Source organism: Methylobacterium sp. 1973, assembly GCF_040545035.1.
Lineage (GTDB): Bacteria > Pseudomonadota > Alphaproteobacteria > Rhizobiales > Beijerinckiaceae > Methylobacterium > Methylobacterium fujisawaense.
The window spans coordinates 1-54,900 of the sequence record NZ_JBEPLA010000021.1; the positions used below are offsets into that span (position 1 = coordinate 1).

At 70.5% G+C, this 54,900-nt stretch carries 52 protein-coding genes and 3 tRNA genes (1 of these 55 only partly in view); 22 read left to right on the forward strand and 33 right to left on the reverse strand.

The window, feature by feature from the left end:
- Nucleotides 1–328: 328 nt before the first annotated feature.
- From ABIC70_RS26345 to ABIC70_RS26370, 6 genes are all read right to left on the reverse strand, one after another.
- A complete protein-coding gene (locus ABIC70_RS26345) occupies nucleotides 329–1,381 on the reverse strand; it encodes a DNA polymerase III subunit delta' (RefSeq protein WP_043354545.1) in 1,053 nt (350 codons plus the stop codon).
- A gap of 375 nt (nucleotides 1,382–1,756) precedes the next feature.
- Nucleotides 1,757–2,479, reverse strand: coding sequence for a dTMP kinase (gene tmk / locus ABIC70_RS26350; RefSeq protein WP_078947163.1), 723 nt, complete (start codon nucleotides 2,477–2,479; stop codon nucleotides 1,757–1,759).
- 10 nt (nucleotides 2,480–2,489) lie between these two features.
- Entirely contained in the window at nucleotides 2,490–3,734 is a 1,245-nt protein-coding gene (locus tag ABIC70_RS26355) for a D-alanyl-D-alanine carboxypeptidase family protein (protein ID WP_043354561.1), read from the reverse strand.
- A gap of 172 nt (nucleotides 3,735–3,906) precedes the next feature.
- On the reverse strand, nucleotides 3,907–5,238 hold the full coding sequence (locus ABIC70_RS26360) for a septal ring lytic transglycosylase RlpA family protein (RefSeq protein WP_354442050.1): 1,332 nt from the start codon (nucleotides 5,236–5,238) through the stop codon (nucleotides 3,907–3,909).
- Nucleotides 5,239–5,519: 281 nt separating this feature from the next.
- Nucleotides 5,520–5,858: a ribbon-helix-helix domain-containing protein gene (locus tag ABIC70_RS26365; protein WP_043354543.1), complete on the reverse strand. Its 339-nt coding sequence runs from the start codon at nucleotides 5,856–5,858 to the stop codon at nucleotides 5,520–5,522.
- A complete protein-coding gene (locus ABIC70_RS26370; RefSeq protein WP_043354541.1) occupies nucleotides 5,842–6,489 on the reverse strand; it encodes a division plane positioning ATPase MipZ in 648 nt (215 codons plus the stop codon). The genes ABIC70_RS26365 and ABIC70_RS26370 overlap by 17 nt, the downstream gene beginning before the upstream one ends.
- A 324-nt stretch (nucleotides 6,490–6,813) precedes the next feature.
- Here ABIC70_RS26370 and ABIC70_RS26375 point away from each other — a divergent pair, with 324 nt between their 5' ends.
- Both ABIC70_RS26375 and ABIC70_RS26380 read left to right on the forward strand, forming a co-directional pair.
- Complete coding sequence (locus tag ABIC70_RS26375; RefSeq protein ID WP_354441972.1) at nucleotides 6,814–7,422, forward strand: PAS domain-containing protein; 609 nt, start codon at nucleotides 6,814–6,816, stop codon at nucleotides 7,420–7,422.
- A 79-nt stretch (nucleotides 7,423–7,501) separates the two neighbouring features.
- Nucleotides 7,502–9,139, forward strand: a complete 1,638-nt coding sequence (locus ABIC70_RS26380; RefSeq protein ID WP_354441974.1) for an acyl-CoA synthetase — start codon at nucleotides 7,502–7,504, stop codon at nucleotides 9,137–9,139.
- Between the two features lie 56 nt (nucleotides 9,140–9,195).
- Here the strand turns inward: ABIC70_RS26380 and ABIC70_RS26385 are convergent, their stop codons facing one another.
- A complete protein-coding gene (locus tag ABIC70_RS26385; RefSeq protein ID WP_043354537.1) occupies nucleotides 9,196–9,381 on the reverse strand; it encodes a hypothetical protein in 186 nt (61 codons plus the stop codon).
- A gap of 291 nt (nucleotides 9,382–9,672) precedes the next feature.
- On the opposite strand from ABIC70_RS26385, the gene ABIC70_RS26390 reads away from it, so the two are divergent.
- Entirely contained in the window at nucleotides 9,673–10,974 is a 1,302-nt protein-coding gene (locus ABIC70_RS26390) for an alpha/beta hydrolase (protein ID WP_354441976.1), read from the forward strand.
- Between the two features lie 239 nt (nucleotides 10,975–11,213).
- The gene (locus ABIC70_RS26395; RefSeq protein ID WP_182592905.1) at nucleotides 11,214–13,490 is read left to right on the forward strand and encodes a TonB-dependent siderophore receptor; all 2,277 of its coding nucleotides are present in this window, start codon (nucleotides 11,214–11,216) and stop codon (nucleotides 13,488–13,490) included.
- A 117-nt stretch (nucleotides 13,491–13,607) separates the two neighbouring features.
- Here ABIC70_RS26395 and ABIC70_RS26400 read toward each other — a convergent pair whose 3' ends face one another.
- The 8 genes from ABIC70_RS26400 to ABIC70_RS26435 all read right to left on the reverse strand — a co-directional run bounded on the left by ABIC70_RS26400 (nucleotide 13,608) and on the right by ABIC70_RS26435 (nucleotide 24,114).
- Complete coding sequence (locus ABIC70_RS26400; RefSeq protein WP_354441979.1) at nucleotides 13,608–15,149, reverse strand: PhnE/PtxC family ABC transporter permease; 1,542 nt, start codon at nucleotides 15,147–15,149, stop codon at nucleotides 13,608–13,610.
- Nucleotides 15,149–15,829, reverse strand: coding sequence for an ATP-binding cassette domain-containing protein (locus tag ABIC70_RS26405; protein ID WP_179698571.1), 681 nt, complete (start codon nucleotides 15,827–15,829; stop codon nucleotides 15,149–15,151). The genes ABIC70_RS26400 and ABIC70_RS26405 overlap by 1 nt, the downstream gene beginning before the upstream one ends.
- 5 nt (nucleotides 15,830–15,834) lie before the next feature.
- Nucleotides 15,835–16,761, reverse strand: coding sequence for a putative selenate ABC transporter substrate-binding protein (locus ABIC70_RS26410; RefSeq protein WP_354441981.1), 927 nt, complete (start codon nucleotides 16,759–16,761; stop codon nucleotides 15,835–15,837).
- Between the two features lie 177 nt (nucleotides 16,762–16,938).
- Nucleotides 16,939–18,264: an adenylate/guanylate cyclase domain-containing protein gene (locus tag ABIC70_RS26415; RefSeq protein WP_043389442.1), complete on the reverse strand. Its 1,326-nt coding sequence runs from the start codon at nucleotides 18,262–18,264 to the stop codon at nucleotides 16,939–16,941.
- A complete protein-coding gene (gene hflX, locus ABIC70_RS26420) occupies nucleotides 18,264–19,688 on the reverse strand; it encodes a GTPase HflX (RefSeq protein WP_354441983.1) in 1,425 nt (474 codons plus the stop codon). The genes ABIC70_RS26415 and hflX overlap by 1 nt, the downstream gene beginning before the upstream one ends.
- Nucleotides 19,689–19,967: 279 nt before the next feature.
- Entirely contained in the window at nucleotides 19,968–20,219 is a 252-nt protein-coding gene (gene hfq, locus ABIC70_RS26425; protein ID WP_007563033.1) for an RNA chaperone Hfq, read from the reverse strand.
- A gap of 200 nt (nucleotides 20,220–20,419) precedes the next feature.
- A complete protein-coding gene (gene ntrX, locus ABIC70_RS26430) occupies nucleotides 20,420–21,784 on the reverse strand; it encodes a nitrogen assimilation response regulator NtrX (RefSeq protein WP_012318476.1) in 1,365 nt (454 codons plus the stop codon).
- Nucleotides 21,781–24,114: a sensor histidine kinase NtrY-like gene (locus tag ABIC70_RS26435; RefSeq protein ID WP_502916044.1), complete on the reverse strand. Its 2,334-nt coding sequence runs from the start codon at nucleotides 24,112–24,114 to the stop codon at nucleotides 21,781–21,783. The genes ntrX and ABIC70_RS26435 overlap by 4 nt, the downstream gene beginning before the upstream one ends.
- A 424-nt stretch (nucleotides 24,115–24,538) precedes the next feature.
- Between ABIC70_RS26435 and ABIC70_RS26440 the strand changes: the two genes are divergently transcribed.
- From ABIC70_RS26440 to ABIC70_RS26450, 3 genes are all read left to right on the forward strand, one after another.
- Nucleotides 24,539–25,600, forward strand: coding sequence for an oxidoreductase (locus ABIC70_RS26440; protein WP_354441987.1), 1,062 nt, complete (start codon nucleotides 24,539–24,541; stop codon nucleotides 25,598–25,600).
- Between the two features lie 138 nt (nucleotides 25,601–25,738).
- Nucleotides 25,739–25,831: transfer RNA gene (locus ABIC70_RS26445), tRNA-Sec, on the forward strand.
- A 210-nt stretch (nucleotides 25,832–26,041) separates the two neighbouring features.
- Complete coding sequence (locus ABIC70_RS26450; protein ID WP_043356670.1) at nucleotides 26,042–26,314, forward strand: hypothetical protein; 273 nt, start codon at nucleotides 26,042–26,044, stop codon at nucleotides 26,312–26,314.
- A 25-nt stretch (nucleotides 26,315–26,339) separates the two neighbouring features.
- Here the strand turns inward: ABIC70_RS26450 and ABIC70_RS26455 are convergent, their stop codons facing one another.
- Complete coding sequence (locus ABIC70_RS26455; protein ID WP_043356668.1) at nucleotides 26,340–26,744, reverse strand: hypothetical protein; 405 nt, start codon at nucleotides 26,742–26,744, stop codon at nucleotides 26,340–26,342.
- A 169-nt stretch (nucleotides 26,745–26,913) separates the two neighbouring features.
- Here ABIC70_RS26455 and ABIC70_RS26460 point away from each other — a divergent pair, with 169 nt between their 5' ends.
- Both ABIC70_RS26460 and ABIC70_RS26465 read left to right on the forward strand, forming a co-directional pair.
- Nucleotides 26,914–27,150 (forward strand): DUF4170 domain-containing protein, encoded by a 237-nt coding sequence (locus tag ABIC70_RS26460; RefSeq protein ID WP_043356667.1) that lies wholly within the window; start codon nucleotides 26,914–26,916, stop codon nucleotides 27,148–27,150.
- Between the two features lie 169 nt (nucleotides 27,151–27,319).
- On the forward strand, nucleotides 27,320–28,264 hold the full coding sequence (locus tag ABIC70_RS26465; RefSeq protein WP_043356665.1) for a ribose-phosphate pyrophosphokinase: 945 nt from the start codon (nucleotides 27,320–27,322) through the stop codon (nucleotides 28,262–28,264).
- 26 nt (nucleotides 28,265–28,290) lie between these two features.
- Here the strand turns inward: ABIC70_RS26465 and glgX are convergent, their stop codons facing one another.
- The gene (gene glgX / locus ABIC70_RS26470) at nucleotides 28,291–30,411 is read right to left on the reverse strand and encodes a glycogen debranching protein GlgX (protein WP_354441991.1); all 2,121 of its coding nucleotides are present in this window, start codon (nucleotides 30,409–30,411) and stop codon (nucleotides 28,291–28,293) included.
- Nucleotides 30,412–30,465: 54 nt separating this feature from the next.
- Complete coding sequence (locus ABIC70_RS26475; RefSeq protein ID WP_043389425.1) at nucleotides 30,466–31,887, reverse strand: alpha,alpha-trehalose-phosphate synthase (UDP-forming); 1,422 nt, start codon at nucleotides 31,885–31,887, stop codon at nucleotides 30,466–30,468.
- 392 nt (nucleotides 31,888–32,279) lie between these two features.
- Here ABIC70_RS26475 and ABIC70_RS26480 point away from each other — a divergent pair, with 392 nt between their 5' ends.
- From ABIC70_RS26480 to ABIC70_RS26495, 4 genes are all read left to right on the forward strand, one after another.
- The gene (locus tag ABIC70_RS26480) at nucleotides 32,280–32,801 is read left to right on the forward strand and encodes a hypothetical protein (protein WP_043352818.1); all 522 of its coding nucleotides are present in this window, start codon (nucleotides 32,280–32,282) and stop codon (nucleotides 32,799–32,801) included.
- A 4-nt stretch (nucleotides 32,802–32,805) separates the two neighbouring features.
- Complete coding sequence (locus tag ABIC70_RS26485; RefSeq protein ID WP_043389422.1) at nucleotides 32,806–33,219, forward strand: phage holin family protein; 414 nt, start codon at nucleotides 32,806–32,808, stop codon at nucleotides 33,217–33,219.
- A 5-nt stretch (nucleotides 33,220–33,224) separates the two neighbouring features.
- Entirely contained in the window at nucleotides 33,225–33,596 is a 372-nt protein-coding gene (locus ABIC70_RS26490; protein ID WP_170861816.1) for a DUF3618 domain-containing protein, read from the forward strand.
- A 105-nt stretch (nucleotides 33,597–33,701) separates the two neighbouring features.
- A complete protein-coding gene (locus tag ABIC70_RS26495; RefSeq protein ID WP_345820849.1) occupies nucleotides 33,702–34,532 on the forward strand; it encodes a hypothetical protein in 831 nt (276 codons plus the stop codon).
- Between the two features lie 112 nt (nucleotides 34,533–34,644).
- Here ABIC70_RS26495 and ABIC70_RS26500 read toward each other — a convergent pair whose 3' ends face one another.
- The 3 genes from ABIC70_RS26500 to ABIC70_RS26510 form a co-directional block, all read right to left on the reverse strand.
- A complete protein-coding gene (locus ABIC70_RS26500) occupies nucleotides 34,645–36,162 on the reverse strand; it encodes a malonate--CoA ligase (protein ID WP_043389413.1) in 1,518 nt (505 codons plus the stop codon).
- A 132-nt stretch (nucleotides 36,163–36,294) separates the two neighbouring features.
- Nucleotides 36,295–37,704 carry a malonyl-CoA decarboxylase gene (locus ABIC70_RS26505; RefSeq protein WP_043389412.1) on the reverse strand — a complete coding sequence of 470 codons (1,410 nt, stop codon included), beginning with the start codon at nucleotides 37,702–37,704 and terminating at the stop codon, nucleotides 36,295–36,297.
- Between the two features lie 248 nt (nucleotides 37,705–37,952).
- On the reverse strand, nucleotides 37,953–38,144 hold the full coding sequence (locus ABIC70_RS26510) for a hypothetical protein (RefSeq protein WP_043352836.1): 192 nt from the start codon (nucleotides 38,142–38,144) through the stop codon (nucleotides 37,953–37,955).
- Nucleotides 38,145–38,475: 331 nt separating this feature from the next.
- Between ABIC70_RS26510 and ABIC70_RS26515 the strand changes: the two genes are divergently transcribed.
- Nucleotides 38,476–39,651: an MFS transporter gene (locus ABIC70_RS26515; protein WP_043389410.1), complete on the forward strand. Its 1,176-nt coding sequence runs from the start codon at nucleotides 38,476–38,478 to the stop codon at nucleotides 39,649–39,651.
- Here the strand turns inward: ABIC70_RS26515 and cobD are convergent.
- Nucleotides 39,644–40,663 carry a threonine-phosphate decarboxylase CobD gene (gene cobD / locus ABIC70_RS26520; protein ID WP_287089126.1) on the reverse strand — a complete coding sequence of 340 codons (1,020 nt, stop codon included), beginning with the start codon at nucleotides 40,661–40,663 and terminating at the stop codon, nucleotides 39,644–39,646. The two genes, ABIC70_RS26515 and cobD, sit on opposite strands and share 8 nt — an antisense overlap.
- Here cobD and cbiB point away from each other — a divergent pair.
- On the forward strand, nucleotides 40,655–41,650 hold the full coding sequence (gene cbiB, locus ABIC70_RS26525) for an adenosylcobinamide-phosphate synthase CbiB (RefSeq protein WP_179698561.1): 996 nt from the start codon (nucleotides 40,655–40,657) through the stop codon (nucleotides 41,648–41,650). The genes cobD and cbiB overlap by 9 nt on opposite strands.
- Before the next feature lie 100 nt (nucleotides 41,651–41,750).
- The gene (locus tag ABIC70_RS26530; protein ID WP_354441996.1) at nucleotides 41,751–42,665 is read left to right on the forward strand and encodes an NAD(P)-dependent oxidoreductase; all 915 of its coding nucleotides are present in this window, start codon (nucleotides 41,751–41,753) and stop codon (nucleotides 42,663–42,665) included.
- A 7-nt stretch (nucleotides 42,666–42,672) separates the two neighbouring features.
- Here the strand turns inward: ABIC70_RS26530 and ABIC70_RS26535 are convergent, their stop codons facing one another.
- From ABIC70_RS26535 to cobU, 5 genes are all read right to left on the reverse strand, one after another.
- A complete protein-coding gene (locus ABIC70_RS26535; protein ID WP_043389407.1) occupies nucleotides 42,673–42,897 on the reverse strand; it encodes a hypothetical protein in 225 nt (74 codons plus the stop codon).
- 52 nt (nucleotides 42,898–42,949) lie between these two features.
- Complete coding sequence (locus tag ABIC70_RS26540; protein ID WP_354441998.1) at nucleotides 42,950–44,296, reverse strand: MFS transporter; 1,347 nt, start codon at nucleotides 44,294–44,296, stop codon at nucleotides 42,950–42,952.
- 77 nt (nucleotides 44,297–44,373) lie between these two features.
- Nucleotides 44,374–45,816: a cobyric acid synthase gene (locus tag ABIC70_RS26545; RefSeq protein WP_043389398.1), complete on the reverse strand. Its 1,443-nt coding sequence runs from the start codon at nucleotides 45,814–45,816 to the stop codon at nucleotides 44,374–44,376.
- 23 nt (nucleotides 45,817–45,839) lie between these two features.
- Entirely contained in the window at nucleotides 45,840–46,442 is a 603-nt protein-coding gene (cobO, locus tag ABIC70_RS26550; RefSeq protein ID WP_043389395.1) for a cob(I)yrinic acid a,c-diamide adenosyltransferase, read from the reverse strand.
- Nucleotides 46,439–46,981 carry a bifunctional adenosylcobinamide kinase/adenosylcobinamide-phosphate guanylyltransferase gene (gene cobU, locus ABIC70_RS26555; RefSeq protein WP_170861817.1) on the reverse strand — a complete coding sequence of 181 codons (543 nt, stop codon included), beginning with the start codon at nucleotides 46,979–46,981 and terminating at the stop codon, nucleotides 46,439–46,441. The genes cobO and cobU overlap by 4 nt, the downstream gene beginning before the upstream one ends.
- Before the next feature lie 118 nt (nucleotides 46,982–47,099).
- Between cobU and ABIC70_RS26560 the strand changes: the two genes are divergently transcribed.
- Nucleotides 47,100–47,175 (forward strand) — tRNA-Glu (locus ABIC70_RS26560).
- A 182-nt stretch (nucleotides 47,176–47,357) separates the two neighbouring features.
- Nucleotides 47,358–47,744: a hypothetical protein gene (locus tag ABIC70_RS26565; protein WP_354442001.1), complete on the forward strand. Its 387-nt coding sequence runs from the start codon at nucleotides 47,358–47,360 to the stop codon at nucleotides 47,742–47,744.
- Between the two features lie 425 nt (nucleotides 47,745–48,169).
- On the opposite strand, the gene ABIC70_RS26570 is transcribed toward ABIC70_RS26565, so the two are convergent.
- From ABIC70_RS26570 to ABIC70_RS26590, 5 genes are all read right to left on the reverse strand, one after another.
- A complete protein-coding gene (locus tag ABIC70_RS26570; RefSeq protein WP_354442003.1) occupies nucleotides 48,170–48,442 on the reverse strand; it encodes a hypothetical protein in 273 nt (90 codons plus the stop codon).
- Between the two features lie 124 nt (nucleotides 48,443–48,566).
- Nucleotides 48,567–49,394 (reverse strand): hypothetical protein, encoded by an 828-nt coding sequence (locus ABIC70_RS26575; protein ID WP_354442005.1) that lies wholly within the window; start codon nucleotides 49,392–49,394, stop codon nucleotides 48,567–48,569.
- A 142-nt stretch (nucleotides 49,395–49,536) separates the two neighbouring features.
- Complete coding sequence (locus ABIC70_RS26580) at nucleotides 49,537–49,689, reverse strand: globin family protein (RefSeq protein ID WP_354442007.1); 153 nt, start codon at nucleotides 49,687–49,689, stop codon at nucleotides 49,537–49,539.
- Complete coding sequence (locus ABIC70_RS26585; RefSeq protein ID WP_354442009.1) at nucleotides 49,686–50,078, reverse strand: hypothetical protein; 393 nt, start codon at nucleotides 50,076–50,078, stop codon at nucleotides 49,686–49,688. The genes ABIC70_RS26580 and ABIC70_RS26585 overlap by 4 nt, the downstream gene beginning before the upstream one ends.
- Nucleotides 50,075–50,560 carry a hypothetical protein gene (locus tag ABIC70_RS26590; RefSeq protein ID WP_354442011.1) on the reverse strand — a complete coding sequence of 162 codons (486 nt, stop codon included), beginning with the start codon at nucleotides 50,558–50,560 and terminating at the stop codon, nucleotides 50,075–50,077. Before ABIC70_RS26590 ends, ABIC70_RS26585 begins: the two co-directional genes overlap by 4 nt.
- Nucleotides 50,561–51,049: 489 nt before the next feature.
- Between ABIC70_RS26590 and ABIC70_RS26595 the strand changes: the two genes are divergently transcribed.
- The 4 genes from ABIC70_RS26595 to ABIC70_RS26610 all read left to right on the forward strand — a co-directional run bounded on the left by ABIC70_RS26595 (nucleotide 51,050) and on the right by ABIC70_RS26610 (nucleotide 52,294).
- Nucleotides 51,050–51,352 (forward strand): hypothetical protein, encoded by a 303-nt coding sequence (locus ABIC70_RS26595; RefSeq protein WP_354442013.1) that lies wholly within the window; start codon nucleotides 51,050–51,052, stop codon nucleotides 51,350–51,352.
- A 208-nt stretch (nucleotides 51,353–51,560) separates the two neighbouring features.
- The gene (locus ABIC70_RS26600; RefSeq protein ID WP_354442015.1) at nucleotides 51,561–51,908 is read left to right on the forward strand and encodes a cupin domain-containing protein; all 348 of its coding nucleotides are present in this window, start codon (nucleotides 51,561–51,563) and stop codon (nucleotides 51,906–51,908) included.
- A gap of 59 nt (nucleotides 51,909–51,967) precedes the next feature.
- A tRNA-Ile gene (locus ABIC70_RS26605) sits at nucleotides 51,968–52,043 on the forward strand.
- 17 nt (nucleotides 52,044–52,060) lie between these two features.
- Nucleotides 52,061–52,294 (forward strand): hypothetical protein, encoded by a 234-nt coding sequence (locus ABIC70_RS26610; RefSeq protein ID WP_354442017.1) that lies wholly within the window; start codon nucleotides 52,061–52,063, stop codon nucleotides 52,292–52,294.
- 18 nt (nucleotides 52,295–52,312) lie between these two features.
- On the opposite strand, the gene ABIC70_RS26615 is transcribed toward ABIC70_RS26610, so the two are convergent.
- A protein-coding gene (locus ABIC70_RS26615; protein WP_354442019.1) for an ATP-binding protein crosses the window boundary here: on the reverse strand, nucleotides 52,313–54,900 show its 3' portion. 106 nt of this gene lie beyond the right edge of the window; the window shows 2,588 of its 2,694 coding nt (coding positions 107–2,694); its start codon lies beyond the right edge, outside the window; the stop codon is at nucleotides 52,313–52,315.

The window sequence follows — 54,900 nt, forward strand, 5'->3', positions numbered from 1 at the left end:
GTCCCCGAAGGACGCCCCGGGATCGCTCCCGGGACGCCGCGGACAGGTGCGGTCAGGAAGCACAAAATAGGAACATTGTCAAGGTGCGGGCGGCGCGTCCGGGCGGTGATGCCCTGCGCCCATCGATCCGCGCGGTCACCCCGGGGCGCCGCAGACGAACCCGGACCCGGAGGGGCACGCCGGAGCCGGGCGACCCGGGAACACCGTCCGTGCGAGGCCGTGCCGCCTCGGCGTGTCTGGATCCCAGGCCCCGCCGGGCGGCCCCGGGACGACGGGATGCGGCGGCCTCACGCGGCGCCCATCGCCCGCGACACCGCCGCGTCCGGCCCTACGCCACCTCGGCGAGGTCCCCGAACAGGGACAGCATCACCGGGCGCCGGTCGAGGTTGTAGATCGCCGCCTCCCGGGCGGCGCGGCCGAACCGGTCGGCGACCTCCACCAGGGCGGCGAGGCGGGCGGGGGGCTCGTCCCGGCGCCGGTCGATCTCGGCCGAGACGAAGCGCAGCACCGCGTCCTGGGCGGCCTCGAACCGCGCCTCCGCGTCGCGGCCCGCCAGGGTCTCGGCCAGCTTGAGCACCCGGCCCCAATCGGGCGTGCGCGCCCGCGCCAGCAGGGTCTCGATCTCGGCCACGAGGCCGGCGGTGACCGGATCGAGCATCGCCAGCGCCCGGGCGACCGAGCCCTCGCACTGGGCCAGCGCCCGGGCCAGGGCGGCCTCGTCGGGTTGCGGGAAGGGCTCGGGCAGGCCGCGCACCACCTGGGCGACCGCCTCGGGGGACAGCGGGCGCAGCATCAGGACCCGGCAACGGGAGCGGATGGTCGGGAGCAGCCGGCCGGGCTGGTGGGACAGGATCAGGAACAGTGCCCGGGGCGGGGGCTCCTCCAGGACCTTGAGCAGGGCGTTGGCGGCGTTGGCGTTGAGATCCTCGGCGCTGTCGAGGATGCAGACCCGCCAGCCGGAATCCGTGGCCGTCGAGGCGAAGAGGTCGAGGGCCCGGCGCACCATGTCGACCGAGATCTTGGTCGGCAGCGTCTTGGTGCCGGCGGTCCGGTGGCGGCGCAGGACCACCAGATTCGGGTGCGACAGGCCCGCCACCTTGCCGATGACGGCATCGTCCGCCGGCACGTCGAGGCCCGCCGGCCCGCCGCCCGCGGGATGGGCGAGCAGGCGGCGCGCGACCCGGTAGGCCAGCGTCGCCTTGCCGATGCCGGGGGCGCCGCCGATCAGCCAGGCATGGTGCAGGCGGCCCGCCGCGATCGCGGCCGCGAAGGCGTCGGCCGCCGCCCCGTGGCCGACGAGCCCGAGGGTCTCGCGCGGGCGCGGGATGCCCGACAGGTCTCCGGGCTCGACGTCGTCGGCGGCGCGGTCCACGGGTTTCATGCGAGCCTTCGCTCCTCTGGCGGTTCCGGCACCGCTGCGCTTCCGGAAGCCCACGGGGGCGGTGCCCAGCGCCCCCGAGAGCGCCCCTCGGAACGCCCCTGGGCCGGTCGCACCGGCCTCGCCCGGGCCTCACCGACCCACCCCGTGCCGGTCGCGCGCGGCCCGGCGTGCCGAGCCTGCGTGCCGAGAATGGGCCTCTCCGGCATTCTCGCGCGCGGAACGAAGGGCGAGCGGAGGTTCCACCGCCGACGCGCCCTGCACCCCGTGATCGTGCGCCGGCTCGACCTTGACGGGTCAGCGCCAGGGAGCGGCGGTTTCCATCCGGACGATAGCCCGGACGGGGCACGCCGCAAACCGGCCGCGGAGCGCCGCCGCTCACACCGCATCGCCGCTTCTGCCCGTCCCCTTCGGCCGGTCGGGCAGAAGCTCTGGCAGCCGGGACGCGACGACGGCCCGGATCGCCGCCTCGACCGCGTCGGGATCGCGGGACGCGTCGATCACCGCGCAGCGCTCCGGCTCGGCCCGGGCGATCGCCAGGAAGGCCTCCCGCAGCCGGATGTGGAAGTCGAGGGCCTCGGCCTCGAACCGGTCGGCCCCCTGTCCCGTCCCGGCGCCGCGCCCGGCCGCGCGGGCGAGGCCCGCCTCGGGGGCGAGGTCGAGGATCAGGGTGAGGTCGGGCCGGGTCGGGCCGACGACGACCCGCTCCAGGGCGTCCACGATCCCGGGATCGAGGCCGCCTGCGGCGCCCTGATAGGCCCGGGTCGAGTCGATGAAGCGGTCGCACAGCACGATCTCGCCCCGGCGCAGGGCCGGACGGATCAAGCGGTCGAGGTGGTCGATCCGGGCGGCGCTGAACAGCAGGGCTTCCGCGAAGGGGCCGTAGGGCTTGGCGACGCCGTCGAGCAGGGCCGTGCGGATCTCCTCCGCCCGCGGCGAGCCGCCGGGCTCGCGCGTCACGCAGACGGCCCGGCCCGATTGCGCGCGCAGGGTCGCGGCGAGGCGGGCGATCTGGGTCGACTTGCCGGCCCCCTCCCCCCCCTCGAAGGTGAGGAAGGCGCCGCCCGCCTCCGCGGGATCCCGGAGCCGCAGCACGGTCACGCGCGCGCCGTCACGAGGGGTTGGCCGCCCCGGCAGCACCCTTGTCCGTTCCCTTGTCGCCACCCTTGTCGCCGCCCTTGCCGGCCCGGTCGAGGGCCTTGCGGACGAGGCCGGTGCCGAATTCCAGCGCCGCATCCATCGCCCGCTGCGACAGCGTGCCGGGCTCCACCGAGGCGCCGGCGTAGAGGGGCTGGTCGAGGGCGACCGTGTCGCCGCGCTGGATGCGCAGGACGCCGACTCGCCGGCCCTCCTCCACGGGGGCGACGAGGGGCCCGGTATAGATCACCTTGGCGCTGACCCGGTCGCTGGAGCCGCGCGGCAGCAGGACCCGCACGGGTTTCTTCGCCACCAGCGGCACCGAGCCCGACTGGCCGCCATACACGGAGGCCTCGGCCACGGTCTCGCCCGGCGTGAAGACCTGCCGGGGCTCGAAGGCGCGGAAGCCCCATTCCATCAGCTTGCGCGACTCGGAGGCGCGGTCCCGGGCGCTCTTCAGCCCCGAGACCACCAGAACGAGCCGCTGGCCGTTCTGCACCGCCGAGCCCGTGAGCGCGTAGCCCGATTCCTCCAGGTAGCCGGTCTTGAGCCCGTCCGCGCCGATGTCGAGGGCGAGCAGCGGGTTGCGGTTCTGCTGGCGGATCTTGTTCCAGGTGAACTCCTTCTCGGAGAAGATCTTGTAGTAATCCGGGTAGGTGTCGATGATGTGCAGCGCGAGCTTGGCCATGTCCCGGGCCGTGACCTTCTGGTCGGGCGCCGCGTAGCCGGTGGCGTTGCGGAAGGTCGAGTTCGTCAACCCGATCTCCTTGGCGCGCTGGTTCATCAGCCCCGCGAAGGCCTCCTCGGACCCGGCCATGTTCTCCGCGATGGTGATCGCCGCGTCGTTGCCCGACTGCACGATCAGGCCGCGCAGCAGGTCCGCCATCTTGATGCGGCTGTTGACCTGCGCGAACATCGACGAGCCGCCCCCGCCGGCGCCGCCGCGCTTCCACGCGTCCTCGGTGACGGTGAACTCCGTGTCCATGGAGAGGCGGCCGGATTTCAGCGCCTCGAACACGATGTCGGTGGTCATCAGCTTGGCCATGCTGGCCGGCGAGAAGCGCTCGTCGGCGGCCTTCTCGAACAGGACCGAGCCGGAATCGGCGTCGATCAGGATCGCGTGCGGGGCCGCGGTCTGGAAGCTCTGTGCGGCGGCGGCGGCGAGGCCGGCGCCCAGGGCGCAGGCGGCCGCGAGGAGGGTGAGAAGGGGTCTGCGCATCACCGTTCCGTCCCACGCCTGCCGCCGGCCCGGAAGCATCCCGGCCGTATCCCAATAACAAGCGTGACCATATTACGGTTTCGGCGCCGGATCGAACGCGAAATGCCGCATCGGCGGCCGAGACCCGGCCGGGATCCGGCCGAGGCCCCGATGGCCGACGCCGCGGGCGGCGTCAGTAGATCCCGGCCAGGCGGGCGTGATGGGCGCCGGCAGGGGCGGCGATCCTGCTCGGTGACGCCTTGCCGGGCGCCGCGGACTTGGCAGGCGCTGCGGACTTGGCAGGCGCCGCGGACTTGCCGGGCGCCGCCTTGGACGGCGCGGCCGCCGCGGGCTTGGCCGGCACGGCGGCGAGGCGTGCCATGGCGAGCTTGGCCGAGGCCGGCAGCGGCGCGGAGGGCGGCGCGGAGGGGCCCTTGGCGAGCTTCGTCGGGCCGGGCGCCGGAGCCCCCCGGCCGTGGACCTCGGCGAGCGCCGGACGGGCGGCCGCGCCGGGTTTCGAGGCGATTGTCCCGGCGGCGGCATGCCCGTGCGCCTGGGGCGCTCCCTGGGCGAGGGCCGGGTTGAGACCCGCGACCTTCAGGCTGCCGGCCCCGACGCCGCCACCCTTGGCGGCGGCGGTCTGGACGGGGGCGGGCCGGAACTCCCGCACCCGCGGGGCGGTGGGCTGCACGGCCGCCGGGACCGTCATGGCGGCGGAGGCCAGCATGATCGGCGCGCGCACCGGCGCCGTCCTCTCGGGCCGCGCGGCCGGGGTCTCGGCGGGCTCCGACGCGGAATCCTGGGCGGGACGGAAGGCCAGCGGCGCCGGGGCGGAGCGCGTGTAGCGCTCCGTGTCCTCGGTCGGGCCGAGATCGGCCATCATCACGGTCGAGCGGCCGGCCGGCCGGCCGTCGGTGCGCAGGCTGGCGAGCAGCTTGCGGTCGTCGCTGCCGGCCACCGAGGCCTTGCCGACATATTCGACGCGCACATGCGCGGTGCCCTTGCGGTGGAAGCCCAGGGCGTCGGCCGCCTCCTCCGACACGTCCATGACGCGCCCGGCATGGTAGGGGCCGCGGTCGTTGACGCGCACCACCATCGAGTAGCCGTTGTCGAGGTTCGTCACCCGGGCGTAGCTCGGCAGCGGCAGGGTGGGGTGGGCGGCGGCGATCGAGTGGCGGTCGAACACCTCGCCGTTGGCGGTCATGCGGCCGTGGAAGGCCGAGCCGTACCAGGAGGCGAGCCCCTCGCGCACGTAGCCGTTCGGATTCTCCTTCGGCACGTAGGTCTGGCCGGCGACCACGTAGGGCTTGCCGGTGTAGCGGCGGCCGCCGCCCTTCGGGATCACGTCGCCCTCGTTGTAGAGGCGCGGGCTCGCCTTGACCCCGTATTTCGGGTCGATACCGTTCCCGGCGGCGAGCTTCTGCTGGGGCGAGGTGGCGCAGTTGGCGGTGGCCAGGGCCACGCCCGAGACGGCCATGAGCCGCAGGGCGAGGCGCGCCGGCCGGGGAAGCGTCGTGCGCACCATCGTGGGGGTCACCAAACTCTACGCGTGGCCGGGGCCCGAACCGGACCGGATCCGGACGCGCCAAGAGGCCCGCGGCCGGGTCCACCCAGAATTGTAGGGATCGCGTAAAGGAAGCCTGAACGTTGCCGGAGGTCGGGGTTCAGGCGCTGCGCCCGACGGTGCCGGGCGGTTCGTGCGTGATCTCAGGATCGACGCATAAAAGGCTGTTCGAGAAGGGAAAAGGCTCTCCCAGAGGGCATCTCCCTCCCCGCCGCGGGGGAGGGAGGCGGAGCCGCCTGCCCTCAGCGGGACTGCGCGTCGGTCAGCTGCGCGATCGACTGGGCGCCGCGCTGCTTGAACAGCAGGTCGAGGCCCTCCAGAATCAGGGCGTGCATCTTGGTCCTCTCGGCGTAGGCGAGGTCGCGCAGCTGGTCGTAGACCGGCGGCTCCAGATAGACCGACATCTGGCGGGCCCGCTGCTTGAGCGTGGCCGCGGGCTTCGGCACCGGAGGCGCGAGGGTCAACGACACGATCTCGGCGCCCTGCGGCCGGACCGCCGGCGCGGATCGGGCGAGGGGCTTCACCTGCGGGCTCGCCGAGGCCACGATCGCCGCGAGGCTGAGCTTAGGCGGCTTGGACATGCTGACCCGTCCTCAGGGGCTGCGTGCGGCGCTCGATCCAGGACCAGAGGCGGCGGACCTCCCCGGCGGCCTGGCCCTTCGGGTTGAATTCGGTGACGCCCTGCCCGAGGCCGATCGCGTCCTGGTGGTCGGTGCGGGCGACGATGTTCACGTCGGGCAGGATGCCGAGCACCGCCAGCCCGTCCGCGGCGTCGCGGACCCGGTAGGAGCGCGGCGGGGTCTGGTTCAGCACGAAGGCGAACTTCTTCTCCAGCCGGTAGACGGCGGCCAAGGTCGGCTTGAACGCCCGCAGGTCCGCGGGGGTCGGCCGGCACGGGATGATGCACAGGTCCGCCGCGCGGATCGCCGACAGCGTGCCGGTGGAATCGACCCCCGGCGTGTCGATGAACACGTAATCGTAGGCGGATTCGCGCAGGCGCTCCATCACGGCGTCGATCTGGGTGGCGTCGATCTGCGCCACCTCGGGGCCGTCGGCGGTGCGGTGGTCGAGCCAGTCGGAGATCGTGGCCTGCCGGTCCATCTCCAGGATGCAGACCGTGTGGCCGGCTTCCCGGGCGGCCACCGCCAGGGAGATGCACAGCGTGCTCTTGCCGCTGCCGCCCTTCTGCGTGACGAAGGTGATCGCTTTCATCCTGGGCGTCCTCCAGAAGGCCCCGTGCATCCGTTCGGGCGCCCGCGACCGCCGGTCGCTGCGCCGTCTGGATCAACCTCAGGTATGGAATTTGCGGCGTGCCGCGATCCTGTGACCCAAGGATGTCCCAAGGCAGGTTGCGGCCGACATGGTTAACGACCCGTTAAGACGGCGCGTCGTTCCGAAGATCCAGGCCCAATGCGGCCACAGGCTATCCATCTAAACTTCAGGTTAAGATTCTTAGCATATAGAGAGTTAACAGCCTTTCCAGCGGCGCTCGGATACCGTAGCGTGAGCGCGGGTGAGACGAGGAGTCCGATGGGGGTGAAAACCTCAAGTTTAAAAGCGGGTGTCGCCCCGGCGCGGACTGGCGCGGCCGAAGCCCCGATCCCGCAAGCCGTTCTGGAAGCCTCCGGCGTCGTGGGCACCTGGGCCCACGATTACTGGGCGGGGCAGCTGGCGCTCTCGGCCACCTTCGCGGATCTGCTCGGCCTCGACCCCGAGGCCGCCGCCGGCGGGGTGTCCCTCGAGGTTTTCCTCGATCACACCCATCCCGAGGACCGCATCCGGATCGAGAGCTACCTGCACGCGATGGCCGAGACCGGCGGTCCGGTCGAGGCGGAGTTCCGCACCCGCGACACGCGCACCGGGATCCGCACGCTCCTGATGCGCGGCCGGATCGAGCGGGACCCCGCCGGCGGGGCGACCCGGGGGCGCGGCATCGCCATCGACCGCACCGAGGAGCAGGCCGCCAATCTCGTGCAGAGCGAGCGGGTGGTGAACCGGATGGCCGAGCACATCATCGCCCTGCGCGACCTCGCCCGCGCCCTGCACCGGCCGACCCTCACCGACCGGATCGAGCACCTGATGATCGAGATCGGCTTCGAACTCGCCCGCTTCCTGCCCGAGCCCGAGGACGAGCCCCGCCACTGAGGATGCCCGCGCCCGCCCGATTGATCGCGCCCGTCCCGGCAAGCTACGGTCCCGGCAACATTTTGCCGGGAGGACGGGGATGGCCCGCGACACGATTTACGACCGCGACCTCGACCGCGTCTCGGCCAACCACCAGCCGCTGACCCCCCTGCTCTACCTGGACCGGGCCGCGCGGGTGTTTCCCGAGCACGTGGCGGTGGTCCACGGCCCCCTGCGGCGCTCCTACCGGGACCTCTACGCCCGGGCGCGCCGCCTCGCCTCGGCGCTGGCGGCGCGCGGGATCGGCCGGGGCGACACCGTGGCGGCGCTGCTGGCCAACACCCCCGAGATGATCGAGTGCCACTACGGCGTGCCGATGACCGGGGCGGTGCTCAACACCCTCAACACCCGCCTCGACGCCGGCGCGATCCGCTTCTGCCTGGAACACGGCGAGGCCACGGTGCTGATCACCGACCGCGAATTTTCCCGCACGGCCGCCGCGGCGCTGGAGGGGCTGGAGACCAAGCCGTTCGTGATCGACGTGGACGATCCCGAATACGACGGCCCCGGCGCCCGCCTCGGCGAGACCGACTACGAATCGTTTCTGGCCGGCGGCAACCCGGAGCACGACTGGCGTCTCCCGGACGACGAGTGGGACGCGATCGCCCTGAACTACACGTCGGGCACCACGGGCGACCCGAAGGGCGTGGTCTACCACCACCGGGGGGCGGCGCTGCTGGCGCTCGGCAACGTCATCACGGGCGGGCTCGGCCAGCACCCGGTCTATCTCTGGACCCTGCCGATGTTCCACTGCAACGGCTGGTGCTTCCCCTGGACCCTGTCGGTGGTGGCCGGCACCCATGTCTGCCTGCGCCAGGTCCGGGCGGAGGCCATGTACCGGCTGATGGACGAGCACGGGGTCACGCATCTCTGCGGGGCGCCGATCGTGATGCAGATGCTGATCAACGCCTCCGATGCCGAGCGCCGCGACCTGCACAAGCGCGTCGCGTTCTTCACCGCCGCCGCGCCGCCGCCGGAGGCGGTGCTCGCCGGCATGTCGGAGGCCGGGTTCGACGTGACCCACCTGTACGGCCTGACCGAGAGCTACGGGCCGGCGGTTGTGAATGCCTGGCACGGCGACTGGGACGCCCTGGCGGCCGACCAGCGGGCGGCCAAGAAGGCGCGCCAGGGCGTCCGCTATCCGGTGCTCGAGGCCCTCGACGTCCGCGACCCTGAGACGATGGAGCCGGTGCCCGCCGACGGGGCCACGATCGGCGAGGTGATGATGCGCGGCAACGTGGTGATGCGCGGCTACCTCAAGAATCCCGCCGCCACGCAGGCCGCCTTCAAGGGCGGCTGGTTCCGCACCGGCGACCTCGGGGTGAAGCACCCGGACGGCTACGTGCAGCTCAAGGACCGCTCGAAGGACATCATCATCTCGGGGGGCGAGAACATCTCGTCGATCGAGGTGGAGGACGCCCTGTTCAAGCACCCGGCGGTGGCCGCCGCGGCGGTGGTGGCCAAGCCCGATGCGAAATGGGGCGAGACCCCCTGCGCCTTCGTGGAGCTGAAGCCCGGCGCATCCCCCAGTGCCGACGAGCTGATCCAATGGTGCCGGGGGCGGCTGGCCTCCTACAAGCTCCCCCGCCACGTGGTGTTCGGCGAATTGCCCAAGACCTCCACCGGCAAGGTGCAGAAGTTCATCCTGCGCGAGCGGGCCCGGCAGGAGGGGACCTGACCGGCATCCGTCGGAAGATCCCGGCGGACGGGGCTGACGCCGCCCGCTCGGACCGATCAGGCCTGCGGCGGAATCCGGCGGTCGACGCGGACCGGGACCGGCACCGCCCTGGGGGCGGACCCGGCGTCGCGGAGGTCCGCGAGGATCTGAGCGACGAAGGCCTGGAGCGACACCAGGCTGAACAGGCTGATGGCGGCGACCAGGGCGGCGGAAACCAGGGTCTTGGCGGTTGCGGGATCCACGGCTGGAGTCCTTGGCTTTGCCCCGCCGCGGGTGATCCGGGCGAGGGGCGCGCGTAGCGGCGCCGATGCGATCCCAAGGTGGGCGTGCCACCCGCGCCGCGCCAGCACCGCCGCGGGCGCGCCTGGCATGCGCCGGGGGCCGGGCTCGGCCGCGATCCGGTTGCCGTGACGCTTCGCCCGACCCCGCTGCGGACATCGCGGGCGGGATGGTGCAGCTTTCCCGGCTGGCCGAACGTTGCGTTTCCCGCAATAAGCGCCCGCGCTGAGTGGCGCGCATCCGGGAGAGACGGCATGGCCGGCAACGGCATCGCGAACGGCGCCCGCGCGGCGCTGCTCGCCGTTCAGGGGCTGAGCCTGTCTGCCGGGCTGGCCGCCGGGTTGGCGGCGGGACTGGCGGCGGGGCCGGCCCGGGCCCAGGGCCCTGTCCCGGCCCCGCCGCCGGCGCAGGCCGCCGCCCCCCAGAGCGTGGCGCCCGCCTCCGCCCCGGCGGGACCGTCCGAGCCGGTGACGCGCGCCGGCTATTTCTACATCGGCGGCCGCTACCAGAAGCTCGGCGACAAGACCGTGATGGTCGGCCAGATGTTCGTGCAGTCGCGCAGCCCGGCCCGGATCACGCAAGCCTACCCGGTGGTGATGGTCCACGGCCTCGCCCAGACCGGCGTGAACTACCTCGCCACCGCGGATGGCCGCCCGGGCTGGGTGCAGCGCTTCGTCGAGAAGGGCTACCCGGTCTACGTGGTCGACCAGGTCGGGCGCGGGCGCTCGGGCACCAACCCGGAGGTCTACGGCCCCTACGACCGGCTCGGCACCCGCAGCCTGGAGCGCACCCACACGGCCCCGGAGGTCTACGACCTGTACCCGCAGGCCAAGCTCCACACCCGCTGGCCGGGCGGGGCGGGCGTGCCGGGCAACGCCGCCTTCGATCAGTTCTTCGCCAGCCAAGTCCCCTTCCTCGCCAACAGCCAGCAGACCGAGGAGCTGGTCGATCCCGCCCTGCTGGCCCTGCTGGAGAAGATCGGTCCGGCGATCCTGATCACCCACGGCCAGGCGGCCCTGTTCGGCTGGGCCGCCTCGGATGCGCGGCCGGACCTCGTCAAGGCGCATGTCGCCGTCGAGCCGAACGGCCCGCCCTTCTTCGACGTGCAGTTCCGCGGCGGCAAGGAGTTCTGGGAGAAGACCGGGGACGGGCGCGCCCGGGCCTACGGCCTGACCCGCATGCCGCTGACCTTCGATCCCCCGGTCAAGGCCCCCGAGGACCTGATCGTGGCGCAGCAGGCCAAAGGGTCTGACGCCAAGGGGGGCGACCCGAAGGGGGGCGACGGGCGGATCCGCTGCTGGCTGCAGGGCGAGCCCGTCCGGGCCCTGCCGAACCTCGCGAAGGTGCCGACCGTGGTGGTGACCGCGGAGGCCTCGTTCCACGCCACCTACGACGAGTGCACCATCGCCTTCCTGACCCAGGCCGGCGCCAAGCCCGACGTGGTCCGGCTGGCCGATCAGGGCCTCCACGGCAACGGCCACATGATGATGCTGGAGACGAACAGCGACGCCGTGGCGGACGTCCTGGCCGGCTGGATCGCGGGCCGCGTGAAGTAGCCCCGGGCCGCCGGGCCGCGGGCCCGGTCGCTGCACCACCGATACGTGTTGAAATGGCAACAGCCCTCGTCTTCCGCGCGAAGGCTGCTTGCGGCCGCGCCCGGCTGCCCGTAGTCCGGGGCTGGAAAGATCAAGTATTACAGTAGTTTATCACGATTCTAAACAGCGCGGCCGACACGTCGGGGGCGAATCCGGCGAACGCGGCCGGCTGCCCGCAGCGTCGCATCCGGCAAGAGATCATGAGAGCCGCCCACCCCCTCCCCGGCGCCACGGGCATCGTCCGGCGCGTCACCCTGCGCACCCTCCTCGCCGGCGCCTCCCTGGCCGTCCTGGCGCAGGCCGCGACGGGCCCGGCCCGCGCGCAGGACGCCGCGCCGCGCCGCGGTGCCGCCGCGGCGCCGGCCGGCAGCAGCGTGCAGCTCGAGGAGCTCAGCGTGGAGAGCCAGGGCGGCGGCGGGCCGGCCTCCGCGGTCCGCGCCGGGGCGCCCGCGCGCGCCGTGGAGAGCCCGACCGGCCCGATCGACGGCTACGTGGCCCGGCGCTCGGCCACCGCCACCAAGACCAACACCCCGCTGATCGAGACCCCGCAATCGATCACCGTCGTGGGCCGCCAGCAGATCGACACGCAGAACGCCCAGACCCTGCAGCAGGCGACCCAGTACGTGGCCGGCACCTATGCGGGCACCTTCGGCGCGGATTCGCGCCTCGACTATTTCCAGCTGCGCGGCTTCGTGGCGAGCGATTACGGCCTCTACCGCGACGGCCTGCAGCTCCTGAACTACGGATTCGCATATTACCGGGTCAACACCTACGGGCTGGAGCGCGTCGAGGTGCTGCGCGGCCCCGCCGCGGTGCTGTTCGGCGCCGGCAATCCCGGCGGCCTGATCAACCAGGTCACCAAGCGCCCGACCGAGACGCCGTTCGGCTCCATCGAGGTCGGCGGCGGCTCCTTCGACCAGCGCTACGCCGCCTTCGACGTCGGCGGCCCGGCGGATCGGGAGGGCCACTGGTTCACCCGCCTGACCGGCTACGCCCGCAACGGCGGCACCCAGGTCCAGGGGGCGCCGGACGACAGCTACTACATCGCCCCGGCCTTCACCTATAAGCCGGACGGCGCGACCCGGCTCACGATCCTGTCGAGCTTCCAGCGCGACAACTCCGCCGTGACCTCGAACTTCCTGCCCTATTACGGGACGGTGAAGCCGACCGCGCTGGGCCTGCGCATCCCGCGCGCGCTCAACGTCGGCGATGCCGGCTTCAACACCTTCCGGCGCGACCAGGCCTTCATCGGCTACGAGTTCGAGCACGCCTTCGACGAGACCTGGACGGTCCGCCAGAACGCCCGCTACGCCTTCGCGGAGAGCTACCAGAACTCCTATATCGGCCAGCTCGGCTACGCCGATCCGCAGCAGACGCAGCTCGCCCGCTACCTGTTCCGGGACCACGCCAAGGTCGCCCAGCTCGACGTCGACACCCAGGCCGAGGCGCAGTTCTCCGACGGCTTCTTCCGGCACGACTTCCTGATGGGCGTGGAGTACCGGAACTTCCAGATCCACGACAACCAGGCCTCGGGCTTCCCGGCCCCGAACCTGAACATCCTCGCGCCGGTCTACGGTCCGCAGACGGTCTCCGCCTCGCCGTACCTGATCAACGCCGACTCGTTCCAGCAGGTCGGGCTCTACTTCCAGGACCAGATCAAGCTCACGCCGGAGCTGAGCCTGATCCTCGGCGGCCGGCAGGACTTCGTCGACAACCGGGTCTACGACCGCCTGACCCCCGCCAACAGCAACGGCCGCAACGACAGCGCCTTCACCTACCGGGCGGCGGCGATCTACAACTTCGACTTCGGCCTCGCGCCGTACGTGATGTACTCGACCTCGTTCCAGCCGCTGATCGGCACGGACATCAACAGCCAGACCTTCAAGCCGGAGACGGGCGACCAGATCGAGGGCGGCGTCAAGTTCGAGCCGCCGGGCCAGGGCTACTTCCTGACCTTCGCGGGCTTCGACATCCACCGCAACAACGTGCTGACGCCGAACCCGGCGAACACGCTGTTCCAGAGCCAGCTCGGCGCGGTGCGCTCCACCGGCTTCGAGGCGCAGCTGGTGGCCAACCTGTTCGACGGCCTCAACGTCGTCGGCTCCTTCACGGTCTTCGGGATCAACACCGTGCGGGGCACCGTCGACCAGCTCGGGCGCGTGCCGGTCAACACCCCCGAAAACCTCGCCAACCTGTTCTTCGACTACACGATTCCGACCGGCGACTGGCGCGGCTTCGGCTTCGGCGGCGGCGTGCGCTACATCGGCCGCTCCTTCGCCGACGTCGGCAACACCCTGCGCCTGCCGGACTACGTGCTGTTCGACGCTCAGGTGCACTACGATTACGAGAACTGGCGCTTCCAGGTGAACGCCACGAACCTCGCCGACCGGCGCTTCGTCTCCTCCTGCCAGGCGCAGAATTCCTGCTTCTACGGCGATGCCCGGCGGGTGCTGGCGAAGATCAGCTACAAGTGGTGAGGCGGGGCGCCCGGGTTTCACGGTCCCGGTCCGGCGCAGGCTCCGGGCGACCCGGGTTCGGTTCGCGCCGCGGATCGCCGGCCGGCGCCCCGTCCGGGCCGGCGTCACCGATCCCGTTCAGGTCGGCTCCGCCCCGGTGATCGGCTGCGGCCCGGAGAGCCGGGTCGGCAGGGCGTCGATCCGCAGGGACCGGCGCAGGGCCCGGGAGAGGGCGTCGACCGCCACCGTCACCAGGGCGGTGGCGGCGATCAGCGCCACGGCCACGTCGAGGCGCAGCTCCGAGATCGCCGCGTCGACGTAGAAGCCCAGCGTCGTGACACCCAGGATGCCGAAGATCGCGCTCTCCCGCAGGATCAGCTCCCAGCGGTAGAGCAGGTAGGCCAGGAACTGGCCGTAGAGGCGCGGCACGGTCTCGTAGGCGTAGAGATCGAGGCCCCGGGGCGCGTCGGCCCGGTAGGGGATCGCGTCGGCGTGGCGGCCCATCAGGTAGGCGACGATCCCGGCATTGTGCAGCGAAAGCGCCAGGATCGCCGGCAGCATCGAGGGGCCCAGGAGCTGCAGGCCGAGATAGGCGAGCACGTATTCCGGCGTGGAGCGCACCACCACCAGCAGCACCCGCCCGAGGGGCCGCCCGATCGGTCCGGCGAAGCGCCGCGCGGTCAGCGGGAACAGGACCAGCGCCCCGAGGGCGGTGGCCACCAGCGCGATCTGCGCCAGGATCAGGGTCTGCGCGGTGCCGGGCAGGACCTGCCCGGCGAGGATCGGGCGCAGCCAGGACCAGAGCCGGACCCAGGTCTCGGGCTCGGCGAGGGCGGCGTCCCGGAGCGGCGCCGGCACGATGTCGTGGCCGAGGAAGCGCGCGAGGCTCGGGCCGATCGCCGCGCTGCCGACGGTGGGCGGCAGCGCCAGCACGGATCCGACGAGGAGGAGAGGCAGCGTCCGGGCCCGCACCCAGAGCCGCCGCGTGCCGATCAGCGCGTAGAAGATCAGGAGCAGCGCCCCGGCTTCCGCATAGCGGCCCTGGCGGAAGGCGGATTCGAAGGCAAAGCCCATGGTCGGCAGGCCGATGAAGCCGAGCACGAGGCTGGAGCGCAGGCCGCATTCCAGGCGATAGAGGGTGTAGTCGCGCATCCGCCCGGCCACCTCGGGCAGGCGGGCGTACAGGAAGGCCGAGACCGCGCCGGTGCCCGCGGGCAGGACCCGGACGGCCGCGAGGTCGGCCTCCTCGATCAGCTCGGCATAGACCTTGGCGCAGATCCCCGCATAGGGCAGCGCGATGGCGAGCACGCCGGTGGTCGCCGAGAGCCCGAAGACCTGCATCAGCAGCAGGGCCCAGAACAGCTCGTGGACGGCGCGGACGCCCGCGCAGGCGAGCCGGACCGTGCGCGAGCGGGCGAAGGGGATCGCCAGCAGCAGCCCCGTCCCGGCGCCGAGCCCGACGCCGAGCATCGCGAAGGCGACGGTGTAGACGACGCTCCAGCCCTCCACCGCGGGGAAATCGGGCCGGATCAGGCCGCCGAGGAGGCGGGCGAGGTCGGCCAAGGGGTGGAGCGTCGTGACCTGCAGGTCCGCCACCAGCAGGCCGGCGAGCGCCGCGGCCAGGAACCAGCGGCTCACCGCCGCGTAGCCGGGCCGCGGCAGGAAGGCGGGGCTGCGCATCAGGCGGCCGCGTAGAACGGGTTGAGCCGCGCCGGATCGAGGCCGGCCGACGGGGCGTCGAGGACGATCCGGCCGGCCTCCAGCACCACGATCCGGTCGGTCTGGGCGAGGGCCAGGGCCACGTCGTGCAGCGCCAGGATCAGGGTCTCGTGGCTGCGGGCCAGCTCGGTGAGGATCCGCGCGCCCTGCTGGCGGTCGAGCGCCGAGACCGGCTCGTCCCCGACCAGGATCGGCCGGCCGTTGTAGAGGGCGCGGGCCACGGAGACGCGCTGCTGCTGGCCGCCGGAGAGTTCGCCGGCCCGGGCCCAGAGCCGGTCCGCGAGCCCGACCCGGTCGAGGACCGCTTCCACCGCGGCGACGTCCGCCCGGGCCGGCCGGACCAGGGTGCGCAGGTTGTGCAGGGTCGAGCGCCGGTCGAGGCGGCCCATATAGACATTGTGGAACACCGAGAGCGGCCGCACGAGGGCGGCGGCCTGGGGCACCAGCGCCACCTGCTCGGGCGCCTGGGCGTGGATCAGGCCGATCAGGGTCGACTTGCCCGCCCCGGAGCGGCCCATCAGCGCGACGCGCTCCCCCGCCCGCACGGTCAGGTCGAGGCCCGAAAGCACCGGACGCCCGCCATAGGATGCGGAGGCGTTCCGGAGGACGATGGCCGCTCGGGCTTGCGCGCCGCTCGCCACGGACGTCAGTCCAGCAGGCCGGTGGAGCGTCCGACCGCGACGAGGGGCTCGTAGGCGGCGTTGGTCACGGGGATGAACTTCGAGCGCCCGAACGGCTCCAGGATCGCCGGGTCGGTGATGCCGACGAGCGCCCCCCGCAGCCTTTCGGTGAAGCCGGCGCCGTAGGTCTGCTCCACGTCGCCCCGCACGGTCCACTGGTAGTCGGGGAAGGCCGGGCTCTCCCAGATCACCGAGACCGCCTGTCGGTCGACCTTGCCGGCCTTCGCGTCGAGGTCCCAGACCGAGTAGTCGACGGCGCCCACCGCGAAGGCGCCGGACTGGACCAGCTGGATGGTGCGGCTGTGATCCCCCGAGAAGCCGACCCGGGCAAAGACCTGCTCGGGGCTCTGCCCCGGGAAGGCCTGCCGGATGAAATACTCGGGCATCAGCCGCCCGGAGGTCGAGGCGCGGGCGCCGAACGTGAAGGTCTTGCCCGCGATGTCCTTCGGGAAGGCCTTGTCGGGCTTCAGCCCCGTGGCGGCGTTGGCGATGAGGTAGGTCTTGAACGCCGCGTCCTCGGCGCCCTGCGCGATCGCCTGGGCGCCCGGCACGGCCTTGCGCGCCTGGACGCCCGTGAAGCCGCCGAACCACGCGAGCTGCACCTGCCCGTTGGTGAAGGCGGTGACCGCCGCCGGGTAGCTCTTCACCGGGATGTAGCGCACCGGCACGCCGAGCTTGGCCTCCAGATAGGCGGCGACCTTGCCGAAGCGCTCGATCAGGCGGCTCTCGTCCTGATCGGGGATGCCGGTGAACACGAGGGGCGGGAGCGCCTTCGGGGCTGCCGTCTCCTGCGCCCGCACCGGCACGGCGCCGGCCAGGGCCGCCAGGGCTCCTAGGGCGAGCCGCCCCAACCATCCCGATTCCCGCTTCGATCCCCGCTTCGATCCCAGCATCGTTTCCTCGTGGCACCGTGCCCACGCACGGTGGGCTGACAATCCGGCGGACGTAGCAGAAGACGCCCGGCCCGCCAGCCTCAATCCGCGCGATTCCGGCACCCTGCGGCGCCGGAAGCGGCCGGGCGAGACCGAATGCGATCGGCGTGCCGTAGTCCCGGTCCTGCCCGGGCCGCCTCAGGCGCCCGGCGCCACCGTGATCGCCGCCAGGGTGAGGGGCTCCGGCAGGGCGGCGTCCGGCACCGGCACGGCCCGGATCCCGGCCGGGAGCACGCCGCCGAGCAGATCCAGAAAATCCCCCGAGGCGGCGAGCTCGATCTCGGCCGCCTTGGCCCGGGTCTCGATCCGCGCCAGGGCGTTCATCGCCGGACCCAGCACCGTGTACTCGGCCCGCACCCCGTCGTCGAAGACCCCGACCAGGAGGTCGCCCGCGTGCAGGGCGACCACGACCCGCAGGGGGAACAGCCCCTCCCGGGCGCGGGACGCGTTGAGGGCGGCGATCCGGTCGCGGATCGACAGGGCGCAGGCAAGCGCCGCCCGGGCCTGGGCGTCGGGGTGGCCGACGACGAACTGCACCAGCACCGCGTCGCCGATATACTTGTCGACGAGGCCGCCCTGCTCCGCCACCGCCGCCTGGGCGGCCGCCCGGACCGCCAGCAGGGCCGTGACCATGGCCTCCGGCGGATGCTCGCGGGAGAGCCGCGAGAAGCCGCGGATGTCGAGGATCATCAGGCAGGCGTGGCGCCGGTGGATGCCGAGGCCGGAATCCCCGTCCTCGGCGGCGAGATCGAGGGCGACCGTGTCGGGCACGAAGCGGGCGAGCTGGGCCCGCTCGTGCTCCATGCGCAGGGCCCGCGCCACCGCCGCGCGCAGGCGGATCATGCCGTCGACCACCAGGAGGCCCGCCGCCATGAAGGTGGCGAGCCCGGTGAGCTGCGCGGTCGGAAACGTCTCGGCGTTCGGGAACAGGTCCGGATGCAGCAGCCCGACCAGGAAGGCCGCGCTCCAGCAGAGGGTGACCACGCCGCAGAACAGCAGGGTCTGCGCCACCCGCATGCTCAGGCCGGTCTGGAGCAGGAGCAGGAAGGCGGGCAGGCGGCTCACCGCGTCGGCGCCGAGACCGGCCCCGCCGCCGGCCAGCATGTGCTCGATGATCACGTAGACGGCGAGACCGGCGTTGAGCCCGGTGCCGGCCCAGCTGTAGACGTTGGCCGCGGGGCCGCCGCCCCGCTCCCGGAGACCGAACCAGACCGTGCCGAGGCCGTAGAAGCCGAGGATGAGCCAGTGGCTCAGGGCATGCAGCGAGCCGTCATAGGCCTGGGCCGCCATCAGCAGCACCAGCACGATCACGATCCGCAGGCCGAGCAGGCGCAGGCCGCCGCCGGCCTGCATGGCCCGCAGCACCGCCTCGTCGTCCGATCCCGGATCCGCCCGGCCCGCCGCCGGCGCCCGCATGGTCTGCAGGCCGGGAAGTGGTGGATTGCCGAAGCTGCCGGAGGCCATCAACCGCCCCGGCCGAGGCGCCGGGCCGCCGCGAAGCGGTTGAGGAAGCGCGGCTCCTTCTCGGGGGCGATCCGGACCGCGAGATGCAGGGTGCCGTCGGCCTCCGACCGGCGGTCGAGGATCTCGGCGTTCTCGTACAGCCAGTTGAGCGCCGCCCCGTCCTCCGGCGGCAGCGCCACCGCGAAGCTCGCGCGGTTGCGCCCGATCCGCGCCTCGATCCGGGCCGTCAGGGCGGCGAGCCCCTCCCCGGTGACCGCCGAGACCAGGACCGGCGCGGCGCTGTCGCGGTCGTTGCGGGCCTTGGCCTGGCCGCTGAGGTTCAGGAGCCGCGTGCGCTCGTCGTCGTCGAGGAGATCGGCCTTGTTCCAGACCTCGATGATCCGGTCCGCCGTGGTCTCGATGCCGAGCTCCCGCAGCACCTCGCCGACATCCTCGGCCTGGGCCTCGGAATCGACGTGGCTGACGTCGCGCACGTGCAGCAGCACGTCGGCCTCGATGGCGTCCTCCAGCGTCGCCCGGAAGGCGGCGATCAGGGGCGTCGGCAGGTCGGAGATGAAGCCCACCGTGTCGGACAGGATCACGGTCTCGCCGTGGGGCAGCTTGGTCGCCCGGGCGGTGGGATCGAGGGTGGCGAACAGCATGTCCTTGGCGGTGACCTCGGCTCGGGTCAAGGCGTTGAACAGGCTGGATTTTCCGGCGTTGGTATAGCCCACGAGCGCCACGATCGGATACGGAACCCGCGCCCGGCTCTGCCGATGCAGGCCGCGGGTGCGGACCACCGCGTCGAGGTCGCGCTCGATCCGGGTCATGCGCTCCTGGATCATGCGCCGGTCGGCCTCGATCTGGGTCTCGCCGGGGCCGCCCAGGAAGCCGAAGCCGCCGCGCTGGCGCTCCAGGTGGGTCCAGGACCGGACGAGGCGTGACTTCTGGTAGGCGAGGTGGGCGTGCTCGACCTGAAGGGTTCCCTCGCGCGTCGAGGCGCGACGCCCGAAGATCTCCAGGATCAGCCCGGTGCGGTCGATGACCTTGGCGCCCCAGGCCTTCTCCAGGTTGCGCTGCTGCACCGGCGACAGGGCGCAGTCCATCACCACGAGGCCGATCTCCCGGGCGCGGATCAGGCCGGCGATCTCCTCGACCCGACCCTTGCCGAGATAGGTCGAGGGCCGGATCCGCGGCAGGCTGACGGCGAGGCTCTCGAGCACGTCGAGTTCGATGGCCGCGGCGAGGCCGGTGGCCTCGTCGAGGCGGGCCTCCACGGAGCGGGACGGCGCGGCGGCCCCCTGCCCGCCCCCCTGCCCGGCCCCCGAGGCGCCGCGGGCCAGATAGGGGCCGATCACCAGGGTGTGGGTCGCCGCGGCGATCTCGCCCTCGGGGGCGGCCTGCGCCTGGAGGCGGGCTTCGCCGGACGTCAGCGTCTCGCTCATGCAGCCTTTGTGACCGCCGGGAGGCCGGCGGCTTCGTTGGAGAGGTCGGATCCGACAGAATGGGGATGCGGGCGACCTCAGCCAAGATGCCGGGTCAATATGCCGGGCCGGGGCGGTGGCGGATATCCGCGACGGCATCGGGAACCAGGCCGCGCGGCGGCACCGGTCCGGAGGCCGCCCTCGCCCCGGGCGACAGCCCCGGACCGGTCCCAGCTTCGGCAGCGGCCTCGGTCGGTCCGATCCGCCGGCCTCGCCCCGGGCGCCCGGGGCGACGAGCCCTCACGCCTTCTCGGCGGTCTCGTCCGGCTCGAACAGCTGCACCGGATGGCCCGGCATGATCGTGGAGATCGCGTGCTTGTAGACCAGCTGCGAATGCCCGTCCCGGCGCAGCAGCACGCAGAAATTGTCGAACCACGTCACGACGCCCTGCAGCTTGACGCCGTTGACGAGGAAGATGGTCAGGGGGATCTTGTTCTTGCGGACATGGTTGAGAAACGTGTCCTGAAGGTTCTGTGCGCGTTCGCCCGCCATCTTCTTAGCCTTCTTGTTGTCCCGGATCGCTCCGTCCGGGATGAGTCGTATGCCGCCGGCCGGATCGTCCGAACACCCGGTCCAGGGCCCATGTATACAAATACCATGACGCCGTGAAAGCGTGGGCGCAAGCAACCCCCGTTCCAGCCGATCCGTGACGGATCGGCCCCGCCCTCAACGCGCGCGCCGGCTCCGGAGCCTCACGGGCCGATGCCCAGGGACTTCAGCTTGCGGTGCAGGGCCGAGCGCTCCATGCCGATGAACTCGGCGGTGCGGGAGATGTTGCCCGAGAACCGCGCGATCTGCGCCACGAGGTATTCCCGCTCGAAGATCTCCCGGGCCTCCCGGAGCGCGAGGCTCATCAGCTTCTCGCCGCCCGCGCCCCCCGGGGTGGTCGGCACCAGGGCGCCGATCTCGGAGGGCAGCATCTCGGAGGTGACCTCCTGCTCCGGGTCGGCCTGGGTCAGGATCATCAGCCGCTCGACGTTGTTCTTGAGCTGGCGGACGTTGCCGGGCCAGTTGTGCGACTGCAGCACCGCCATGGCGTCCTCGGCGATCCGACGCTTGGGCAGGCCGGTCTGGGACGAGATGTTGTCCATGAAGAACTGGATCAGCTCGGGCACGTCCTCCCGGCGCTCCGACAGGGCCGGCACCCGGATCGGCACCACCGAGAGGCGGTGGAACAGGTCCTCGCGGAAGCGGCCCGCCGCGATCTCCTCCTGGAGGTCCCGGGAGGAGGACGAGATGATCCGCACGTCGACGTGCACTCGGGTCGTGCCGCCGACCCGCTGGAAGTTCTGATCGACCAGCACGCGCAGGATCCGGTTCTGGGTCTCGCGCGGCATGTCGGCGACCTCGTCGAGGTAGAGGGTGCCGCCATGGGCCTCCTCCAGGGCGCCGACCCGGCGGCCGCTCTCGCCCTCGACCCCGAACAGCTCCGCCTCCATGGTCTCGGGCAGGATCGCCGCCGCGTTGAGCAGCACGAAGGGGCCGTTCGCCCGGGCCGAGGCCTTGTGCAGGCTGCGCGCGGCGAGTTCCTTGCCGGAGCCCAAGGCCCCGGTGATCATCACCCGGGCGTTGGTCGGCGCCACCCGGTCGAGGGTCTGGCGCAGCTGGTTGATGGCCAGCGACGTGCCGACGATCCGGTTGGTGGCGCCGGAGCGCGCCGTCAGGTCGCGGACCTCGCGCCGGAGCCGGGAGGCTTCCAGCGCCCGCTCGGCCACGAGGATCAGCCGGTCGGCCTTGAACGGCTTCTCGATGAAGTCGTAGGCGCCCGCCTTGATGGCCGAGACCGCGGTCTCGATGTTGCCGTGGCCCGAGATCATCACCACCGGCAGGTCGGGATTGGCGGCCTTGATCAGGTCGAGCACCTGCAGGCCGTCGAGCCGCGAGCCCTGCAGCCAGATGTCGAGGAAGACGAGGTGCGGCCGGCGCGCCTCGATGGCGGCCAGCGCCTCGTCCGAGCCGCCGGCCGTGCGGCAGCGGTGGCCCTCGTCGTCCAGGATCCCGGCCACGAGGTCGCGGATGTCGGCCTCGTCGTCGACGATCAGGATATCGGCGCTCATGCGTGCATCTCCGCGATCCGGGGGGCCGTCGGTGCGGCGCCCTTCTCCTCTGTCGTGACGGGACTCGTCTCGGGGGTCTTGGTGTCGGGACCCGCGCCGGACGGTTCGGGCCCGTGCTCGCGCGGGACCCGCATCCGCACCTGGCCGCCGCGGCCGGCGGGATTGTCGTTCAGCTCGATCCCGCCGCCGTGCTCCTCAAGCACCTTGCTGACGATGGCAAGCCCCAGCCCGGTGCCGCCCTCGCGGGTGGTCATGTAGGGCTCGAGGAGCCGCTGGCGCCCCTCGGCGGGAAATCCCTTGCCGTTGTCGGTGACGGCGATGACCGCGAAGCCGTCCTCGACGGCGAGGCTCAAGGCGATCTTGCCCTTGCCGAGCTCGGCCTCCGGCACCTCGGCCACGGCCTCGACGGCGTTCTTGAGGATGTTGGTGATCACTTGGCTGAGCAGCCTGATGTCGAAGGCCGCCACGATCTTTTCGGATCCCCCGGCGCCGCTCTGGGCCGAGAAGGCGAAGTCGATATCCGGATGCGCGACCCGCATCATGAACAGGTTCTGCTTGGCGATCTCGGTGAGGTCGTTCGGCGCGATCGCGGGCTTGGGCATCCGCGCGAAGGCCGAGAACTCGTCGACCATGCGCTTGATCTCGTCCACCTGGCGCACGATCGTGGCGGTGCACTGGTCGAACACCTCCTTGTCGGCGGTGATGACCTTCCCGTACTTGCGCCGGATCCGCTCGGCCGAGAGCTGGATCGGGGTCAGCGGGTTCTTGATCTCGTGGGCGATGCGGCGCGCCACGTCGCCCCAGGCGGAGCTGCGCTGCGCCTGGACGAGGTCGGTGATGTCGTCCAGCGTCACCACCGAGCCCCGGGACGCGCCCTGCGCCTGCTCGCTCGTGACCCGCACCGTGATGGTGCGCTCGCCCCGGGAGCGCGTGAGCTGGATCTGCTGCTGCTGCAGGCTGCGCGAGCGCGCCTCGCTCTCGGCGAGCACGGGGGCGAGTTCGGGCACCGCGCTGGCCAGCGGCTGGCCGACCAGGGCGTCGCTCGGCAGATCGAGCATCCGCTCGGCGGCCGGGTTGGCGATGGTGACGAAGCCCGCCGCGTCGAGGCCGATCACCCCGGGCGAGACCCCCGACAGAACGGCCTCGGTGAACCGGCGGCGGGTGTCGATCAGGTCGCTCGCCGCGATCAGGCCGGCATGCTGGCGGCGCAGCTCCTGGGTCATCTTGTTGAAGCTCTCGCCGAGATGGGCGAGGTCGCCGCTGGTCTTCTTGGTCGGCACCTGGGCGTAGAAGTTGCCCGATGCCACCTGGTCGGCGGCGTTGATCAGCCGCCGGATCGGCGCCACGAACCGGTTGGCGAAGTTCATCCCGAACCAGACGGCCGAGAGCAGCGCGATCAGCGCGATCAGCAGGAACACCGACGCGAAGGTGATCTGGATCGAGCGGCGCAGCGAATCGTAGGTGAGATACTCGGCCGCCGCCGCCCGGGACACGCCGGGGAACTCGATGGCGAGCTGGCTCACCTCCCGCTGCACCATCAGCACGGCGTCGTCGTAGGCCGGCATGCGCAGGAGCGCGGCGAAGACCCGGCCCTCGGTGGGCAGGAGGCAGATCGGGTCGGCGGAGTTGGCCGCGTCCTCGAAGGCCGCCGCCGAGGGCAGCCGGTTCGTCTTCAGGACGTCGATCTTGGCCCGGGCCACCACCTCGGTCGGCCCGCGCATGATCTGCGCCACCGGCAGGCCGAGATTGGTCGCCCGGGTGGTCAGGAAGGTCTGGAACCAGTCCCGGTTCACGTCGAAATTCGGCCGGGCCCGGGTCAGGTCGTCGGCGAGGATGCGGATCTCGCGGGCGAGGCTCTGGCACTGGTTCTCTTGGTAGGCGTCGGCCACCTCCACGGATTTCAGCACCACGTCGCGGACCCGGTCGGTGAAGCCCAGCGACAGGCCCCGGTCGATCGTTACGGACGCCACCACGGCGAGCAGGATCGTCGGCAGGATCGCGATCAGGCTGAACAGGCCGACGATGCGGGTGTGCAGCCGCGCCACCGCGGCATTGGCCTTGCGGGCGTGCAGGAAGACCCGCGCCTCCCAGGCGATGATGACCGCGAGGCCGAGCACCAGGGCTGCGTTGATGGCGAGCAGCGTCACGCCGTAGGCCGGCGTCGGCGTCACCCGGATCACCCCGGCCAGGATCAGGAAGGTCGCCAGCGCCGAGACCAGGGCGGTGACCACCATGGCCGCGCCGATCCAGCCCGGACCGCGCGGGCCGGGCTGCAGGGATTCCGCCAGGGGCGTCCCGGACGGCGGGGGCGCGTCCGAACCCGCGGGCATACCCGCGTCCCGCTGGTCCGCTGCCTGCTGGCCAGCGGCTTCAGCCGCCCCTTGAGCCACGTCTTGGCCAGCCCCGTCGCCGGCCCTCTCGGGTGCCGGCGTGGAGCCTTCCTCTGTCCGTGGGCGTCTCAGGAACGGCATGACTGGTGCAGGGCCACAACAGTGTGGCGGAATTAATACGAATCCGGGCTTCCGGGCGGCGGATCGGCGGCGCGATCCGTCGCATGCGACCGCCACGACCACAGTCCGGACCGCGGGCCCCGGTCCCGGTGGCCGCCCGCGTCCTCCGGAGCGCGGCGCGCGGCCGGTCCAGCCACGCGCGGACTGCGGGGTGTAGGGTGGCGCGCTGGGACCGGCGGTGCCGGGGGGCCAGAAGTCGGGTGCGGCGGGTCTCGGCGTCGCCCCGGAGAGCCGGGGGCGCGGCATGCAGGCAGGGCAACGGATCAGGGTCGGTCTGATCGGCTACGGCTATTCCGGCCGGACCTTCCATGCCCCGCTTATCGGCGCCGTGGCGGAACTCGACCTCCGGCTGGTCGGCTCGAGCGCGCCTGCCCGGGTCCGGGCCGACCTGCCCGACGTGAGGGTGTCGGCGGATCCGGTCGCGGTGGCCACGGCGGAGGCCGTCGACCTCGTCGTGATCGCCACCCCGAACGACACCCACGCGCCCCTGGCGCGGGCCGCCCTGGCGGCGGGCAAGCACGTCGTGGTCGACAAGCCCTTCACCCTCGACCTTGCCGAGGCGCGCGGGCTGGCCGCCGCGGCGCGGCGCGGGGGCCGGCTGCTGCGCGTCTTCCACAACCGGCGCTGGGACAGCGACTATCTCAGCGTCCGCCAAGCCGTCGCGGAGGGGCGCGTCGGCCGCGTCCGGCACTTCGAATCCCACTTCGACCGGTTCCGTCCGGAGGTCCGCGACCGCTGGCGGGAGGGGCCCGGTCCGGGCAGCGGGATCTGGTACGATCTCGGTCCGCATCTGGTGGACCAGGCGCTCCAGCTCTTCGGTCTGCCCGATCGGGTGAGCGCGCATCTGGCGCGGCTCCGCCCCGGCGCGCAGGCCGACGATTGGGCCCATGCGGTGCTGGACTATCCGGGCCTGCGCGTGGTGCTGCATGCCAGCATGCTGGCCGCCGGCGGATCGCCCCGCTTCCTGGTGCACGGCGAGGCCGGCAGCCTGATCAAACACCGTGCCGACATCCAGGAGCAGCAGCTGCTGGCCGGCGTGAAGCCGGGGGCCGCCGGCTGGGGCGCGGATCCGGACGGGCTGGAGATCCACGACGCGACCGGGCGGGTGGCGCGCGCACCGGCGCTGGCCGGCGACCAGCGCGCATTCTACCGCGCCGTGGCCGGGGCGATCGCCCGCACCCCGGTCGACCAGACCGAGGCGCTGGAGGCCGTGCGGGTGATGGCCTGCCTCGAGGCGGCGCTCATGTCGGCGCGAACCGGGACCTCGGTCCGCCTGACGCGCGCGCCGGACGAGCTGGATCCCTGACCCGCAGCCCCCGACCCGCGACCCCGACCCGCGACCCCGACCCCGGCCCGCGACCTTTGCGCGCTGGCCTGCCGCCACGCCCGCCTGCCGGCATCCTGGACCTTGACCCGTCCGGCGGCGGCCCGTAACCCCGGTGATGGAGGCGAACGGGGTCTGGTGGCCCTCCTGGTCTTCAAAACCAGCGGTACGCCAACAGCGTACGGTGGGTTCGATTCCCATCCGCTTCCGCCATTCTTCAGACTGCCTCAACCGACAAATCAGTGTTCGCCTGTATCCAGGCGACACGCGCCGAAAATTTGGCAATACTGATCTGTCGGAACTGTGGGGGGGCCGGTTCGTTTCCCGCGACCGATCCCGTGCTGGTGTCCCCGTGAAGAACCGTTCCGCCGCCACCGTCCCGTTCCCGCCGGCCCCGGCCGGCCGTGCGCGCTGAGGCCGGCCATGCTGAACAGACTCGTGACGCTCCTGCCCTCCGGCGCCCGTGAGGCGCTGCGGACCCTCGCGGCGCGCATGCCGGCACATCTGCCGGCACGCATGCCGGCAGACGTGCCGGTGCGCCCGCCGGCGCCGCAATCCGCGATCCTGCCGGATTTCGACACGCGGCCCGCCGCGATGACGCCGCTGCTTCCCCCTGCCGCCATCAACGACAATCCGCTCCAGGCCGTCCACGAGGCGGTCGAACGGGACCTGCGCGCCAGCGGCCACCTGCGCTGAGGCCGGACCGAGAGGCCCGTCGGGGTCAGCGCTTGGCTGGCGCGGGCGTCTCGGGAATCGTCCCGGGCGCGATCCAGTGGCAGGCCGTGGTGCCGCGCACGCCGGCACAATCGTAGCTCTGGCCGCCCAGGGTCACCTTGTCGACGATGCCGGTGAATTCCGTGCGCGCCAGCGCCGAGCAGCCGAGATGGTCCGCCTTGGGATCGGCCAGATGCGCCGCGGCCGCCGCCGCGCCGTCGCGCATCAGCATCCGGTAATTGGCGAGCGACGGGCAGCCGATCACCGGTGGCCCGCCCCGCCGGTCGGGGGCGCTCCTGTCGGATCCGGCGGCGCGGGGCGCCCGGGGCGCCTGCTGCGCCAGAACCTGCGCCGCGCTGAGGCTGACGGTCACCGCGACGGGGACGAGGAGAGCGAGAGGTCGGCGTGTCATGGTCCGCTCGTAGCATGACGCATCCGAGGTTGCGCATCCGGCGCGGCGCCGCGCCCGGAACCCGGCCGCCGCGCAGACCTGCGGCGGGTTCAGGGCTCGGCTGCGACCATGCAGGCTTGACCGGAGGCCCGCCATTTGCGAGCGCCGCGGAGAAACGTGAGGAGAGGCCATGGCGACGGCGATCGACAGCGACCAGAAGCTGCACCTGGTCTTCGGTGGTGAATTGCAGGATCTCGACGGGGTCCGGTTCCGGGACATCAAGGGCCTCGACATCGTCGGCATCTTCCCGGACTACGCCTCCGCCCAGGCCGCGTGGCGGGCCAAGGCCCAGGCCACCGTCGACAGCGCGCAGACGCGCTATTTCGTGGTGCACCTGCACCGCCTGCTGGAGCCGCCGGCTCCCTGAGCGCCGCCGCACTACCTGTCGGCGGCGAGTGCTGGGCGGCCGTGAAGGCATTGTGACAGTTCCTGCCCGCTGCTAAGAGCCTCGCCCGTCATCGGATCGTTCCGGCTCCTCGGGAGACCGGTCTGGACAAGAGCGGCGGTAAGGTCCGGCCGCGAGTGAGCGGCCGCCCATGAAATCCTCGATCAAGATCATCGCCGGGAATGCCAGCCGGCCCCTGGCCGAGGCGATCGCGGCCTATCTCGAACTGCCGCTGGCCAAGTGCATGGTCCGGCGCTTCGCCGACATGGAGATCTTCGTCGAGCTTCAGGAGAACGTGCGCGGCGAGGACGTGTTCATCGTCCAGTCGACCTCGTTCCCGGCGAACGACCACCTGATGGAACTGCTGATCATGATCGACGCTGCGCGCCGATCCTCGGCCCGGCGCATCACGGCGGTGATCCCGTATTTCGGCTATGCGCGGCAGGACCGGCGCACCTCCGGCCGCACGCCGATCTCGGCCAAGCTGGTGGCGAACCTCATCACCGAGGCGGGCGCCGACCGCGTCCTGACCCTCGATCTCCATGCCGGCCAGATCCAGGGCTTCTTCGACATCCCCACCGACAACCTGTTCGCCGCCCCCGTGATGGTGCGCGACATCAAGGAGCGGCTGCCGGGCGACAACCGCATGGTGGTCTCGCCCGACGTCGGCGGCGTGGTGCGGGCGCGGGCCATCGCCAAGCGGATCGACTGCCCGCTGGCCATCGTCGACAAGCGCCGCGAGCGCCCGGGCGAGTCCGAGGTGATGAACATCATCGGCGAGGTCGAGGGCCGCTCCTGCATCCTCGTGGACGACATCGTCGATTCGGGCGGCACCCTGGTCAACGCCGCCGAGGCCCTGCTCAATGCCGGCGCCAAGGACGTCTCGGCCTACATCACCCACGGCGTGCTGTCGGGCGGCGCGGTCTCGCGCATCGCCGCCTCGCGGATGAAGGAACTGGTGATCACCGACTCGATCCAGCCGACGCAGGCCGTCAAGCTCGCCCGCAACATCCGCGTGGCCACCATCGCGCCGCTGCTGGGCGAGGCGATCGGGCGCACGGCGACGGAATCCAGCGTCTCCAGCCTGTTCGACTGACGGATCCGCGGGGGGGGCTCCTGCCCCTAGCGTTCCGGCACCCAGCTGCCCCGGTTTCCGCTCTCCGTCCCCGGCGCGGTGAGCACGAGGACCGTGCGGCCCGGCAGCGGCACGGCGGCCCCGGACTCGACGGCCGGCGTGCCGGGCGCGCGGGCGCCCGCGGGCTCGCCGGTGTCGAAGACCGGCGTCCAGGGGCCGCCCACCACCGGGGCGAGGCGGAACGGGACGGCGCCCTCCCCGGCGTTGAACAGCATCAGGAGGCGGTCGCCCGGATCGCCGTCATTGCCGATCTGCATGCCGAACACCTGGAGCCCGTCGTCGGACCAGTGGCGGCCCTCCATCTCGGTGCCCTCGGGGGAGAGCCAGTGCACGTCGCGCAGGGGCTCGTCGGGGTCGATCAGCGCGCCGGTGAAGAAGCGCCGCCGCCGCAGGGCCGGCTGGGCCCGGCGCAGGGCCAGCAGGTTGGCGACGAAATCCGTGAGGGCGGGATCCGGATCGACGCTCCAGTCCATCCAGCTCGTCGGGTTGTCCTGGGCATAGGCGTTGTTGTTGCCGCCCTGGCTGCGGGAGCGCTCGTCGCCCATCAGCAGCATCGGCACGCCCTGGGCCAGCATCATGGTGGCCAGCATGTTGCGCTTCTGGCGGGCGCGTAGAGCCAGGATCGCCGTGTCGTCGGTGTCGCCCTCGACGCCGTAGTTGCGGCTGACGTTGTGGTTATGGCCGTCGCGGTTGTCCTCGCCGTTGGCTTCGTTGTGCTTCTGCTCGTACGCCACCGTGTCGGCCAGGGTGAAGCCGTCGTGGCTGGCGATGAAGTTGACGCTGGCCAGCGGCGAGCGCCGGGACGGGGCGAACACCTCCCGCGAGCCGGTCAGCCCCTGCGTGACCTTGGCGAGCGTGCCGGAATCCCCCTTCCAGAAGCCCCGCGCGGCGTCGCGGAACTTGTCGTTCCACTCGCTCCAGCCGCGCGGATAGCCGCCGAGCTGGTAGCCCCCCTCCCCGATGTCCCAGGGCTCGGCCACCATCTTCACCCGGGCGAGGACCGGATCCTGCGCCACCGCCTGGAAGAAGGCCGCCTGCGGGGTGAAGGCGAAGGGCGCGCGCCCGAGGCTCGAGGCCAGGTCGAAGCGGAAGCCCGCGATGCCGTAGGCGGTGACCCAATGGCGCAGGGAATCCAGCACGAGCTGCATCACCCGCGGATGGCTCGCGTCGAAGGTGTTGCCGCAGCCGGTGCAGTCGATGGTGCGGCGCGGGTCGGCGGGATCGAGCTTGTAGTAGCTGGCGTTGTCGATGCCGCGGAACGACAGGGTCGGGCCGGTGTGGTCCCCTTCGGCGGTGTGGTTGTAGACCACGTCGAGCCAGGTCTCGATCCCGGCGGCGTTCAGCTCCCGGATCGCCGCCTTCAGGCCGCCGAGGCCGCCCTCACCCAGGTAGCGCGGCTCCGGGGCAAAGTAGCCCAGGGGCTGATACCCCCAGAAATTGACGAGCCCCTTCTCCACCAGGAAGCGGTCGTCCGCGAAGGCCTGGATCGGCAGCAGCTCCAGGGCGGTGACGCCGAGCTTGACGAGGTGCGCGATGATCGCCGGGTGGGCGAGCGCCCCGTAGGTGCCGCGCTCCGCCTCGGGGATGTCGGGATGGGTGCGGGTCAGCGCCTTGACGTGCGCCTCGTACACCACCGTCTCGGCCAGCGGCCGCCGCACCGGCGTGAGGGCCAGATCGGGCACCTCCGGGGCGGTGACCACGCATTTCGGCATGTAGACCGCGCTGTCGCGCCGGTCGATCCGGTCCTCGCGCCCGCCCCGGCGATGGCTGTAGAGCGCATCGTGCCAGCGGATCCGGCCGCGGATCTCCCGGGCGTAGGGGTCGAGGACGAGCTTCGAGGCGTTGAACCGGTGGCCGGACGCCGGATCCCAGGGGCCATGCACCCGGTAGCCGTAGAGCTGGCCCGGCAGCACGCCGCGCAGGTAGCCGTGCCAGACGTCGTCGGTCCGGCAGGGCAGACGCACCGTGCGGGTCTCGTGCCGCTCCCCCGCCTCGAACAGGCAGACATCGACCGCGGTGGCGTGCTCGGAAAAGAGGGCGAAGTTGACGCCGCGCCCGTCGAAATGGGCGCCGAGCGGCGCCGGCACCCCGTCATCGACGGCGATCATGTGGGGCGTCCGGTCACACGGGGGGCTGCAGGCGGAATCAGCGGGCTGCGCCGGCTATTCGGCGGCCGCGGCGGCGGTGGGGGCCTCGCGCTCCATCGTGCGGAAATTCTCGAGCTCCGCCAGGAAGTTGCGCGCCCACCAATCGACGTCCTCGCGGGTCATGCGCTCGACCATCGGCTTCCAGCGCGCCACACGCTCGGCCTTCGGCATGTAGAGCGCGGCCCGGATCGCCTCCGCCACCTCGAACCGGTCGTAGGGGTTGATCAGCAGCGCCTCGGGCAATTGCCGGGCGGCGCCGGCGAATTTCGACAGGACCAGAACCCCCGGATCGTCCTCGGACTGGGCGACCACGTATTCCTTGGCGACGAGGTTCATGCCGTCGCGCATCGGCGTGACGAGGCCGACCCGGGCCGCCCGGTAGAGGCCCGCCAGCACCGGGCGCGGATAGGCCTTGGTGATGTATTGGATCGGCGTCCAGGCCGGGTCGCCCAGCGAGCCGTTGATCTCGCCGACCTTCTCGTTCACGTCGCGCGAGAGCTGCTCGTATTCGGGCACCTCGCTGCGGGATTTCGGCGTGATCTGGATGTAGGTGACGTTGCCGCGCTGGTCGGGATTCGAGGCGAAGAAGCTCTCCACCGCCTCCATCCGCTCGGGCACGCCCTTGGAATAGTCGAGCCGGTCGACGCCGATCAGCAGCTTGCGGGTGCGCAGGCCCGCGATGGTCTCGCGCACGACCTTGTTGGCGTTGGCCTTCTCGGCCGCCTCCTTGAAGCCCGCGACGTCGATGCCGATCGGGAAGGCGCGGATCCGCGTGCGGCGGCCATCCACCATCAGCGAGCCGCCGCCCAGCGGGATCGCCCGCTGGGTATCGACGAGGTTGCGCTGCAGGTTCTGCACGTCCGCCTCGGTCTGCAGGCCGATCAGGTCGTAATCGACGATGGCACGCAGCAGCTCGCCGCTCGCCGGCAGCGAGTTGAACACGTCGGCGGCGGGCCAGGGGATATGGTGGAAGTAGCCGATCGGGTTGTCGAGCCCGAGGCCGCGCAGCTCGGCGGCGAGCGGCAGCAGGTGGTAATCGTGCACCCAGATGATGTCGTCGGGCTCCACCAGCTTGGCGAGCGCCCGCGCGAAGGTCCGGTTCACACGGCTGTAGCCGGCATAATCCGAGCGCGAGAAGGCGCCGAGCCCCAGCCGGTAATGCATGATCGGCCACAGGGCGCGGTTCGCGAAGCCGGCGTAATATTCGAGGTGGTCCTGCGGCGAGAGGTCGACGACCGCGTACTGGACCCGGCCCCGGTCGATCAGCGTCGGCTCCTCGGAGGGCTCCTCGGAGATGGTGCCGCTCCAGCCGAACCAAAGCCCCTCATAGGCCGTGAAGGCCTCCTTGACCGCGACGGCGAGGCCGCCCGCCGCCACCGCCTTGCCGCCCTCTTCCGGGATGGCGACGCGGTTCGATACGATCACAAGGCGTGCCACGCGGGTCGGCTCCGGATCAGGGGCGCGGCCGGCCGCGCCTGCATCGAGACTTCACTAACATGTCAGAACGCGCGGGGGGCCTGCGCGATCCTTTGTTGCTTATCAGGCAACCCAAGCGTGAAGCCGGGCGCGGGTCAAGTCGAGGCCCTACCGTTCCGGGACAGGGGGGCCGCTCCGTCCCGATCGGGCGCGTTGTGCAAGCGTGGCAGTTCTGGCAGATCGTGCCTGAACGTGGAGTGAGCGGTGCCGCCCGTCCCGTCGGAGCCCGTGCGCAGATCGGAACTGTGCACCGGGACCGGAACCCGTGACAGCCGAGTCGGTTACTCAGCCATCGCGGGGCTCGCGGTCGCCGCGAGCGGCTCCGTACCCGCGCCGCGAGGAGTATTTTCGAGATGGCCGGCAACGAGTTACCGCAGGGCGCCCCCGTGGACCCGGTTGCGGATCCGCACGGCGCGGCGCCGCACACCGCCGCGGAGGAGCGTGCCCAGTGGCGCGCCCTGCAGGGCGATGTCGAGGGGCTGGCCGACGTGGCGGCCGAACGCGGCCGCGGGCTGCTCGACGCGGCCCGGCTGCAGGCCCAGACCTATGTCGAGCAGCGCAAGAGCGATGCGGCCCAGTCGGTCCACGATCTGGCCCAGACGATCCGCAATTCCGGCCGCGACCTCGGCGACAAGCCGAACGTGCGCGCCTTCTTCGACAGCGCCGCCGACGGGCTGGAGCAGCTCGGCTCCTCCATCGAACGCCGCAGCCTCGGCGACTTCTACAGTGAGGCCGAGGCTTTCGCCCGGCGGGCGCCGGTGGCGGTGGCGGTGGGCACCTTCGTGGCCGGCCTGATCGCCGCCCGCTTCATCAAGTCGTCGAGCCTGCCGCCGGAGGCGCCGGACGGCGATGCCCGCGACAGCTTCCGGGCCTGACGCCATGACCCACGGCTCCGACCCGCGCCAGACCGGCGCCTCCAGCATCCAGAGCCTCATCGGCGACGCCCTGCGGGAGACCAACGAACTCGCCCGCAAGGAGATCGCGCTGTTCCGGGCCGAGATGGCCGGCAACATCCGCCAGCTCATCGTCGGCCTCGCCTGCATGGTCGGCTCGGCGGTGTTCGCCGTGGTCGCCCTACTGGTCCTGATCGGCGCCTTCGTGAAATGGCTCGCCACCATCGTCGGGTCCGAGTGGCTCTCGGCCCTGATCGTCGGCGGCGTGCTGCTGGCCCTCGCCCTCGGGATGGCCCTGTGGGCGCGCAGTGTCCTGTCCCTCTCGACCCTGGCCCCGAAGCGCACCACGCGCCAGGTCCGCCAGGATGCCCAGGCCCTGTCGGAGCGCGTGTCCGGATGAGTACGATGAACGACCTCGAGAAGGAGATCGAGGAGAGCCGCGCCCGGCTCGACGACACGATCGACCGCATCCAGGGGCGGCTCTCGGTGCCGAACCTCGTGGACGAGATGCTGGGCAATGCCCGGCGGGTGCCGGCCCTGAACAGCACCTACGACTCGGCCCTGGAGGCGGTGCGCCGCAACCCGGTGCCGGTGCTGCTGATCGCGGCCGGCGTCGGCCTGCTGTTCAACCGGATGGCGCGCGACGCCCAGCGCCGGCGCACCGAGGTCTCGGCGGAGCGCGTGCCCACCCTGAACACCGGCGCGGCCCGCGGCTACGACCCCGACCTTCCGACCGCGCGCCCGGCCCGCGATCCGCTGGACACGACCGAGATCTGACGACCGGGCGGGGCCCGGACCGAGAAACCTCCCGCGCCCGGCCGGACGGCCGGGCAGACCGGCGCCGAAGGCGGGCTGCCGGGACCGACATTCGAGGACACCGCCATGACCGACAAGCCGGGTACCCCCGCCACCCCCTCCAGCATTCCCGAGCCGCGCCCCGGCGAGGCGCCGCCGCACGGCGCTCGGGACGGGAGCCTGCGGCCCGATCCGGCCGGTCTCGGCGACCCGCGCGGGATCCCCGGCGCGGCGGCGGGAGACTTCACGCTCCGGCCCGACCCCCGCGGGCTGCACGACCCGCTGCCGCACGGCGCCGCGCCCCTCTCGGCCGGCGGCCATTCGAGCGGCGGCGCCACCGGCGCCGCGCGGGTGGACGCCGCCTCCGCCACCGTGAAGGAGGGCGTCCAGGCGGCCGGTGACCGCGCCGCGGACCTCGCCGGACAGGCACGGCAGACGGTGTCGGACTTCGCGGACGATGTCGGCAACCGTCTCGGCGGCGCCGCCGATCAGGCCCGCGACCGCGCGGCGTCCGCCTACGACGAGGTCCGGGAGCGGGCCGGCACGCTGCGCCGGCGCAACATGCGGGCTCTGGACGACCTGACCACCCAGGGTATCGACGGGCTCAACCGCGGCCGCACCGCCGTCGAGCGCTTCGTGGACGACAATCCCCTCCTCGTCGGCGTGGTCGGCGTGGCCGCCGGCCTTCTGCTCGGCGCGCTGCTGCCGCGCACCCGCCAGGAGGATCGGAGCATCGGTCCCTGGGCCGACGAGGTCCGCGACCAGGGCCTGCGCTACGCCCGCGAGGTGACCAGCATCGGCCGCGACTTCGTCCAGACCGCCCTCGATCCGGACAACCTGAACGCGGCCGCCCGCAAGGTGGTGGATCCGGACAGCCACACGCCGCCGGAGGGCGAGCGGAAGGAGCACAATCTCTGATCCGCGTTCCGGATCGGCGCCGTCGCGTTACGCCCGCACCGTCATCCCGCCGCGCGCGACGACGGTGCGGCCGAATTCCCGATCCGCCGGTCCCTGCCGGCGGATCGGATCGTCAGTCCCGGTAGAGCTCCGCATGCGCGTCCCGCAGAAGATTCTTCTGCACCTTGCCCATGGTGTTGCGCGGCAGCTCGCTCACGAACAGGACGCGCTTGGGGCACTTGAACCGGGCGAGCCGGCCCTCCAGGGCGGCCTGTACGCCGGCCTCGTCCGGGCATCCCGGCCCCCCCACCACCACGGCGGTGACGGCCTCGCCGAAATCGGGATGGCTCAAGCCGATCACCGCGGATTCGACCACGCCCGGCAGCGCGTCGATCTCGGTCTCGACCTCCTTGGGGTAGACGTTGAAGCCGCCTGAGATGATCAGGTCCTTGCCGCGCCCGACGATGTGGACGTAGCCCCGGTCATCGACCTTGCCGAGGTCGCCGGTGATGAAGAACCCGTCGGCCCGGAACTCGGCCGCGGTTTTCTCGGGCATGCGCCAGTAGCCCAGGAACACGTTCGGGCCCTTCACCTCGATCATGCCCACCGCGTCCGGACCGAGGGCCGCGCCGGTTTCCGGATCGACCACCCGCAGGGACACGCCCGGCAGGGGGAAGCCCACCGTGCCGGCGACCCGGTCGCCCGCATAGGGGTTCGAGGTGCTCATGTTGGTCTCGGTCATGCCGTAGCGCTCGAGGATGGCGTGGCCGGTACGGGCCTGCCACGCGCGATGCGTCTCGGCGAGCAGCGGCGCCGAGCCCGACACGAACAGGCGCATGCCTCCGGCCGCCTCCGGCGTGAGGCCCGGCTCCTTGAGGAGGCGGGTGTAGAAGGTCGGCACGCCCATCAGCACGCTGGCCCGGGGCATCAGGCTCAGGATCAGCTTCGGGTCGAGGCGGGGCAGGAACAGCATGGAGCCGCCGCTCGCCAGCACCGTGTTGGTCGCCACGAACAGGCCGTGCGTGTGGAACACCGGCAGGGCGTGGATCAGCACGTCGTCGGCGGTGAAGCGCCAGAAATCGACGAGGGTCCGGGCGTTCGAGGCGAGGTTGTCGTGGGTCAGCATGGCGCCCTTGGAGCGCCCGGTCGTGCCGGAGGTGTAGAGGATCGCCGCGAGATCCTCCGGGCCCCGGGGCACGTCGGCGAAGGCGCTCCCCGCATCCCCGGCCCGGTCCGCGGCCTCGGCGGCGCTGCCGCCGCCCGCCCCGTCGAGGGTCCAGATCCGGCGCACGCCCGCGGCGGCCTCCGCCAGCGCGTCGCGCCGGCCCGGGTCGCAGACGAACACGGCGGGCTCGGCGTCGTTCAGGAAGTAGCCGATCTCCGCCGGGGTGTAGGCGGTGTTGAGCGGCAGGAACACGGCGCCGGCCCGGACCGCGCCGAGATACAGGAAGATCACCTCGGGGCTCTTCTCGACCTGCACGGCCACCCGGTCGCCGGTCTCGACGCCCGCCGCCCGCAGGGCCGCCGCGTAGGCGCCGGAGCGGGCGATCAGGTCCGCGTAGGAGTATCGGCGGCCCTCAGGGGTCTCGATCACGGTCTTGGCGGGATCGGGGACGCCGTCCCGCACCAGGGAGAAGAGGTGGTTCGTCATCGTGAGGCTAGAGCTGTCGCGGGACCTGTCTGTCTGACGCACCCATAACCGCCCGGAGGGCCTTCCGGCGAGCCCTTTCCGGTGGGGCTCCGCGGCCCGGCGGTGACAGGCGGGCCCCGACCGGCCCGGATCCTACGCCTCGGCCAGCACCACGGCCCGCGGCGGCGGCAGCTTGGCGCGCAGCTCACGGGTCACCGCCGGCGCGGCCACCACGGTGCCGAGATTGGCGTAGGTCTCGTGGTTCCGCTCGATGGCGGCGAGGTCGTAGAGGTAGTTGACCATCAGGCCGTGCGACTGGGCCAGACCCTTCTTCGAGGTGTCGCCCAGGAAGTTGATGCGGTCGAGGCGCGCGCCGTTGCCGAGGTGGAACCGGGCCACCGGGTCGAGGGGGCGGCCGCGCTCGTTCTTGGCGCGCAGGAAATAGGCCGCCGCCGCCGGGATCAGCGCCCGGCGCACAGTCTCGGCCCGGGCCTTGTCGGCCGGCCAGTTCGGGTCGTCCAGCGCCCGCAGGACCTCGACATCCTCGGGCAGCAGGCCCTGCGGGCTGTCGGCCCGGCGCTCCCGCGCCAGCCACGCGGCGAAGCCGGGCACCGGCGACAGCGTCACGAAGGTCTTGAGCGTGGGCACCTCGCGGGTGAGGTCCTCGACCACCTGCTTGATCAGGAAATTGCCGAAGGTGACGCCGGCGAGCCCCTTCTGGCAGTTCGAGATCGAGTAGAACACCGCCGTGTTGGCCGCCTGCGGCTGCAGCGGCTTGCGCTCCCGCGACAGGATCGGGGCGATGGCCGGGGCGATCTGGTCGGTGAGCGCCACCTCCACGAAGATCAGCGGCTCGTCGGCCAGCGCCGGGTGGAAGAACGCGAAGCAGCGCCGGTCCGGCGGCTCGATGCGGGCGCGCAGGTCGTCCCAGTCGGCGATGGCGTGCACCGCCTCGTAGCGGATGATCTTCTCCAGGATATGGGCCGGCGTCGTCCAGTCGATGTGGCGCAGCACCAGGAAGCCGCGGTTGAACCACGAGGCGAACAGGTGCTCGAAATCGCTGTCCAGGCTGTCGACGGCGTCCATCAGGGCGGGGTCGGCCTCGTCGCCGGCGCGCAGCGCGCGGCGCAGGTCGAACAGGTCCTCGCGCATCCGCACGAGGCTGAGCGTGCCGCCGCGGGCGAGGTTTAGGCGGCGGATCAGCTCCTGGCTGCGCGGCTCGGCGGCCTCGTGCAGGCTGCCGAGGCGGGCGCGGGAGGGGGCGGCCCGGTAGGCGGCGATCGCCTCGTCGACGGCTTCGTGGTCCGCATCGAAATCGAGGGCGATGGCCCGCAGGAAGGCGTGGCGCTCCGCCTGCCCGAAGCTGGCGTAGCGGTCGAGGATCAGGCGGGCGAGCGCCACCCCGGAGGCCTCGCCGCGCCGGGAGATCAGGTCCTCGCACAGCTTGACGAGGTCGCCCGCGCTGGCCCGGGACGTCATGTCCCCGCGCCCGATGCCGATCAGGTCGCGGCCGCGCTCGCTGATGGTCTGAAGCAGGTCGCCGAAGAAGGAGATCGCCGCCATGACCCTTGCACTGACCCCCGTCGACCCGGATTCGAGACGCTTCCGGCCCCGCGACGCCGGCTCGTCGGACGGGCGCGTGCGGATCCGGCAGCCGCCGCCCACTCCGGGGCGGCTCGCTCAGCGTCCCGATCCGCCCGCCATTCTACGGCGCCGCGGCCGCCGCGACCAGAGCTTGACCGGCCCGAACGGCGCGCTCCCAGCGTGCGGGAGCGGCACGAAGGTCGTGTGACGATCCCGGGGCGGGTGCGTCAGAGCTGTTCGGCGACGGTGGCGAGGTCGGCCCGCTCCCGCCAGTCGCCGACGCCGTGCTGGCGGGCGAAGCGGAGTTCGGCGGCGCGGCGGGCGCGCTCGGGATCGCGGGCCCGCGTGATCGCCACGGAGCCGACCGTGAACGGTACCCCGAGGATCTCCTTGGCAAAGTCGATGCGGTAGTTCGGCATCCCGTACTCCCTGCTGCGGCGGTTCCGGCCCCGTTCATCCGGAACGAAACCGCCCTCTCGTTCGTAATCCGGTTCGGAACCTCTATCGGCTCGACGCCCGGTGCATGGCCTGCGGCGCCCGCTCGCGTGCGGACGGCGCCGGCTGCATCTTCCGCATATGGGGCGCCCTCGGTTCCGGTGAAGGGGCCGGGGGCGTGCCGGCAGGGATGCATCGCCGCAGCTTGCTCCACCGCACGCTCCGCCCGTATCGCTCGCGGCCCGGACCTCTCCCGCACACGGACTCGACCATGGCCCTTCCGCGGCGGCGTGCCTGCCTGCCCCCGACCCAGCCGTGACCACGACGCTCGACGCGAAGGCCCGGCTCGGCCTGACGCTGATCGCCGGCGGAGCGGTCGCCAACATCTACTACAACCAGCCGCTGCTCGGGCTGATCGTGGCGGAGTTCGGCGACCGCGCCGCCCTGTGGGTGCCGACCACGGCGCTCGTCGGCTACGGGCTCGGCATCGTCGGGCTCGTGCCCCTCGGCGATGCCCTGCCGCGCCGCACCCTGATCGTGGGGCAATGCCTCGGACTCGCCCTGGCGCTGCTGGCGGTGGGCCTGGCCCCGAACCTCGCGAGCCTCGCCCTCGCCCACCTCGCGGTCGGGGTGCTGGCCAGCGCGGCCCAGCAGGCGGTCCCGTTCGCGGCGGAACTCGCCCCGGATGCGAGCCGCGGGCGGATCGTCGGCCAGGTCATGACCGGCCTGCTCACCGGCATCCTGCTCGCCCGGACGGCGAGCGGCGTCCTGGGGGCGCATCTCGGATGGCGGCCGGTCTTCCTGGTCGCGTCCCTGCTGGCGCTCGCCATGGCGGCCATCGCCCGGGCCACCCTGCCCCACACGGTGCAGACGCACCCGCTGCGCTACCGCGCCCTGATGCTGTCGATCCTGCACCTCGCCCGCACGCAGCCGGTGCTGCGCACGGCGAGCCTGTCGCAGGCGCTGCTGTTTGCCGCCTTCAACGCCTTCTGGGCGACCCTGGCGCTGCTGGTGGAGGGGCCGCCCTTCGGACTCTCCGCCGCGGGCGCGGGGCTGTTCGGGGTGATCGGCGTCTGCGGCGCCTTCGTGGCACCCCTGTCGGGCCGCTTCACCGACCGGCGGGGCGCCAAGCCCGTGGTGCTCGGCGGCAGCCTGCTCGTGGCGCTGTCCTTCATGGTGCTCTGGGCCGGCGGGACGTGGTCGCTCGTCGCGGTGGCCCTCGGGGTGCTGCTGATCGACATCGGCATAAACGGCGCCCTCATCGCCAACCAGACGCGGGCCTACGCCCTGGTCCCCGGGGCGCGGGGCCGCATCAACACGGTCCTGTTCACGACCCTGTTCGTGTTCGGGGCGCTCGGCGCCTATGCCGGCTCGCAGGCGTTCCTGCTGGTCGGCTGGGCGGGGGTCTGCGCGGTGGGCCTCGCCTTCTCGGCGCTGGCCGTGATCGTGGCGGCGCGCGATCCGCATCCGCCCGGCGTGCGGTCTACCTGAGGACCCGCGACAGACGGCACCACGCCGCCTTCCCGGCCGGCAGGCCGAAGCGGAGGCGCTCCGGGCGATCCGCGAAGCGCCGCACCGCGATCCCGGCCGCCGCGAGCCGCCGGTAGAGGTCGGGCCCGTCGGAAAAGTCGGCGGTCCGGAACAGGCTGGTGCCCCCGACGATCCGGCCGCCGCCCCGGGCGATCATCCGGTCGAGGCGGGCCGCGTCCGCGGACCGCGCCGCCGCGGCCTGCGCGCGCCAGCCCGCATCCGACAGGGCGGCGCGCCCGATCGCCAGGGCCGGGCCCGACACCGCCCAGGGTCCGAGGGCCTCGGCGATCCGGGTCGCCGTGCCGGGATCGGCCACCGCGAAGCCGAGGCGCAGGCCGGCGAGCCCGTAGGTCTTGCCGAAGGAGCGCAGCACCACGAGGCCCGGCGCCGCGTGTGGGCACAGGCTCTCCACCGGCTCCAGATCCGCGAAGGCCTCGTCGGCGATGAGCAGGCCGCCCCGCTTGCCGAGGGCCGCGGCCAGGGCCCGGCGCTCGGCCAGGGGCAGGGTCCGCCCGTCCGGATTGTTGGGATCGACGATCACCGCCACCCGGGCCTCGCCGAGGGCATCGAGATTCCGGATCTCCGTCACCGCGTGCCCGGCGCGCGCCCAGGCGGCGGCGTGCTCGGCATAGGTGGGCCCGAGCACCGCGACGCGGGTCGGCGCCATCAGCCGGGGCAGGGTCTCGATCAGGATCTGGGTGCCGGGGGCGGGCACGACATGCGCGGCGTCCGGCGCGCCGTAGGCCGCGACGGCCGCCGCCCGGAGCGCCCCGAGCTCGGCGGCCTCGGGCAGCCGCGTCCAGGCGCTGGCCTCCACCGGCGGCACGGGGTACGGGACCGGATTGATCCCCGTCGAGAGGTCGAGCCAGGGCTCCGGCGCGTCGGGAAAGGCTTTGCGGAGTCCGCCGAGATCGCCGCCATGCGCGATCGGGGCGACCTCACGCGTGGGAACGCTCCACACCGAATGGTCCATCTGCCCGGTACGTTTGCCGACACGCTTGCCGTCCTCGCCGTCGCCCTCGGGATCGAGGCGGCGGCCGGCTATCCCGACGCGCTCTACAGGGCGGCCGGTCACCCTGTCACCTGGATCGGCCGGCTGATCGCCGCCCTGGAGCGCGGCCTCAACCGCGGCTCCGCGCGGCGGCGGCGGATCGCCGGCTGCGCCGCGCTGGCCTGCCTGCTTGCCGCGGTGGGCCTGCCGGCCCTCGCCCTCACGGTGCTGGCGGGATTGGCCGGCCCCCTCCCCGCCCTGCTCCTCCTCGGCCTGCTCTGCGCGAGCCTGCCGGCGCAGCGCAGCCTGCACCAGCACGTCGCCGCCGTGGAGAAGGCCTTGCGCACCGGCGGCCTGGAGGCCGGGCGCCGGGCGGTGGCGATGATCGTCGGGCGCGACCCCGAGCGCCTCGACGAACCGGCGGTCTGCCGCGCCGCGATCGAGAGCCTGTCGGAAAACTTCTCCGACGGGATCGTGGCGCCGGCCTTCTGGATCGGCGGCCTCGGCCTGCCGGGGGGCGCCCTCTACAAGGCGATCAACACCGCCGACAGCATGATCGGCCACCGGACGCCCCGCTACGAAGCCTTCGGCTGGGCTGCGGCGCGACTCGACGACGGGGTGAACCTGCCGGCCTCCCGGCTCGCGGGCCTGCTGATCGCCGGGTCGGCGCTCCTGCGCGGCGCCGACGCGCGGGGCGCGCTCCGGGCGATGGCCCGGGACGCGCGCCGCCACCGCTCGCCCAATGCCGGCTGGCCCGAATCCGCCATGGCCGGGGCGCTCGGCCTGCGGCTCGCGGGACCGCGGGTCTATGACGGCACCCTCGTCCCGGACGCCCATATGGGCGACGGGCGGGCCGAGGCCACGGCCGACGACATCGCCCGGGCGCTGGCGCTCTACCGGACGGCCTGCTGGCTCCAGGGCGGGCTCGTGCTGGGGCTGCTCGCCCTGTCCCTGGCGCTGGCGGGCTGACCCGTCCGCCCCGGCCGCCCCCCGGTCGCCCCGCCCGACCGGGCCTTGGCACGGCCCGCGCTCCCGACGCATCGTGATGGGACCGGACAGGGAGACCCCGATGCGCGCGGTGTTCGTGGATGCCAACGAGACCCTGGCGGCGGTGGCCCGGCGGCTGCTGCGGCCGGACGACCCGCCCTTCGCGATCCACGCCGATCCCGGCATCGCTCCGCAAGACCTGCCCGGCCTCCTGTCCGGGGCGGAGATCGCCGTGATCGACCACACCGCCCTCCCCCGCGAGGTGGCCCGGGCCTGCGGGGGCCTGAGGCACGTGGTGTTCCTCGGCACCGGCGCCCGCAGCTACATGGACCCGGAGGCCCTCGCGGCCGAATGCGGGATCACGGTCCACACCATCAAGGGGTACGGCGACACGGCGGTGGCCGAATGCGCCTTCGCGCTGATGTGGGCGGCGGCCCGCGGCCTGCCCGAGATGGACCGGGCGATGCGTGCCGGCACCTGGCTGCGCCGCGAGGCGGTCCAGCTCACCGGCAAGACGGTCGGCCTCGTTGGGTTCGGGGGGATCGCGGCCGAGATGGCACGTCTCTGCCGGGGCATCGGCATGCGGGTGCTCGCCTGGAACCGGACGCCCAAGGCGCATCCGGACGTGACCTTCGTGCCGCTGGAGCACCTGCTCGCCGAGAGCGACGTGGTGTCGCTCCACCTGCTCCTGACCGACGAGACCCGCGGCTTCCTGTCGGCCGCGCGGATCGCCGCGATGAAACCCAGCGCGATGCTGGTCAACACCGCCCGCGGGGCGGTGCTCGACGAGGCCGCCCTGGTCGAGGCCCTGCGCGGCGGCCACGTGGCGCGGGCCGGGCTCGACGTGTTCACGGTCGAGCCGCTGCCGGCCGATCACCCGCTGGCGGCCCTGCCCAACGTCACCCTGTCGGCGCACTCGGCGTTCCGCACGCCTGAGGCCAGCGACAACCTGATCGGCGCCGCCCTCGACCATTGCCGACGGATCGCCGCCGGCTGACCGAGCCTCAGTGCTCGGTGCCCGGCATGTTCGGCCGCGGCGTGCCGCCGTGCTGGTGGATCAGGTTGGAGCGTTCCGGGCTGCCCTTGGCGTCGGCGACCTGCTTCCGGGCTGCGGCGGCCAGGAACCAGATGCCGCCGAGCGTCCCGAAGGCGAGGATCATAAGGGGAAATCCCTGGCTCATCGTGTAGTCCTCCTCGACGCTGTCCCGCGGGATGCGGTCCTGCATCATCCTGCCGGACGATCCGGCTTGAGGAAGGATAACGCACGGATCCGGCCCATGTTCAGGCCGGACGTGCCCCATTCGGCGCCGCCCGCCGCGCCGCGTCCCGGCGCAGGGCGGAGAGCACCACGAACATCAGGCCGGCGCCCACGGCGAGGCAGGCGGCCAGGAACAGCATCGGCACGAGGTCGCTCCGGGTCTGGTCGCGGATGAACGGCACCGCGTTCTGGGCGACGAAGCCGCCGAGATTGCCCACCGAGTTGATCGCCGCGATCCCGGCCGCCGCCGAGGCGCCGCGCAGGAAGGTCCCGGGCATCGACCAGAAGACCGGCTGGGCCGCGAAGGTCCCGGCGGCGGCCACGCACAGGCAGGCGAACTTCACGGCGTTGCCCGGCAGGACGACGGAGAGCGCGAGGCCCGCCGCCCCCACCAGCGCCGGCCCGACGACGTGCCAGGTCAGGGCATTGCCCTGCGCGCCCGTGCGGGCGGCGTGGCGCGGCACCCACCAGAGGGCGACGGCCGTGGCCATCCAGGGGATGATGTTGAGGAAGCCGTTGGTGAGGTTCGAGACGCCGAAGCCCTTGACCACGGTGGGGAGCCAGTAGCCCAGTCCGTAGGCGGCGAGCGGCAGGGAGACGTAGACCCCGGCGAGCATCAGCACCCGCCGGTCAAGGAGCGCCGCGAAGGGGTTGCCGTGGTCGACATGGCCGCCCTCCTCGCGCTCGGCCCGCAGGGTGCGGGCGAGCCAGTCGCGCTGCGCCTGCGACAGCCAGGGCGCCGTCTCGGGACCGTCCGGCAGGACCACCAGCACCACCGCGGCCATGAGGATCGCCGGCGCGCCGGTGGCCAGGAACACCCATTGCCAGCCCTGGAGGCCGAAGAGCCCGTCGAGGCCGAGCAGCGCGCCGCCCACCGCCGCGCCCACCGCGTTGGCCACCGCGCTGGCGATCATGAACCAGCCGATCATCCGCGCCCGGTGTCCTTGCGGGAACCACAGGGTCAGGGCGAACAGCACGCCCGGGAAGAAGCCGGCCTCCGCGGCGCCGAGCAGGAAGCGGAGCACGTAGAACATCGCCGTGCCCTGGGTGAAGCCCAGCAGGACGGTGACGATCCCCCAGGTGATCATGATCCGGGCGAACCAGATCCGGGCGCCGACCCGCTCCAGGAAGACGTTGGCCGGCACCTCGAACAGGAAGTAGCCGAGGAAGAACAGCGAGGCCCCGAGCCCGTAGGCGGTCTCGGAGAGGCCGAGGCTGCCGACCATCTCCAGCTTGGCGTAGGAGACGTTCTGCCGGTCGATATAGGCGATCAGGTAGAGCAGGCCGAGGAGCGGCATCAGCCGCAGGGTCACGGTGCGGACGGTGCTCGCGCCGAGATCCTCCCCGACGGGGGATTGCGTGGGGGGCATGGGGCGTTCCTCTGGCGCGTGCGGCCCTTCGTGGCGGGACCGGCATTACACAGAGTAATCCCTCGCGCGGCCCGCGCCTACCGGGCAAGCGCCAGGAGGCGGTCGCAGTCGACATGGGCCGCGATGTGTCGCGCGAGGCCGTCCAGCGCCGCCTCGACCCCGGCCTCGTAGCCCGGGCCGTCCGAGGCCGTCCCGAGGCGCGCGAGCCAGGCCGCCCGCTGGGCATCGTGGGCGAACAGGCCGTGCACGTAGGTGCCGGCCACGCGCCCGTCCGCCGAGACCGCCCCGTCCAGGCGCCCGTCGGCGAGGCGCAGGAGCGGCCGGGCGGCGTCGGGGCCCTCCGTCGCGCCGATATGCATCTCGTAGCCGGCAAAATGAACGCCGTCCGGCAGGCTCGTGCCGGTGACCGCCGCGAGGCGCTTCTCGGGGGTCATGACGGTGTCGACGTCGAGGAGCCCGAGGCCCGCCACCGTGCGGGGCGCGCCCTCGATCCCGTGCGGGTCGGCGAGGCTGTTGCCCAGCATCTGGTAGCCGCCGCACAGGCCGAGCACCCGCCCGCCCCGGCGGACATGGGCGCGCAGGTCGACGTCCCAGCCCTCCTGGCGAAAGGCCTCCAGGTCGTCGATCGTGGTCTTGGAGCCCGGCAGCAGCACGAGGGCGGCCTCGGCGGGGATCGGCGTGCCGGGCCGGACCAGCACCACCGACACGTTCGGCTCTGCCCGCAAGGGGTCGAGGTCGTCGAAATTGGCGATGCGCGGCAGCACCGGCACCGCCACCGTGACGGCTCCGGGCCCGCGCGACTCCGAGCCGGCGAGCCCCAGCACGTCCTCGGCCGGCAGGCGCGCGGCATCGGGGAAGTGCGGCACGAGGCCCAGAGCCGCCCAGCCGGTGCGCTCGGCGATCAGCCGCATGCCGTCGGCGAACAGGCTCGGATCGCCGCGGAAGCGGTTGACGAGGAAGCCCGCGATCAGGGCGGCGTCCTCCGGGTCGATCACCGCCTTGGTGCCGACGAGGCTCGCGATCACCCCGCCCCGGTCGATGTCGCCGACCAGCACCACCGGCGTGTCGGTGGCCCGGGCGAAGCCCATATTGGCGATGTCGCCGGCCCGCAGGTTCACCTCTGAGGCCGAGCCCGCGCCCTCGACGAGGACCAGATCCGCCTCCCCGGCGAGCCGGGAGAAGCTGTCGAGGACGGCCGACATCAGCCGGGGCTTCCAGGCCTGGTAGTCGCGCGCCTTCACGGTGGCGACCATCCGGCCCTGCACCACCACCTGGGAGCCGACCTCGCTCTGCGGCTTGAGCAGGACCGGGTTCATGTGGACGGAGGGCGCCACCCGGGCGGCCCGGGCCTGGAGGGCCTGCGCGCGGCCGATCTCGCCGCCATCGGCGGTGACGGCGGCGTTGTTCGACATGTTCTGCGGCTTGAACGGCCGGACCCTTAAGCCCCGCTCCGTGAAGGCGCGCGCCAGCCCCGCCACGAGCAGCGACTTGCCGACATCGGAGCCGGTGCCCTGGATCATCAGGGCCTTTGTCCGCGGCGGGCTCAGAACTCGATCCCTTCCTGCGCCTTCACGCCGGCGGCGAAGTGGTGCTTGACGCTGCCCATCTCGGTGACGAGGTCGGCGGCCTCGATCAGGGCCGGCTTGGCGTTGCGGCCGGTGACGACCACGTGCAGGTCCGGCCGCCGCGTACGGAGGGCTTCGACGACGGCGTCGAGGTCGAGATAGTCGTAGCGCAGCGCGATGTTCAGTTCGTCGAGGACGAGCAGGCGGATCGTCGGATCGGCCATCAGGCCGGCGGCGACCTCCCAGGCGTGGCGGCAGGCGGCGATGTCCCGGGCCTTGTCCTGGGTCTCCCAGGTGAAGCCCTCGCCCAGGGTGTGCCACACGACCCGGTCGCCGAAGGCCGCCACGGCGTGGCGCTCGCCGGTATCCCAGCCGCCCTTGATGAACTGCACCATGCCGACCCGCCAGCCGCGGCCGAGCGCCCGCAGCATCAGCCCCAGCGCCGCCGTGCTCTTGCCCTTGCCCGGACCGGTATGGACGAGGAGCAGGCCCTTCTCGAGGGTCTTGGCGGCCACCTCGGCATCCTGGACGGCCTTGCGCTTCTCCATCTTGGCGCGGTGGCGGGCGTCGTCGTCGCTCATGCGGAGGCTCCTGCGGTGGGGGCTTGCGGCTTCACGACCAGCGGCAGGCCGGCCACGGTGAGCACGACCCGGTCGGCCCGGGCGGCGAGCTGCTGGTGCAGGCGGCCGGCCGCGTCGCGGAAGCGGCGGGCGAGGGCGTTGTCGGGCACGATCCCGAGCCCGACCTCGTTGCCGACCAGCACCACCGGGCCGGGCGCGCCGGCGCAGGCTGCGAGGAGGCGCGCCGTCGCAGCGTCCAGATCGGCCTCGGCGAGGATCAGGTTGGTGAGCCAGAGCGTGAGGCAATCGACCAGGACCGGCCCTTCGGACGCGGCGACCGCCTCCGGCAGGGCGAGCGGCACGTCGCGGGTGCGCCACGCCCCGGCGCGCCGGGCGCGGTGCTGGGCGATGCGCGCGACCATCTCGTCGTCGAAGGCCTGCGCGGTGGCGAGATACAGCCACGGGCCGGGGCAGGCTTCGATCAACCCCTCCGCGTAGGCGCTCTTGCCGGACCGCGCCCCGCCGAGGACGAGGGTCATGCGAGGGGGGGATTGGGGCATCCGTCCTCCATCGCCCCAACCCGGCCCGCGGTCAAACCTGGGTCCTGTGGCACCAGTGCCGCGCATGAACGGTTGCCGGGCGTCTCCGGTCCGACTATAGAACCCCGGCCTAGCCAGAGCGCCCTTCGTCTAGCGGTCCAGGACGTCGCCCTTTCACGGCGAAAACACGGGTTCGATTCCCGTAGGGCGCGCCAGCAAAATCAGTAACTTAGCTCGATTTTACTGGCGCGGCGGCCCAATAACCCCAACTCTGGCCCAAAAAGCGTTGCGGCGGTTTTCGCCCATACGGGGATGGGGTCGCGGCTTGAGGCCGCGCCCCTCGACCCTAGCTCGCGTGAATGGCTGCCTCGATCTGGCGCCCTTTTGGGAGGGTCCGATGCGCGTTCTGATGGTGGGCTACGAACCGGAGGCCGTCGACTTCTCGGACCCGGCCCTACCGCCTGGGCTGAACGCCGAGAAGATCCACCACGGGATCAAGGTCGCGCTGGAGGACATGCGTAGCCGCGGCTGGACGGCCGAGCAGTGCTTCATCCGGCCGGACGATCAGGCCGGTCCGATTCTGAAGCAGATGCTCATCGCCGGCTCCTACGACTGCGTCGTGATCGGTAACGGTGTCCGCTCCTGGCCGCGGCACCTGCCTGTGTTTGAGACCCTCATCAACGCCGCTCGGGAGACCGCACCGAACATCCCGATCGCCTTCAACACGCGTCCCGAGGATAGCGGGGATGCCGTCGCGCGGGTGTGCGGTGGGAAGCCCCTGTGACGTCCCTCCCCTCACCGCGATCTAGCAGAACGACGAAGCCGGCGATCACGTGCCTTTCGACCACAGCAGGAAGCCGGTAGCCGCCAGCAGGAGCCATCCAGATACGCGTACGATCCCGGTCGCCGGCCCTTCCTCTTCGAGCCGATCGTGAGCCGCCTCCGCTAGGATTGCGGAACACAGCGCAGTCTCAAGGCTCAGGACGGCAGCCAGCCACGGCGACATGCGCGATCCTCACAAAAGAGGCCGGAGCCCGTAGGCCCCGGCCGAGTCCGGGAGGAAACGCCCGTCATGGGCGAGGTTGCACCTTGCACGGCTCGGGCCACGGCCGGGGTCGGCGCGCTGCGGCATGGTAGCCGCAGCGGCGCTAGGGTCGCGACCAAAGCGCGAATCACCGTGGGGCTGAGGTCCTAAACACCCGCGATACGTCAGCCTCCGTCTACGACGCCGCCAAGGCCGCGGCGCGCTTTGCGAAGGCGAAGGGCGCGCACGATAAGCTGATAGCGGCCGCGCACCGAGCCCAGGCCGACGCCCTCGAGATCGAAGCGCAGGCCAAGCGACGGCTCGCCGATGAGTACGACGCCGCGCAGGAGCGGGGCGAGGTCGCCAAGCTGGGCACCAACCAGACCGAGGTGGGTGTTCCGGGCGGGAACACCCTCGCCACCGTCGCGGACCTGGGCCTGACCCGCAAGGCGATCCACGAGGCCCGCCAGCTGCGCGACGCCGAGGCGGCCGTCCCTGGCGTTATCCGCCGCACGCTCGATGGGCGGCTATCCTACGACTAGGAGCATTCTGAGGTGCGAAGGCTCCATATTTTAATGAACACTACAATGGTGTGGCCTTTGAAACTGGTATTATCACTCGTACTTTTGGCTGCGGGCTGAATTTGCTCGACAAGGCGCTAGCCAATAACGGATTTAAAATATCTGCCGACAAAATTGCCGATATTTTTGCGTCGAATAAATACTTTCCCTTTACAAAACAGGCCTTGTACGATTTGATTTCGACTCGATATGCGTCCAACTGAGGTATCGGAAATTTCTTCTGAAAAGATACGGTCGATATAATCTTATCTTCGACCCATTTTTGGGCTTGGCCTCCTGATAGGTAATTCGCTCTGTCGAGCCAGGTTTTCAACTCTCCATTGAACGAGACTGAGGGCTTGCCGGTTGTGATTTCGGCCCCGGTGACTTGGTTGAGTTGAAAATTCAGGGGCACTTGTAATCTAATCGCTTTTTCGAAAGTCGACGCCAGCTCAAATCCGGCCAATTTCAGTTTGTTCAATGTTATATCTATAGCGACGATCGGCGTGTCTTTGACGGCCTTGAGTGTGACGTTTTCGGGCAAAAACGATATTCCGAAATCGTCATCCCCTAGTCTGAGATTTTCATTTCTTACCTGGGACGAGATTATGTTTTTGATATTCTTGCTGATTGAGGACAGGTCTATAATTGCATGGCCCTGAATTTGCGCTTCCTTGTTAAGCAGGATATTCTCGATTTCCAGCTTCGCAGAGTAAAGCAGCTTCAATTTTTCGTATGAAAATTCGCTCGGGAACGGACCTAGAACCATTTTTTCTTGTGATTTAGCTTCTACTGAGTAGGCCAGCAAAATCGATATAGTCGCAATTAAGCTTGGTAAAAATGACCACATCGAAAGCTCCCTAGGTCAGGGCAAAGCCATTTTTGATGCAGCTACTGATTCGATGCCCGCAAATCCTCTCAATATATATCTTGCGCTTCGATGGAAAGAAGCGAGCGCTCTCCGTCATTGAAAAGCGCTCGCTGATTCGTTGCTATTTTTGCGGTTGACCAGAGTTGATGCAGAGCGATGAAGACGTGAGGCCATAGGCGGCCTCGTAGGCCTTCAGGCGTCGGTCGAGGGTGACGAAGGCCTGGCGCACCCGCTTAAGCCTCCAGGTGTGGAGCGGGATGGCGAACGGGTTCACCGGCCACTCTCCGCGGCCAGCCGGAACGTATCGCGCCATGTACCCTCGGCTGTTGCTGAGGTCAGAGGGCAGCCGGCTGCGGCGAGGATCACAGGCGCCCGCAGCTGGGCGTCCACTCCCCAAGCCTGCATGTCGCCGCCGTCGTTGCGGCGCTGGAAGCTGAAGCCTGGGTTCTGGGCGGGGATGAAGCCGCTGTCCCGCGCCTCGAGCGATGCCCAGTGGAGCTTCATCCGCTCATAGTGGAGCCACGCCGAGTAGGTGGCGAGGAGACCGGGGGTGATCGGCGTCGCCGCGTGCGTGGGCTGGCCGATGAGGGTCACGCCGCCGCCGACGAGCGGAAGCGTGGTAAGGCCGCGCAGGAAGCCACGGCGGGATTCGGGAGCGCTCATGCCGCTTCTCCCTCAAGCTCGCGATCGTCGACCACACCGCGGGCCCATGCGATCTGCGACGTCGAGCGGTCGGGGAACTCCGGCCGCCAGCCGCACGCCATATCCGGGCCGTACGCCTCCGGGCTGCCGAGGATCGGCTCATCGTCCGCCTCGTCGTGCTCTCGATCGAGGAAGTGCAGGCTGTTGTCGCTCGGGACGTGCGCGTTGATCCCGTCCAGCCACTCGGCTGCGCAGAGGGAGGCTTCGAAGTCCGAGCTTACACCCACCACGCCGTTGCCCGCCTGGATCGCGCGGGAAACCTGGTAGTCCGCTTCGAGGTCCGGATCGGGCGTTAGCGCATCTAGGACCGCGATGTAGCGGTGTACCCTGTCTAGGCCGGCGTTGATCTCGTGGGCGATGAGGGTGCGCAGGTGCGCAAGGGGCGCGAACCGATGCTCGTGCGCCGCCGCCACGGAGGGCGGTACGGGGATGTGGATGGTCATCTTCGGTCTCTGTGTGGGACCGGCTTTCCAGGGCCGGCGCACAATCCAAATCTGGATCGTGCACGCCCGCGAGCGACACGGGCACCGGGAGTCTGGAAACACGCCACAGAGAACGTGCGCCGCAGCCTTCGCCGAAGGCTCTTGTATAGCTACGGCACTCCCGGCATAGTGCCGGTGTTCGGCGCCACGCACGTAAGCGCGGTCCGTTCAAATAGCGGGATCAAAGCCCGGCAAGGCTCGGATTTCCGCTCTGTGGCTGTGCCGCTATCCCCGGCAAGGGACCGTCACGGGAGTTTCCAGGCTCCACAGACGAAGTTAGACGCGAACCCCGCGCCCGGCAAGGCGGCGGGGTTTTTGCGTTTCTCGGCCTGGAATCGATTGCTACCATTCAACGCCAGGGCTCTCATGGACTAGGGAGACTGGTCGGAGGGCCGTGCCGCTGCATAGCGGCAACGGCCAACCTGATCGCGCGTCATGGGAGGGCAGAGCATGGCCGGAGGCATCGGCATACCCGAAAAGCACCCAGAGTTTCTGGCGATGACGGCCGCGATCTTCTCGCCGTCTGGAGAGGCTGCCGCCGTGGCGGCTGCGGCGGAGGGGCGGCCAGCGCTATTTGGCCTGGATCAGATGCTGACGGAGACCTTCGTTCGGTACCGGGATAAGAACCCGAGCAGCCTTCAGAACGCCGGGTTCATAGTTGCGCGGCTAATGCGCGATAAGTTGGGCTATACCCAGGGCAAGCTCATTCCTTGTCCGGAGGGTTACACGGTTCAAAGCGGGACCATGTTCTAACCGCCGGAGAAGTAGTGTTCGGAGCTGCCTTCGAGGCAAGCGGGTCTTGTGGGCTCGTGCTACGTTTCGCCATGCCGGTCGAGCTGCCACCGTCACGGATCCCGCCACTGCGCTGGAGCATGCTGATCCGCTTGCTCGCTCATACGCGCTGGATCCGCTTCCGGCGACTGGCCCACACCATCCAGCGTCGACCGTGAGGGGGTAAACCGTGAGCTCTGACCCCAAACCTGCTCCGGCGATCAGGCGGACTGAGCTCGGCCGATCGCCGGTCACCGGCTTCGATCACCTGGAGATCGTCGCCCAGCTGGTGGATTTCCCGCCGGGCGCGTCGTCGCGGCGCCACCTCCACCACGGCGAAGAGACGTTCTACGTGCTCGAGGGTGGCATGGTGCAGGAGCCCGGCCGACCGCCGCGAGAGCGTATCCCAGGCGAGCATGGCATCATCCCGCGCGGCATCCATCACTCAGGCTACACCGTGATAGGCGACAGGACCATCAAGGTCCTGTCGGTCTACGTCGTCGACAAAGGGAAGCCCCTGCAGGAGTTGATCCCATAGCGGAGGCTCGGGGACGTCCTTGCGTCGGCCCTCGGCTTGCGGGCATAGCGCCCCCGCGCGGGCCTGTAGCTCAACGGTTAGAGCCGACCGCTCATAACGGTCTGGTTGCAGGTTCGAGTCCTGCCGGGCCTACCACTATCCCTGAGATTTTGATGCCCTACACGCTTCAGCGCCTGGCGGCCGGCAGCTACGACCTGCTTCTCGACGGGACGGTCGTCGGGAGCGTGACGCGCGACGTCACGAAAGGCGGCGACGTGCGCGGATGGCACGCGGAGCTGCTGGATGCAGCTCCCCCCATGCCGGCTCCGTTCAAGCAAGAAGCCCACCGGTTCGAGACGCTGGAGGCGGCCGTCGCGTGGCTTGGAGGAACGATCCACGGAACTTGATCGTCATCCTCACTTAACTCACGACGCTATTGTCGCTTTTTTGATGGAGAAGACGGAGCATTTTATCGACATGCCATTAGTGAGTTTCTGGCGCGGGGAATCTTCTCCTCGGTAAACTGCGACGTCAGCCTCTTCTAAGACAGCTTTTTCTATCATGATGTTTCGTTCCTGGCAGGTTTTCTCCAAAATAGATATCAAACTCCCATAAGGTTCATTCTTGCCCATAATTATCGAGTAATAAAGCGGCTGATGAACGCCGTAAAATCCGACAGATTCGATAATATTAGATGTAAACTCAATCTCATTGTTCTCTAAGGCCATGCCCACTCCTGGCCTGATCCTAAACACGATATTCCCGGCCTCAAGTTTGGCGTCACGAAGCCCTCTTTGATCGACCGAAATTAAGATCTCCTGGTCAGCCTCGATTAGATCAACGATCTTCGATATTTCGATAAATTTCCGACTCATTTTTGCGGTGGCGATAAGCGAGGAGTCGCCGCCGAACTGGCATATTGCAATAACAGCAAAATGATTTTGGGAGCCGTCAAGTTCCATACCTTTGAAGATCCGAGCGCTATCTGTAGCCCAATCAGAGAGCGTAGGAGTGATTTCTCTGAGCTGCCCTCCGTGCCGGCGTGGCCCTTCTGGCGAGTATGGCAGAGCCCCAATATACAAAGAGGAAAAGCTACCAGGATTTCGGCCGGATTGCCCAACGACGAATCCACCGACGGTTGCTATGCCTGTCTCTATTGGACGCGTTCCAACAGCGGCCCAGCCTTCAACATGTCCTTCGACGACAAATTTGGTCAATCTACTGCTAGCTTCAGCGAGATAATCATCTAATCGATCTTCCTGACGCGCATCAGCTAATTCGACGGCGCGTAACCATGTAAGTGGATCGCCTTGATGCCAGAAACGATCATGAACCTGGGTTCTTTGGCTATCGCCAGTTTCGACGAACACGTCACAATCTAATGTCGCACACAGATGGGCGACGAGTTGTTCAAGGCGGATTTCGACGGTGTCGTTTGAGAATCTCTTTTGCATCGTGAGCATGCTACTCACATCTTCCTCACTGACGACCAGAGACACTCTTGTGGATATGTAGGAAGGTAGAACGTCCTTGGATCCTTGAAGGAGTAATGGGCGGTGTTTAATCCCTTCGTTGAATACAAGTGTCCTCAAGTCACTGGCAGCCGCGTTAAACGGCCGAGAAGAAACATGTATTTTTGATGAGATCATCAATACGGAAAAGAAGCCAATGCCGTAACGGCCGGTTTGTCGAAGAACTCGCCTGGATAATCCGGGGTGTTCAGAGCGTATATGATCCGAAGTCCAATAGCTTGTGCCAAACTCAAGAAATGGACCAGTCAGAACCTTTTCCGACATACCAATCCCATCATCATCGACATTCAACGAGTATATAGCTCTTCCCTCTTGTGCTCCGGCCACCAATCTGACAACGATATGGCCTTCGTAGTGCGAACTCGCTGGTTCCAAAGCACGTCTGGCACGTACCGCATCGGCAGCATTTTGAATAAGTTCTCGGAGAGGAACAACGGGATCGTCGCCATAAAGCTGACTTCCGCCAAGCATACCGACGACGCGCTCAGTAGGGCCAACTTTCACGACGGCATTGATTGGGCGCCAACCGACAGGCCGTATATGACTAGCTAAGCGCTCAGGCGCGCTAGCATCTTTAACTCTTGTGATGGAAAATTGCTTTTTCTTTAAATCCCTCATAAGGGACGCGCAAGATTGTAGTTCATTATTTGCGACAACTACAGCATCATGCGCGATCCACCATGCCTCCGCGTCACCTTCCGAGAATGCCTTGGTCGAAGTAAAAACTAATGCACTTGGATCGTCAGTGTCTGGCGTCGGCGCGGCGAGACGGTTTTGAGCACGCCAATGTGCTTCAGACAATCCGTTCAGCTGTAGCATGGCGTATAAGAAATCTGGCGCGCGAGCTTGATCGATTTGCACAGCATCCGCGCATCGTAGAAGGCAGGCAAGTTTGATTGGGTCAATGGACCATTCGCCTGGCATTCCGGGCGGAGCTCCGCGGATGCCGACAAATCTATCAAGCAACGTAGTCAAATTCCAATGATGACTTGCGGCCACCTCACCAATGACTTCGCCAAGATGTATCCTTAGCTGGTCGTCTTCGATCAGGTGAACGGTCGTACCTGTCTTTGGATTGTCGAAGCGAAGTGAAGCAAGCTCCGTCGCCTTTTCTGCGTGTAGGGCTCGCAATGTGGAAAAGAGTGCTGCCTTTCGGACCCTCTCCGGAGGGTTCTCCAGTTCCGCGGGGCTAGGTAGATGAGCCGACGGGTCGCGAGTATATTCTGCGAGAATAGCGTCCTTCCATAGCTCGGTGCTCTCAATCTCAGACATCCGCCCTGGAAAAGCCGCAACTGCATGACCAATATCATGAACTAATATGGCGCCGCCTAGAACGTATGTTTCTGCTGGATTCAGGCCGTAATTGAGCCCAGCGATCAGATCAGCGCTTCTCCATAGCGCCTCAAAATGAGCCTCATCATGAAGCGTTAGATTAGGAAGATCGACGGCTATCTGGCGCGAAAGTACAGCGGCGTTGTTCC

Coding starts and splice junctions, on each gene's coding strand:
- ABIC70_RS26355 (WP_043354561.1), bottom strand. CDS start 3,734: ATGCGCAGACCCCTTCTCACCCTCCTCGCGGCCGCCTGCGCCCTGGGC.
- ABIC70_RS26595 (WP_354442013.1), top strand. CDS start 51,050: ATGGCCGGAGGCATCGGCATACCCGAAAAGCACCCAGAGTTTCTGGCG.
- hflX (WP_354441983.1), bottom strand. CDS start 19,688: ATGAGCGAGACGCTGACGTCCGGCGAAGCCCGCCTCCAGGCGCAGGCC.
- hfq (WP_007563033.1), bottom strand. CDS start 20,219: ATGGCGGGCGAACGCGCACAGAACCTTCAGGACACGTTTCTCAACCAT.
- ABIC70_RS26510 (WP_043352836.1), bottom strand. CDS start 38,144: ATGCCGAACTACCGCATCGACTTTGCCAAGGAGATCCTCGGGGTACCG.
- ABIC70_RS26460 (WP_043356667.1), top strand. CDS start 26,914: ATGGCGACGGCGATCGACAGCGACCAGAAGCTGCACCTGGTCTTCGGT.
- ABIC70_RS26505 (WP_043389412.1), bottom strand. CDS start 37,704: ATGGCGGCGATCTCCTTCTTCGGCGACCTGCTTCAGACCATCAGCGAG.
- ABIC70_RS26565 (WP_354442001.1), top strand. CDS start 47,358: ATGCGCGTTCTGATGGTGGGCTACGAACCGGAGGCCGTCGACTTCTCG.
- cobD (WP_287089126.1), bottom strand. CDS start 40,663: ATGGACCATTCGGTGTGGAGCGTTCCCACGCGTGAGGTCGCCCCGATC.
- cobO (WP_043389395.1), bottom strand. CDS start 46,442: ATGAGCGACGACGACGCCCGCCACCGCGCCAAGATGGAGAAGCGCAAG.
- cobU (WP_170861817.1), bottom strand. CDS start 46,981: ATGCCCCAATCCCCCCCTCGCATGACCCTCGTCCTCGGCGGGGCGCGG.
- ABIC70_RS26490 (WP_170861816.1), top strand. CDS start 33,225: ATGAACGACCTCGAGAAGGAGATCGAGGAGAGCCGCGCCCGGCTCGAC.
- ABIC70_RS26485 (WP_043389422.1), top strand. CDS start 32,806: ATGACCCACGGCTCCGACCCGCGCCAGACCGGCGCCTCCAGCATCCAG.
- ABIC70_RS26455 (WP_043356668.1), bottom strand. CDS start 26,744: ATGACACGCCGACCTCTCGCTCTCCTCGTCCCCGTCGCGGTGACCGTC.
- glgX (WP_354441991.1), bottom strand. CDS start 30,411: ATGATCGCCGTCGATGACGGGGTGCCGGCGCCGCTCGGCGCCCATTTC.
- ABIC70_RS26495 (WP_345820849.1), top strand. CDS start 33,702: ATGACCGACAAGCCGGGTACCCCCGCCACCCCCTCCAGCATTCCCGAG.
- ABIC70_RS26395 (WP_182592905.1), top strand. CDS start 11,214: ATGAGAGCCGCCCACCCCCTCCCCGGCGCCACGGGCATCGTCCGGCGC.
- ABIC70_RS26360 (WP_354442050.1), bottom strand. CDS start 5,238: ATGGTGCGCACGACGCTTCCCCGGCCGGCGCGCCTCGCCCTGCGGCTC.
- ABIC70_RS26500 (WP_043389413.1), bottom strand. CDS start 36,162: ATGACGAACCACCTCTTCTCCCTGGTGCGGGACGGCGTCCCCGATCCC.
- ABIC70_RS26530 (WP_354441996.1), top strand. CDS start 41,751: ATGCGCGCGGTGTTCGTGGATGCCAACGAGACCCTGGCGGCGGTGGCC.
- ABIC70_RS26610 (WP_354442017.1), top strand. CDS start 52,061: ATGCCCTACACGCTTCAGCGCCTGGCGGCCGGCAGCTACGACCTGCTT.
- ABIC70_RS26345 (WP_043354545.1), bottom strand. CDS start 1,381: ATGAAACCCGTGGACCGCGCCGCCGACGACGTCGAGCCCGGAGACCTG.
- ABIC70_RS26465 (WP_043356665.1), top strand. CDS start 27,320: ATGAAATCCTCGATCAAGATCATCGCCGGGAATGCCAGCCGGCCCCTG.
- ABIC70_RS26585 (WP_354442009.1), bottom strand. CDS start 50,078: ATGAGCGCTCCCGAATCCCGCCGTGGCTTCCTGCGCGGCCTTACCACG.
- ABIC70_RS26400 (WP_354441979.1), bottom strand. CDS start 15,149: ATGCGCAGCCCCGCCTTCCTGCCGCGGCCCGGCTACGCGGCGGTGAGC.
- ABIC70_RS26535 (WP_043389407.1), bottom strand. CDS start 42,897: ATGATGCAGGACCGCATCCCGCGGGACAGCGTCGAGGAGGACTACACG.
- ABIC70_RS26450 (WP_043356670.1), top strand. CDS start 26,042: ATGCTGAACAGACTCGTGACGCTCCTGCCCTCCGGCGCCCGTGAGGCG.
- cbiB (WP_179698561.1), top strand. CDS start 40,655: ATGGTCCATCTGCCCGGTACGTTTGCCGACACGCTTGCCGTCCTCGCC.
- ABIC70_RS26545 (WP_043389398.1), bottom strand. CDS start 45,816: ATGATCCAGGGCACCGGCTCCGATGTCGGCAAGTCGCTGCTCGTGGCG.
- ABIC70_RS26415 (WP_043389442.1), bottom strand. CDS start 18,264: ATGGCCTCCGGCAGCTTCGGCAATCCACCACTTCCCGGCCTGCAGACC.
- ABIC70_RS26440 (WP_354441987.1), top strand. CDS start 24,539: ATGCAGGCAGGGCAACGGATCAGGGTCGGTCTGATCGGCTACGGCTAT.
- ABIC70_RS26380 (WP_354441974.1), top strand. CDS start 7,502: ATGGCCCGCGACACGATTTACGACCGCGACCTCGACCGCGTCTCGGCC.
- ABIC70_RS26370 (WP_043354541.1), bottom strand. CDS start 6,489: ATGAAAGCGATCACCTTCGTCACGCAGAAGGGCGGCAGCGGCAAGAGC.
- ABIC70_RS26575 (WP_354442005.1), bottom strand. CDS start 49,394: ATGTGGTCATTTTTACCAAGCTTAATTGCGACTATATCGATTTTGCTG.
- ABIC70_RS26540 (WP_354441998.1), bottom strand. CDS start 44,296: ATGCCCCCCACGCAATCCCCCGTCGGGGAGGATCTCGGCGCGAGCACC.
- ABIC70_RS26410 (WP_354441981.1), bottom strand. CDS start 16,761: ATGCTGGGATCGAAGCGGGGATCGAAGCGGGAATCGGGATGGTTGGGG.
- ABIC70_RS26435 (WP_502916044.1), bottom strand. CDS start 24,114: ATGCCCGCGGGTTCGGACGCGCCCCCGCCGTCCGGGACGCCCCTGGCG.
- ABIC70_RS26365 (WP_043354543.1), bottom strand. CDS start 5,858: ATGTCCAAGCCGCCTAAGCTCAGCCTCGCGGCGATCGTGGCCTCGGCG.
- ABIC70_RS26390 (WP_354441976.1), top strand. CDS start 9,673: ATGGCCGGCAACGGCATCGCGAACGGCGCCCGCGCGGCGCTGCTCGCC.
- ABIC70_RS26480 (WP_043352818.1), top strand. CDS start 32,280: ATGGCCGGCAACGAGTTACCGCAGGGCGCCCCCGTGGACCCGGTTGCG.
- ABIC70_RS26590 (WP_354442011.1), bottom strand. CDS start 50,560: ATGACCATCCACATCCCCGTACCGCCCTCCGTGGCGGCGGCGCACGAG.
- ntrX (WP_012318476.1), bottom strand. CDS start 21,784: ATGAGCGCCGATATCCTGATCGTCGACGACGAGGCCGACATCCGCGAC.